The following is a 57,671-nucleotide window of genomic DNA, read 5'->3' on the forward strand; positions in this document are numbered from 1 at the left end:
TCTTCTTAATGAACCCGCCCCGAAGGCGTGATGCGTATTCTACTGATTTCCGTATCAGTGTCAAATACTTTTTGCATTTTTTTTTATTGTTTTTTCAATATTAATTTACTCTAAACCATATCGATCTTGCACTACTCATGTTGAACATATTTTTTGCTTGATATATGCTTATTTCATATCTGTTTTAAGAGATCTCACATGAATAACATTGTTCTATTAGTCTTGATACTTATATTAAGTCACTCTTCCTTTGCCAACTCCATTATGCTTCAACCTAATGTTTCACCATTGGCTGCTGCGTTAAGAACTGGGACGGATACGAATGGGACTGTACTGTATTTGTGTATTGCCAAACTATTTGACAGTATTCAACCGGGTAAAACATGGGCAGGGTATAATCGTTGTAATGTTCCTTATGGTGGCAAGGAATACATAGTCGAACAGTTCTCTATTCCTGAGCAACACAGTTTTGGTTCTTTTAGCTGGGAACGACACCAACTTAATGCAATTCCCATAGGGCGAGATACTGATGATAAACCTTTATATGTATGTCATACCGTTTTTAATGGAAGCATCCAGCCTGGAAAAACATGGCCTGGTTATAATCACTGTAATATATCTTATGCCGGTCGTGAGATAATTACTGATTTTTTTCGGGTGTTAAGCAGACCCCAGGAAATTATTATCAAATCACCCGTCCCGGAAGGACAAATAGGAACCATTCATCGGCACTATTAATTAAGGGTGTAACCTTTCATAAACGAAAAACGTAATATCGTATTGATTCATTTCATCGTGCTGTCTCAATTGCTCCTTTCGGCAGCACCACTCTGATTTATTGATTTCTGGAAAAAACACATCAGCAGGAAAACTATGATGTATTTTTGTGAGATAAATTCTTTGTGCGAGACCTATGCTCTGAGAATACAAGTGAGCCCCCCCGATAATCATTACTTCGCTGTTCGCTGAGGTTAATGTTATTGCTTCTTCCAACGAGTTCAACACTGTTACGCCTTGTATCTCCATCATAGACTGGCTTAGTACTATATTTTCTCTTCCGGGCAATGGTCTTCCTATAGATTCAAAAGTTTTTCTTCCCATAATAATGGGTTTGCCCATTGTTATTTGTTTGAAATACTGTAAATCCGCAGGCAAGTGACAGAGTAACTGATTGTTAAAACCTAAACCGCCTTGCTCATCAACAGCAGCGATTAAACTAATAATGCTCATACCCTATTCCTTGATTTAGCCATTTCAGCAGCCATAGTCACTGCGGCAAGTAAACTTCCGTGATCCGCTGCATTTTTACCCGCTAATTCCAAAGCGGTGCCGTGGTCAACTGAAGTTCGTATTATAGGTAAACCAAGCGTTACGTTAACTGATTGATTAAAACCTGCATATTTAAGTACAGGCAGTCCTTGATCGTGGTACATGGCGACATAGGCATCACAGGCATCTTGATTTTTTTCAACAAACATGGTATCTGCGGACAGAGGCCCTCGTACATCAATCCCTTGCTCTCTCAATACCAGCAGTGAAGGGCTGATGATTTCTATTTCTTCACGCCCCAAGTATCCTGACTCACCGGCGTGAGGGTTTAAACCAGCTACTTTTATTATGGGATTTATAATACCAAAGTCATGTGCTAAAGAATGATGAAGCATGGTTATTACTTTAATTATTAATGAGGGGGATATAGCATCTGGAACCAAACGTAATGGAAGATGTGTCGTCATAAGTGCTACTTTCATTGTCTGACACGCAAGCATCATAACAACTTGATCGACATTGAAAAACTGAGCAAAAAACTCGGTATGACCTGAAAAGGCAATACCAGCAGAATTAATATTGGCTTTGTGTACTGGAGCAGTCACTAGTGCTGAAAAATCACCCTGACTACAAAGGGTTGCACCAAGCGTTAAAAGTTCTATCACGTACGCTGCATTTTCTGGATTTAGCTCCCCTGGAATAACCTGACCTGGGCAAGACACGGGTAAAACGGTCAGAGATCCCTGTTCCGTTTTAACTCCCTTGGCAGCATTATATTCATAAAAATTGATTGGTTTTGATAATTGCATCGCCCTTGATTTCAAGACATGTAAATCACCTAAAACAACAATTGGAATAGAAGAGGCTGCGAGCTCTAAACATAAATCGGGACCTATTCCTGCAGGTTCACCACTGCTAACCAGCAGTGGTTTCATGCTAAATCCTTATCGATGATATTCACATATGCTTCTGTTCGTAAATGTTGTTGCCAATTTTGGACTGCTTCTGCAAATTTGCGTTGTTGTAAAAACTGCCTGACCTGTTGACGCTTGAATGATGCCGAATCATCTATTTGCTTACGGGCAATCACTTCAATTAAATGCCAGCCGAATTGAGTTTTCACTGGTTGACTTACTTTATGGAGTGGCAAATTATTCATTGTTTTTTCGAATTGAGGAACTAACTCACCTGGGCTGACCCAACCTAGATCGCCTCCTTTCACGGCGCTCGCAGCATCTAAAGAATATTGTTTTGCCATTAGCGCAAAATCTTTTCCAGCTTTGATTTGCTGGTATATATTTTTAGCTTGTTTCAATGAGTCTGCAGGCAACATGCTGGCATCGGGCTTTAATAGTATGTGGCGAACGTGTGTCTTTGTTACCACATGATGCTGATTATCGCCTCCTTTGGCCACCAATTTAATTAATTGAAAACCATTACTCGCACGAATAGGCCCAGCAACCTGACCAACTTTCATTTTAACCACTTCTTTAGCAAAAATTTCAGGTAACTCAGCTAAATGCCGCTCCCCCAAATCGCCCCCTTCCAAAGCCAATTCACCACTGGATTCTTCTATTGCCAATCGACTGAAATCGTCACCTTTTCTTATTTTTGCCAATAATTTATCTGCATTTGCCCGTGCGCTTTTAATTTCTTCTGAAGTAGGTTCTTCACTCAAAGGGATGACTATGTTTTGTAAATGAAAAGTAACCGATGAGTAATCAATTGTATTTTCAGTTTTTAAATACTGCTCTACTTGCTCTTTGGTTACTTGAACGTCTTTACCAACGGCTTTTTGTTGTAAACGACTAATCAACATTTCTTTACGTATATTTTGCCTGTACTCCTGCCAAGTAATCCCTTGCTTGGTAATCTCTTCACGTAATTGAGACAGTGTTAAGTTATTCATCTTGGCTACTCGTTCAATTGCTTCATTGAGCTCTGTGGTGTCTACGGTAATTCCATGTTGTTTGGCGAGTTGCATTTGCAAATCAACATCTATCAAATGCTGCAAAACCTGCTTACGCAAAACAGACTCTTCGGGGACTTGCATTTTTTGAGCAATTATTTGTTTCCTGGATAATTCAACCTGCGCATCCAACTCACTGGATGTAATCACACCATCATTCACAATTGCAACAACTTTGTCTAACAACTGTTTTCCCTCAGCACAATTTAATCCTGAAAGTAAAACACACAACAATGCCAACTTTTTAAACATGCCTTAATCCTCATCTACTCTTTGTTGCGCAATTTAGGTTATTATTAATCAAAATACAAGCAACTTTGGTTTATTCTATCCTAATCAACGACGGAATGGGTCGTTGTAACCTGGTATGTAGGTGCTCAGTATATTATACGGATCACTATTTGCCACTGATCCTAATCCTTTTAGTAATAATTGCAAATATACATTGTTATTATATTGAGGCTCAAAATTACCATTTAAATTTTTAAACGTTCGTCCTCCCATGACTCTAAACGCCCAGCAGCAACTGTCATACTGAACCCCAAAGAAAGACATCATACTGTAGTTTTTACTAATATTCTGGCTATAAGCTCCAATACTGCTCCATTTTTCAGTTAATGGCCATGAATATGCAATAATGCCCTGATTCAACGCATTATTTGCTGTGCCATTATTTCTTACCGCAGTGACATCTCCGTTAACCAAATAACTATAGCCACCACTGATTATGGCATTGGGTATGGGTTGATAATGCAGGTTTAAATCAGCATTATTTGTTGCTCTTGTTGCAGGATCCCAGATGTAATCGCCCGTTATAGCCCATAATGGTGAAATGCGATAAACAGCTCGTGTTGCAATAGGTGAAGTGCCGAATGTTGACGATAAATTTCCAAAAGCATTGGGATCATCAACACAATAACCAGTAGGACTTTGACATAATTGTACTTTTCTTTCTGAAAAATACTTGATTTGACCTATAGTAAAATTAGCTCGCTCTGCTCCGGTTTCTTCAGATAACCAACGAGTAGTCAATGCATAGGCCAATTGGTTGGCATCACCTATCCTGTCGAAGCCAGAAAATCGGTTGGTTCTAAACAGTTGATCGGCATTAAATATCATAAATCCTGAATCATAAACAGGAATAGGCGTTTGATTTTGAAATGGAACACGTAAATAATAGAGCCTTGGCTCTAAAGTTTGAGTATATGACTCTCCCTTTAACAATACATCACGCTCAAAAAACAGCCCACTGTCTACACTAAATCGGGGAATAGTACGATTAAAATCCTGATGATATGAACCCAAAACCGTGCTGTCTTGTACACTGTAATAATTTTCCACAAATTGAGCAGATGGAGTAATGTACCCCCATGATCTCATCATAGGAACTGAAACTACAGGATTAAGATGAAATCGAGGTCCTTGAGGCATTCTTAAGGGTGACAGCTCCCATAGCTCCACTGGCCAATGAAATTGATCATATTGACCGAGAATTTTCACGTTGGCATTAAACGGTAAATCGTAATAATAACCATTGGCCATTAACTGGGGTAAACGCTCATAAACTGGTGAAAGGCGTATTTCATTAACCGGCTGCAGAGTTTGATAGCTTTGCCCCATTCCTTTAAAAGTCCAATTTTCCGTGGTGTAAATTAAATCAGCCTGACGTTGCAACTGCCTTTGCGTGATCATGACCAGATTTGAACTAAAATCCTGAAAATAATAATCGTCAGACACCTGCTCCAGATTTATATTCATCTGCACATCAGGTGTAAAATAAGTTTTATTTAAAATACCTAAAGACCAACGATTTGCTGAATTTCCACGTAGACTGGGATATTGGAGTTCGTTATTCTTTAAAAAAGTACCAAAAGCTTTATCATCGGGTAAAAAACTGCCATCTATTTGTCCTGTACTGTTTCCAGTCAGATAGCGAAACTGCCCGCCCATCATCACGCCACGCTCGGAATACAAATGCGGTTCTATGACCATGTCATAGTTAGGCGCCATGTTCCAATAATAAGGTAACCCCAAATCAAAACCGCCAACATTTGAATATCCTGTAAGCGGCATCAAAAAGCCTGATTTTCGCTCTTTATTGGTAGGAAAACTTAAATAGGGCGTATAAAAAACCGGCCAATCACGAATTCGGATTACTGCATTACGAGCAACGCCTTTTGCTTTTGCATCATCTAAAGTCAGCGTTTCGGCTTCAATATTCCATGCATTATCCTGAGGCGCACAGGTGGTATATGTCGCTTTACGCAACAGATAGTCTTTATTCGCAAAACGTCGGATCAAACTGGCCCTACCCCAGGCAGGAAGAAGAGCATTATTACGATAGATATTAAAACGGTAAAGAACATCTTCCGTTAGCCCTGATTTATCTTGAGGATTAATCACTGCTTTACGTGCAATCATTAATCGTTCGGGTTCTAAATATTTAACATCCCCCAAAAACTCAATTTTTGTAACCTGATTGGTTTTTGCGTCCCTGTACACATTGGCAGTTTGTGCATTAACTACACGTTGACCTTGCTGTACTTCAACACGACCTGAAAGTGTCGAGGGTTTATCACGGTAAAAAGAAGCTCTGTCGGCCAAAATACGTACTTCATCGGTATTTGCCAAAGGAGTAACAGTAATTGGCTGGTAAGAACCAAGACATACAGGAGAACTTTGCTCCGCTTGCCACCCCAAACATTGGGCAAATTTAGCTCGGATAGCATCGGTTAAATCAACATCTCGGGCAACAACGCAGGCTTGAACAGGTTCATAGATCAACGAAGCAGAATAAGCCATGCCATGATAAATCAACAGAGCCATTAATAGTGTTGTAAGGCCTGCGCTAATTAAAAGCCATTTGGATGAATTCAAGAATTGCAGCATGTTTTTTTGGGAAGTTTTAAAAAAACAATGGGCTCGGTATCGAAATAAGACGATTCGTGAAAAAAAATTAAGAAGCTTCTTATAAAACCTGATGTTCACTGCAAACAAAATGCCTTATGATGCATACAATTACTCTCGTTTAATCCGAGAATATCAATTGTTAGCCGATAATAAAGTTGGGAAGTATAACATGCATGAACGAGAAAACGCACTGAAAGTATGGCTGGAAGACATTATTCCGCAGAAAGATTTCCATATAGAGGCCCTAACAGGAGATGCCAGCTTTAGACGGTACTTTCGTGTTCGCTACAATGGCCAATCATTTATTGTCATGGATGCTCCCCCCGAAAAAGAAGCGATAAAGCCCTTTTTGCATTTTGCTGAAACAATAGCTCAAGCAGGAGTGAACACCCCCGAAATTCTGGCAGTAAACCATGAACAGGGATTTTTATTACTTGGTGATTTTGGCGACCAGCTTCTTTTGGGAAAGCTTAGGGAAAATACCGCAGATAAATACTATCACGAAGCAATAAACGCTCTGCTTAAACTGCAAAAATGTTCTCTCGACGATCCTCAATTACCTGCTTTTAATAAACAATTCATGCTCAATGAGATGTCCCTTTGTACTGAGTGGTTTTTTAAAGCCTATCTTAATATAAATCTGCAGGATGAAGAATCACTCATGCTCAAACAGACTATGGAATGGATTGCCAGTCAGGTGACAACGCAGCCTTTAACCTTTATTCATAGAGATTATCATTCCCGTAATTTGATGTTACTTGCCGAAACCGATAAGCTGGTGCTGGGAGTTATTGACTTTCAAGATGCGATGATTGGCCCTATAACCTATGATTTAGTTTCTCTGCTTAAGGATTGTTATATCGTGTGGCCAAGAGACAAGGTTGTGGAATGGACTCGCTTTTTTTATGAACACTATCCATGCGCTCATGATACCTATAGTTTTTCTGAATTTATAAGAGCCTTTGATATTTGTGGCGTACAAAGACATTTAAAAGTATTAGGCGTTTTTTGTCGTTTGTATTTACGAGACAATAAGCCCGGCTATTTAAATGATTTGCCGCTAACTCTAAATTACGTTCTTGAATGTGCCGAAATGTATGAGGAACTTCATCCTCTCTTTCATTTTCTCCAAAAGCGAGTCTTTTTACCATGAAAGTTGCCATGATCCTTGCAGCAGGAAGAGGCGAGCGCTTAAAGCCACTCACTGATAGTCAACCCAAAGCACTGTGTATGGTTCACAACAAACCGCTTATTGAACACCACGTCATTAACCTGGCAAAGGCGGGCTTTGAGAAACTGGTCATAAACCATGCGTACCTGGGTGGCCAGATCAGGCAATATTTAGGCAATGGACACCGTTATGGCGTATCGATTTGCTATTCACCTGAACCGCCAGGAGGTTTGGAAACCGGCGGAGGTATTGTTAACGCCTTACCATTACTGGGAAATACTCCTTTTTTGGCAGTCAATGCAGACATTTACACTGATTTCGATTTTTCACTAATCAATATGCAAACAAAACAGCTTATTCATTTGGTTTTGACCAAGAGTAATCCTGAATTAAACCATCACGGAGATTTTAGCCTGGTGAATCAGGATCAACTGTGTAATGACAATCCTGAATTTACTTTTGCCGGAATTGCTGTTTACCATCCTCAGATTTTTCATCAATGCAAGCAAGGGCGATATTCGCTGACCCCTCTTTTAAGACAATTTGCGTCACAAAATAAAGCCACGGGATTCCTCTATCACGGCAAATGGTTTGACATAGGCTCTATGGAACGACTCAAGGCAGCAAATAGAAGCATCTAGCCGGGAATTTACCTTGTTATCAACCCAGACCAGGGAACACTGGAGCTAGTTCCAGCGCTACTCACCTGATAGGTTAGAACACCGCAATAACCAACCGCTTTGTATTATGAAGATGCGGTTAGCTCCCCGCAGACATCCCACCTGAGGGAGATATTGTGGGTTCAATTTCATTTGTTTTTTCTGCAACCGGTTGTTTGGCGGCTTGGGATACTTGCTCAACACTTTGAACCGTTTCGGGAACACTATATTCCTCTGGATAATCGTGCAATTGCACGGCAATATTCACCCCTTTTTCCTGCATGTATGTCTTAAAACCAGCGTCTTCGCTCATCATTTTTTTAATCAAATCCTCTCGATTTGCATGAACTTGAGCCCCATTAGCAGCAGTTATTAACTCACCATCGTAATCAATTTCGTAAATAGTTCCGTCTTTGGATAACTTGTTTTGCTTTGCAAACCAGGCAGTTAACAGTGTATCCAAAGATGCAATTTGCTCTGACGGCAGCGCACTTCCGTCAGCAGCACTGTATCCTCGCAACAATTGACCAGAGCTTCCGAATGCAATATCGAGATTGATTGAATTGTCGATTTGACCTGATAGTTTTTGTGCAGCTGCACTTGCCAGATTTTCCTGCATGTTCTGGAAATCGGTTAAATACCTCTGTTCGCCCAACCAGGGTTGAGTATTGGCGGTAAGTTTGTGACGCACAAATTCGGCATACTCATTCACTTTGTCCATAATATCCTGACATTCTTTGAGCATTTTTGTATCGATCAGAAGCTGGCGGAATTGTTGGGCAAAATACTCTGCTCCTTCGATTGACGATCCTGCCAGACTCATACACTGTAAAAGAGTTTCTTTAGGGGGCAGTGGTTTTTGGGCCATATTCTTAATCTCTCTAATGCGGTTACCGTAATGTAATTGACAGAATCATTTAAGCAATGCAAAAACATCAGTAACATTCACTTGTATTTTGCCTTTATTATAGCAAACCAGCCCCCTGATTCAGGCAGCTGGTTTATCTGTCTAATGTTAATAAAATGTAAATTTTACATAAACGGTGTTTTGATGGTATCAATAACCGAATTAAACGTTTTCTTTTTCATAGAATCAAAGGTGAATTCATCAACCAAAACGGCATCCCAACGAGCATCTTCAACAGCAAGCAACTCATTCATTTCCTGTTGCGTTAATTGCCCTTTTTCGACTTTTTCCTGTAATTTTGCCTTGAGCTTGCCGAATTTATAGCGTTTTAAATCATTGACCTTTGCAGCAAGTCCTTCAGTTTGAATAATCAACTGCAGTGCGTGTTCCATACGGTCAACTGGCTGCTGGGGATCACCACTTAAAAAGACGATTTTTTTCAAACGCTCACGATAGTGATTGTTGCCAGCCATTAATTTCGCTAATTTTCGCTCCAGTTTATCACCGGGATAGTGCATGGTTTGTCCAAAAGGAAAGGCCAAAACACGAGCAATAAAACCTAATATACGTGAAGGGAAATTATGACAGAGAGCAATCATGGATTTTTGCGCATGATAAAAACAATAACGAACCGCCCATTGTGCGTGCAGTTGCTCGTCCGGGTGTTCCTGGTTCAACTGCACAGTGCGCAGAGCGGCCATAGCCATATACAAATAAGACATACCGTCAGCTAAGCGTGCGGAAACACGTTCCTTTCTCTTCAAATCACCACCCAGATAAATCAAAGAGAAATCAGCAAGCCAGGCGTAAGCATGGCTCAACCGAGCCAAGCGCTTGTATTCCCGTTTCATTGAACTTTGAGGAACAGAGATAAATAACCCGCCAGTCCAAGCAGAACACACCGTTTTAGCCAGATTTTGCATAAAATAGTGAATATGCTTCCAGATTATTTCACCAAATGCTTCTTTATTTTCGGCCGCAACAGCATAAAATTCGTCACGAATATAGGGATGACAAGCCATAGATCCCTGGCCAAAAATCAGCAGGTTTCTAGTCATCACATTAGCACCCTCCACAGTAATGGAGATAGGAAGACTTTGATAAAAATTATTCAAATAGTTACGAGGGCCTATGACTACAGCACGTCCTGCATGCACATCCATAGCCGAATTAACGGCTGTTCGTGCAAGCTCTGTATTGAAATATTTAGTAATTGCTGAAGCGACTGAAGGTTTTTTATGCTCATTTACCGCTGCTACGGTCAATAAACGAGTTGCGTTAATTAAATAATTTAAGCCGGCGATTTCAGCTAACTTCTCTTCTATACCTTCAAACTGCGCAATTTCAACATTAAACTGACGACGGATGCGCGCAAAAGCGCCTGATGACAGATAGGATACTGAAGAAGAGCCCGCACCGAGAGCAGGTAAAGAAATAGAACGCCCTATAGATAAACATTCAACCAACATTTGCCAACCAGAACCCGCATTTTTTTGACCTCCGATAATTGAGGTTATGGGCACAAAAATATCTTTGCCACGGATGGTACCATTCATAAAAGGTTGTTCTGCGGGCAGATGCCTGTTGCCTATCTCCAAATGTTCTGTGTCTCTGGGAATCAGTATACAGGTAATCCCTTCTTCTCCCTCACCTTGCAATAAACCATCAGGGTCTTTCAGATTAACGGCAAGGCCGATTAAGGTAGCCACCGGAGCCAAGGTTATCCAACGTTTGTCCAGGGTAATATTCAAACCTAAAACGGTTTTGCCTTCAATTTTCTTTTTAACGACTACAGCCTCAGACTGGATAGAAGTCGCATCACTGCCAGCTCCTGGTTCTGTCAACGCAAAACAAGGAACCTCAATTCCTCTGGCAAGTCGTGGTAAATAGTATGCTTTTTGCTCTTCAGTTCCGTAAAAATTAAGTAACTCGCCTGGGCCCAGAGAATTAGGTACCATAACGGTCACTGCAGCAACTCCTGAACGGGTCGCCAATTTCATCACAATATCCGAGTGAGCACGAGCCGAAAAACCTTTACCGCCAAACTCTTTAGGTATCACCAACCCCATAAAACCTTTTTCTTTAATGTAGCTCCATGCTTTTGCTGGTAAATCATGCTCCTGACTGATTTCCCATTCATCAAGCATATTGCATAAAACCTGGGTTTCATTATCAAGAAATGATTGCTCTTCTGCGGAAAGTTCGGTGTTTATTTTAGATAATCTGTCCCAGTCGGGTGTACCGGTAAAAATATCCTTTTCTAACCAAGTATCGCCAGCGTTTAATGCTTGCTCTTCAGTTTTGGATAGTTTAGGAATCGATTTTTTTGCAGTTCGGTATAAAAATTCTGCGATAAATGCACGCACTGGCTCAAATTGAACGATAACGATGGCAAGAACGATAACTGTCCACAGCACTATTCCTGCTATCCATGGAAGACCAAAACCAAAAGTCGCCGTAATCAAATAACCAACGCTGCCAATTTCCCATATCAGCGGATTTATGGCTCTGTATAGCACTACAAGAGTAAAAACCAAATAGACTAAAAAAAGTAATAATGCCATAACGATACCTTCCTTTGCTTTTTTATTATTGCAGGGTTGATAACTAGTATATACCCTTTACACTTAATTTTGCGAGTATCATAATATTCTCTTTAAGAGGCGATTAGAGCATGACCCAAAGACTAGTTTGGAATTTTGAATTTTCAGCCAACAACCCTGTTCTGTTGTCCGATGATGCTGCGGATGATCAGAGTGACGTAAAATGGGAGCGTCGTTTTTTTTGGACGGAACAAGAAATCATCCATTTAACGTGTATCGATCAGGCATTATTGGACCTGGCCAATTATCAGCAAAAACACAAAGAAGATACCTACTATATTCTCCCTGATTCTAACCTGAATATTAAACTCAGACGCAATGAGTTATGGTATAAGCCCATACTCAAAGAAACTGCCTCAGCAACTGGATTTGGAACAAAAATAAATCTGGATGCGCTGCATAACATGCCCGATAAGGGAAACCATCTTGCCGTCGATTATTTAAATTCTATTGCGCAGAACGCACGAAAAAAAGGCATAGAAGTCTTTGTCAAAAAGGAAGCATTTATATATAAGTTTCACACCACACCACATATAAAACTGGAGCTGGCTCGCCTGGAGGTCAATCAAAACATCTATTTTAGTGCGTGTATTGAAGGCAAATCCCTGTCCTTGGTAGAGTATATCAGTGAACAGATGCTGGGCAAGCAGACATCCTGCGAATACGTGTTATTCCTGAAAAGTATCCTTAAATCATGATAAAAACATTATTAAACATAATATACAGCTTTGGAAAAATTGGCATCATCTCTTTGGGTGGTGGCAATTCTATGCTAAAGCTTTTGGAATACGAGGCAGTTAATTACCGACATTGGGTAGAAAATGATGAATTTATACGCATGTTAGGAACGAGCTTTTTATTTCCTGGATTAACCGCAGTAAAATTATCAGCTCTGATAGGATATAAAGCCGGCGGGGCTTTAGGATTGATTCTTGCTGTACTGTGCCTCAATTTGCCAGGCTTGATTATGGCCGTTCTGGGCTATCATTGGTTAAGCACACATAACGGGCCAATAACACGAAAAATTATGGTTTCAGTTCAGTATGGCGCATTAGCGCTGTTGGCTGCAGCTACTTTTTCTGTAGCCCAGGGCGTCATTAACATGCATTATTCCATACCTATAGCGCTGATTACTATTTTATTTTTTATCGTATTGGCTGTTTGGAATGTGTCACCGTTTTATGGTTTTCTGGGATTCATCGCTGTATGCTTTTTTTTAGTACGTTGAGACCATCTCTTTGAATCGTCAAAAGTACTTAATGCCAAAAGCAGGGGTAATTAAGGGCGAAATGACAGTGAAATGAATACTAAAACGCATTGATGGGTTGAGTTTTTGTGGATTAAGCTCTAACCTGATTTATAAAGAAGAAGATGGAGTTCGCCTTGGATACTACTCTGGATAATCCAGAATATTATATCAATAGAGAGTTTTCTGCTATTGCATTTAACGAACGAGTACTCATGCTGGCAAATGATGAACGTGTTCCTTTGTTAGAGCGCATGCGGTTTTTGAGTATTTGCAGCAGTAATCTTGACGAATTTTTTGAAATTCGTGTTGCCGGGCTTAAAGAAAAAATTGCTCTGTCTTCCAGCAAGCTGACTATTGATGGTTTGCGTGCAGACGAAGCGTTTAGCCAAATAAGCCAAAGAGCCCATCTTTTAATAGACCAACTTTACAGTATATTCAATAAACAACTATTACCCGCTTTACGTAAAGAAAATATTCATTTTCTTGAGACACATCAGTGGACTGATGACATTCATTTATGGGCAAAACACTACTTCAAAAATGAAATAATGCCCGTTATGAGCCCCATTGCTTTGGACTTAGCTCACCCTCTACCCAGATTAATCAACAAAAGTCTTAACTTTATTATTTCGTTAAGCGGCAAAGACGCCTTTAACCGTAGTATTGATTATGCTGTAGTGCATGCCCCACGCTCTATTCCTCGAATGATTCATTTGCCCTCGGAATTATGTGGTGATGCCCATTATTTCGTTTATTTATCTTCTATCATCAAAACTCATGTCAACAGCTTATTTCCCGGGATGGAGATTAGTGGATGCTATTCTTTTCGCCTGACACGAAATAGCGATCTGTTTTTGAGAGAAGAAGAAATTGATGATTTGGCCAAAGCAGTGCAAAGAGAAATTTTTTCTCGTCATTACGGGCATGTCGTTCGCTTAGAGATTGAGCAAAAATGCCCTGAAAAAATTGTGGATTTTCTTTTACAAAAATATCATCTGCGTCATGAAGATACTTACTACTGCGATGGCCCTGTTAATCTTCAGCGCTACATGTCAGCCATCAACAGTATAGACAGACCGGACCTTAATTATCCTGTTTTTAACGCTCAATACCCTAAGCTTCCCAAGACCCATAGAAATCTGTTTAATGTTCTTGATGAGCAGGATATCTTATTACATCATCCTTACCAAAGTTTTGATTTGGTTATTGATTTTATCAGGCAAGCCGCATCTGACCCTAATGTTTTGGCAATTAATCAGACACTTTATCGAACGCACCCTGAATCGGTAATCGTCGATGCGCTGGTGAATGCCGCACACTCTGGCAAAGAAGTAACCGCTATTATCGAACTTCGTGCTCGTTTTAACGAAGAATCCAATTTAAAAATGGCTAATAAACTGCATGCAGCAGGCATTCTGGTGCTTTATGGTGTTGTGGGATACAAAACTCATGCAAAAATGACGCTGGTGGTCAGAAGAACTCACGGTAAGTTAAAACGTTATGTGCATTTAAGCACTGGAAATTATCACGAACAAACCGCCAAACGCTATACTGATTTGGGATTGTTAACCGCAGAACCAACAATTACAGCCGATGCGCATCTAATTTTTCAACAGTTAACCGGGTTAGGAAAAGTTGTTAAATTAAAGGCGCTTAGCCATTCTCCCTTTACGCTGCAAAAAACACTCCTGCATTATATAGAACAATGCAGTGCGGCTGTGGCCGAAGGTAAAGACTGTGAAATTATGCTCAAAGTCAATGGACTTACCGATAAAGTCATGATTCAGGCTCTATACAAAGCATCACAAGCAGGAGTAAAGATTAATCTTCTGGTTAGAGGGGTCTGCTGTTTAAAACCGGGAATGCCAGGGGTTTCTGAAAACATCAGAGTGCTATCCTTTATTGGCCGCTTTCTCGAGCACCATAGAATTTTCTACTTTAGAATCAATGAAGAAGAGCATTTTTTTTGCGCCAGTGCTGATTTAATGGAGCGCAATTTATATCATCGTATAGAAATTATGTTTCCTATACTTGATGAGGAGTGTAAAAAGCGCGTCAAAAATGAAATCTTGAAAAACTACCTTAAAGACAACAGTAATATCTGGGAAATGCAAAGCGATGGCACCTATAAACCGACCACTCAAGGCAATCACTGCGCTCAGGAAAAATTGATAGAACTTTATGAAGAAAAAGACATCCCCATATAATCAACCCTCAAAGTTGTTATAAAAACACTAAACGCCAGTTAAAAAATGAGCGTTTTATTCAACTTACCCGGTTCTTCTCTTGCAAGCCGGGGTACTAAATAACCGGGCAACACACTTTGTAGCTGCTGATAAATTTCTTGCGCTCTTACAAACGGTATATCAAAATGAGTCGCTCCCTTCACTTTATCAAGCAGATGAAGGTAATAAGGTAATACACCACCGGCAAACAAAGCATGACTTAATGCAGCTAAAATATTAGGATCGTCATTGATGCCTTTTAATAAAACGCTCTGATTAAGCAACAAACACCCGACGTTCTTGAGTTCAGTACAGGCTTTATAGACGCTATCATCCAGCTCTTGCTCATGATTACAATGCAATACTACAACTTTTTTTAAACGTGTTGACGCTAAAATGGCCAGAAAATCAGGGTCTATGCGCTCAGGAAAGACAACAGGAACTCGAGAGTGTATCCTCAAAGTTGTTACATGATGAATAGAGTCTAATTGTTTGATTAATTCGTTTAACACCAAATCAGAGGCAAGCAAAGGATCGCCCCCACTCAGTATAACCTCGGTTATTGATGGATCATTGGCGATATAAGCACAAATCTCTTTCCATCCATTGCGACCGGGATTGTTTTCCTGATAAGGGAAATGCCTTCTGAAGCAGTAACGGCAATTAACCGCACACACCCCAGTGACCGTAAGTAATACCCGCCCATGATACTTGTGAATTAGCCCTTTTAAGGGGTTGGTATGCGATTCATCAAGAGGATCTACAGTATAGGCCTCATTAATGACCAACTCATCCTCTAAGGCCAGAACCTGTAACAATAAGGGATCTTGCGGATTACCTTTTTGCATCCGGCGAGCAAAACTCAAGGGAATTCGTGATACAAACTCCTTTTCAGCTCCCAGGCTTCCCAAGCTATCAGGCAATTCCAGATACGATAATAAATCAGAAGCGTTAGTGAACCCTTGCGCTAATTTTTTTTGCCAACTCAAAGAGGTATCTCGCATTAATTATACAGACTTGATAAACTGTGCGAACTTTAGCGAAAATACAGCAAAATCTCAACTATGGAGCACAGATGGCAATCTATAGCACTAATGAATTTAAAAATGGCTTAAAAGTAATGGTAGATGATGCTCCTTGCAGCATTCTTGACTGTGAATTTGTTAAACCGGGAAAAGGCCAGGCTTTTACCCGCGTTAAAATTCGCAATTTAAAAACAGGAAGAGTTGTAGAACGTACCTTCAAATCAGGTGATACCCTACCGTCTGCTGACGTGGCAGATATGGAAATGCAATATCTTTATAATGACGGGGAACAGTGGCACTTTATGGTTCCTGACAACTTCGAACAGTATGCGATAAATGAAGCGGTTCTTGCAGATGCGGCACTGTGGTTAAAAGAGCAAGATATTTGCATAGTCACTTTATGGAACAATGAACCCATACAAGTATTACCTCCAACTTTTGTTATTTTAGAAATCGTTGAAACCGATCCCGGTTTAAAAGGGGACACATCTGGCGGTGGCGGTAAACCTGCAAAACTGGAAACAGGAGCGGTAGTTCGCGTGCCTCTGTTTGTGCAAACAGGTGAACTAATTAAAGTGGATACTCGTAAGGGCGAATACGTTTCACGAGCGAAAGAATAATCTAAAGCAGAGTAATGTTTGTTAAGTTGCCAATGAATTACTGTTAACCAGAGCAGTTCATTGGCACAGATATTATATATTCAGATATCCTAAAATCCATTGTAGTAACCGCCACCCCAATAACCGTAATTATCTACCCAATAGCTGGAATAATAATAGTTATTTCCCCAGTAAGGTCTGTTATTGTAGTAACCGACAGAATAGACATAGTCATTACTGTAACCAGGGTCATAAGCCACGGTATCTATAGAAACAGTCTCTACCACACAACCGTTAAGTAACAACAATGGAATACTTAAAACCAGAGTTAGCATTAACTTGTTCATGATCGCTTCCCAGCACAATTGTCGCATCTTAATTATACATCATGAATCAATATTGCTCAAATGATAGAGCCCTAAAAGAAGTCAAAATGCAACTAACCTATTCATAATTCATATAAAATTTATATTGAAGAGATTAAGAGAAGTAATATCATCAGTTAAAAAGCCCATGTTCATGCAAATAGAACACAGGCTGTTTGAAGTATAATAATGGGAGTTAATTAAGTACAGGCAACGACTCCCCGAAATCTGAGCCGCAACTGAAAATAAAACGGAGGTATATGCAGAGCTTAAGGTTTCCTGCTCAAAACAGGCTTACACACCACTCTTCAAAGCAACCCCCTCTCGTGGGATTATTTACTGGTTCAGTCAGGATCAGTCATTACCTATATGTCTTAATCATAGACCACCGAAATCAAAATTGGCAAATATTTATACAAAAAATACCGGGCTCACCAATAAAACGTCATTAAAAACAATGAGATATGACCAATTTATTCGCCACGTAAATCCCAGGATCCGTTCTGAATTACTCAGAACGAGGATGACGGTATAAATGATTAGCAGACGCTTGCACAGTAGGCATGATGATCATCTGTTCAATATCGACATGCTGAGGTCGAGTGATGCAATAAAGTACTGCATCAGCAACATCATCTGCCAATAAAGGCTGAAATTCTTTATAAAAATCCTGTGCTCTTTTTTTATCATTCCAGCGTACTTCACTAAATTCGGTATGGACAGCTCCCGGAGCTATCTCTGTTACTCTGACACCACTGCCAAGCATATCCAATCGCATGGATTTTGATAGAGCATGAACGGCATGTTTTGTTGCGGAATAAACATTTCCATTAGGATAACATTCATGACCCGCAATAGACCCAATATTAACAACATGACCCTGCTGTCTGGCGAGCATTCCCGGAATCACCTCTCTGCTGACGTAAAGCAATCCTTTAATATTTGTATCAATCATGGTATCCCAATGCGTTTCAACACCTTGGTTTATAGGCAAAGTATCCAGGGCAAGTCCTGCGTTATTGATCAAAACATCAATAGCCTGCCACTGTGTCGGTAAGGAATTTAACTGATTTTTGACCTGTTCTTTATCCCTGACATCGAGAGGGACAACGTGATTTTGATTTTGATAACGCTCATTCAACTCATGAGCCAAAACGTCCAAACGCTCGGTTCGCCTTGCACTTAAAATAAGGTGCGCTCCGTTTGCGGCACATGAATGCGCACATGCCTCACCAATACCACTGGATGCACCAGTAATTAAGACAATTTTATTTGTTAAAAAGTTCATTTAAATGCCTCGACAATAGATAACTCTCGGCACCAGGGCACGAAGAATTAAACAGAATTCATGACAAACAATGATTGCAAACTATACCCTATTCTTCAATACAATATGCAAGACAATAAAATGAGAAGTGTACCAAGCGTCAACCTAAAAATAATAGACATTACAGTTCATTAAGAGCTATATTATTTTTTGGTTGTTTACGGAATCACGAATCAAAAATCGGCAGTTAACTAAATGGAGTTATTATGTCACAGAGCGATTGGCCAGCGCATGATTACGCAGTTGGCTCTTATATTCAGGCATTAGTCGCCGATCAGTATCTTCCTCATCTTAACCTGGCGCCAACAGATAACGTGCTGGATGTTGGTTGTGGTAATGGAGCCTACTCACGAAAAATTCTTAAAAAAGTACCACAAGGTTCGGTATTGGGTGTTGATCCATCAGAAAACATGCTCAAATTGGCACAAGAAGTCACTGCAGAATACCCCAACTTTGCAATCAAAAAAGACAATGTCACAAGCATGAATTTCAAAGAGCAATTTGATTTCGTTGTGTCATTCTGGTGCCTTCAATGGACTACTGATATTTTTAAATCATTTGAAAATATCATTAACGCTCTAAAAAAAGGCGGCACATTTTTTACGTTGTTTCCATCAGGCGATGATCCCTTCATCAAGAGCTATTATGCACTAAGAGATTCTGGCAGATACAGTGCACTATCTGATTTTAAACCGCCAATAAACTACTCACAATTAATTAATCTTAATCAGCAACTTGAACCCTTAAAATGCTCAAAACTCAATATCGAGTTATTACAGCAAACATTGGTTTTGCCTGAACTGGATGTATTTCGCAAGTTCGTCAATGGGATTGCATTTTATCAAGGGCAATTAGCCGAAACAGAGATCAAAGAGCTTAATGAAGCCATGGTTCAGTATTTTGACGCTGAATGTCGAAATCTGTATCAGGGTGAATATCAATTTAATTTTGCAATTTATTGCGTTAGCGGAGAAAAATAAAGCCTGACATCAGAAAAGAGATCATTATCTGCATGTCGGATACAGGATAAAACCTGGTGAGTGCGAACTCAGATGATTTCAGCCTCGCTGTCTGCTAATCGCTTCAATTTATTGTCATTCTTCTAATGTTAATTACAGGACGTTATTATCATGCCAAGAGAAAACCTTTCAGCACCATGTTTCATGACTACCTCGGCTGTACCCGGAACTGTGGGTTCATCAATTAGCGGTGCTCTTGCGGGTACCCAACAATCAGGACGCATATCATCCAGAGTATTGCAAGAAAGTAATATGGGACAACGCAATTCACTGCTGCAAGCACTCAATATTTTATGTGATGGCAATGGCCAATTTCGCAATGAACAGATTCCAGGGTTAAACCTCTTTCCCGATGATCTTCAAGGCTTGCTTGGTTTAATACATCAAGGTGCCGCATCTGCTGTTGAAAGCGCTTTGCTTGGGCCGGTGATGACCGCTTGCCATACTGCGCAATTACCTCTGGACGTCAAAGCGTGTATTGCAGGGCTTTTACATTCAATTGATGATTACAAACCGTTTTCACAAACACAAAGAGCCTCTACGCTAGACAGAGCCCAAGAACTTAAAGACAAACACAATGGATTGTCGGCGAATACTCATGCCTTATGGGCGAACATACATCATATAACAGATCAATTGAATCAAAATATTGGTCGTGATTTTGCGCACCAAGACAGTGCGGCAAAATCCCACAAACTGTTGGCCAAATTCAGTGCCAACAGTGCGGCGGCAAGTTCTTTGGGCACAGCCAGCCTTATGGCTTTTGTAGTAGATACTCTTGGTGCAGCCCTCCGTGAATTGAGTGCTACGGTTGTTTTTAGCCATGAAGAATCAAGTCAACCCAGAGAACATAATGTTTATCAGATCTTCCAGGAATGTTGTGCTGCCTTTTTTCAAAGCAAGAACAGTAACGAATCATTAATGGCTCTGCGCAGGCTTGAAGAGGCGCTTTTAAACTTTGAACATGCTGCAGAAATGCAAGAACACCATAGTGTTACCAGCCCAGCATTGTCGGTATTCATCCGAATGATAACCTCTTTGCCTTTTATAAAATCACTACAGGCAGTCAATTCTTCCGTGCTGGCCGTCACTGCAGCAGAACACGCCTTAACGCAAGATAAAAAAGAATTTTCGCAAAATACTCAAGAGTCTGCGGCTAAAGCAAGTCTTATCAAAGATGTCTCTGGAGGCGATGCGGTGCATCACTCGCAGCATATTATTGATTTTTGTCATCAGGTTGATAAAGCGATTGAGCATATTGATGCCCTACTGCACGAAACCCCAAGACATGAATTGATTGCCTCAAGCGCCATAGGTACCATGCGCAGTCATTCCGCATTGCTGGTCGGATCAAGTCTTATTCCCGGTTTTATTGGCGTGATTGCGCGTGAATTAAGCGGCAGCACCGACTTTACCCGCAATGATCAGGGAAGCGGCGCCGAAAGCAAGGTCGTGTTACAAACCCGCAAGGAGATGACCGGTGCAGATTTGGATGAACTGTTATCCCGAGTATGTGCTCTGCAAAAAAGGCTTGAGCGCTGCGAGCAATTAGGTGTATCCGCTCCTGTCGTCTTGGGAATGGGTGAAGCCATTACATCAGGCTCACTGATTGCTTCCTTAAACGTGGTTGCCGGCATGTATTCTGCTTTGCGGGAGCTCCGGACTTTGGCGCAAAGCCCTAGCGCCCCGCTCCAGCTTGATGAAGCAGAGCGACTCAGGGCTAAAGAGTATGCAGAATCCGTCCTGCACTCTAATCAGGAAAGTGCCCAACTTAGCGGAACAGGCCCTGTATCTGAGCAACTGTCACTGAATCAGCATCTGCATAGTGTGATGGAAAAAGTAGTATTAACTCATCGCTCCTACCGCAATTTTATTCAGCCCCATATGGAACGAAATGATTTAGATTCAGCAGGTCAATCCACCATAGCCTTTTCTCAAGCCAATAGCACCGGATTTTTGTTAGGTTCTTTGGGTACACTGGCACTTGTAGGATTACAAAGCGGCATCAGTGTTAGCGCATTATTTGGCGGATTACGCTACAGTCTTGCTTTAAAAAGAGCCAGTGATGGTGTTGACAAAACACAACTCGATAATGGATGTAAATCCAATCTCAGTTTTGCCTGTAACACCACAAGGCTTGCAGAGGAATCGGCAGACTCCTCTTCAGCGGCTCAATCCAGCTCGCATGCCACATACAGCTTGGCTGAAGCTGCGTTTTCTCGTTCATTAACTGTAGCATTATGTCATTCAGGAGCTTTAAAAGAGATGCTGCGTCGCATGGTCGCAGAAGAACTGGCTGTATTGGAAGACGACAAACAAATACCCGCTCCAGGATATTCAGACAGTGCCCTTGTGTCGGATGCAATGATGCCTCGATTACATGGTCAAATAGCTAAAGTGTTGCGAGATGCAGAAGCACATCATAATCCCATCCCTGGACTGAACGAAGCAATGGCATCACAATTGGCTAAAGTAACACAATCCAGTATTACTGCGGCATTAAGCTCTCACAGCGCACTCATTACACCCGTTTTAAAATCTATAGTCGTTGCAAAAAAAGCCAGTGTGATCCAGGATGAAATGAAACATGAAGGCATTTCTGCGCAAAGCATTATCAGCCAAGTCATCAGCGAATCATTAAACGTGATCCAGGCATTTACTATCAACTTTAAAGACGAAATGCTGCACATGAGAGATCCTATTAAACACAGCTCAACCATTCAACTGTCCGCTGAGTCTATAGCAACCAATACCGTTGCATCTTGTGCCGTGTCTTTATTGTGTGAAGAATTATTCGAAATCTGCTTAAGCCGCTCTCTTACGCTTCTTGATAAAGAAAAAATCACGTTATTCTCACAAAAATCAGGGGAGTTAACCTATCAAGAGGCGTTGTTCGCTCATGAAGCAATAACGCAAGACAGCGCCCTTGGACAAGAGGCGCACTTTAGCCATGCCATTTCGGCTTTACGGTTAACCCTATCGCATTTAGGGGTATCGCTCAAGAATGTAGCCAGCGAAATGGAATTAAGGCCTAATTTGCTTCAGGACGGATTGGATATGCATACGGCACAACGCAGCTTAATACGAGCCATGACGTCAGTATTCAGCCACTGCAGCGCAGCCATGTTAAGTCTTTCCGCACTTTTACCCGTTGCCCCCTTGTCCTCTGCTGGAAGTGTTGATTCATTAAGGGAACTGGTCCATCTCATAGATAAAGAACTGGTTCTAAAGCCCGTCCACAGTAGCGCCCAGTCATCACAAGATTGCGGTTCCGAAAGCAGTTTGATAACGGGTATAGGCACCGATTGCGTTTCCAGCATGCTCTTGACAATCACCAAACTATTATTACAAGCCTCTGTAATGGGTTTGGATACTTCATTGTCTGTAGCCAAAATTATGGAGATCCTGTGTCTTCATCCAAGACCCGATGAAGCTTTAGTACTTGAATTACGCGCCATGTCTCAACCTAATGGCTGCTCGGCTAATGTAAACGAACTGGCACAAAGCAATCTGGTCGCAGGAAGCGTTGCCACAGCAGGAATGTCGCTAGCTAGCCAAACTGGTCATTCTTCTGCGACCGAAGACTCCTTGCGGAGGTTTCAACATGCCGTAGATCAACGTATTGATCAAATTGCTCTTCTTGATGATGAAGAACAGCCCAATACATTAAATTTAAAACGCTTTTACGAACTATTGATTCGGCTGATGGTTGATGGTTCGGGTAGCGATGATGCCTTTAAAGAAATCATACAAAGATTTCACCGTGGCGGTATTATTTTATCAAGCTATCACAGCGATCACGGTGGAATTGTCGAGAGTAAAAGAACGCATAAAATCAACAGTTTGATTTCCCAGAACAGTTTTCAAGGATGTGATGATGCTGATGCAGTATTAAAAACCTTTATAGACAGAGCCTATCATCTGGAACACTCACCGAATTCTCTTCTGGATAAGCTGAAATCGGAATTGCTAAGACACGAACACTTAAGTGAAAAAACGCAACAAAGTTGGGAGTATATAGTCAGTAAAGTTTGTGACCGATTACGTTCCGAGTGCGTTCGCAACAGCCTGTTTAGTCGGGGTGAAAACACTCTCTCCCAGCGAAAAATAGCAGAAAAAAAAGAGAAACTGCTTCATGATTGGCTTTCTCCAAAAGCAGATGATGACGCAATAGTATCGCCAAATAATTCTTTTTAATTTAACCAGGCGGTTTTATGCCAAATGTTCTATCTGCTTCCGACTTCAACGCATTAGTTGATTCGCTTCCTCATGTATTTCGTAATCAATGCATCAACGAGGGTGCTGTCTTAGCGCAAGCGTTCCCCTTATTGAATTTAATTTGTCCTCATAGAGAGGAGCTGAATCGGTTAAGTATAGGACTCAATGCGCCAGAAACTCCTGTCAGTAAGGATTTGGTAAGGCGTTTAGCCCCCATAATTATGGAATTAGAGGGCAATTTTGATTATGACGCCTTATTCCCCTGTCGGCTTCCCATAGTTTTAAGTGAATTCCCCAAACACAGCCGCATCATTAATCAGGCTATTCAACGATTTAATCACATCATAGAGGCCTATCATAAAGGTGAAATTAATACCCTTGCCACAACACCCTTGGAACTCCACTATAAAAACATTCTTACAGCAATTAAAGAACAGGTTTTTTACAAAGACAGCGATTCATTTTGGCAATTAAATTGCGATAACGAATCCTTGTGGCAGTTAATAAGCATGATGGCCGGATGGTCAAAAATATCACCTATAGTGATTCTTAACATGCAACAAAGTAACGCTGCTGCAGCCTCATCAGAGCACACAGAAACAGCAAGCACTATAGAATTTCAGAACATTCCCGTTGCGATTACTGATGCCCCTCAGGAGATCAAACCTGTAAGCAAAAATCCATTTACTCTGGATTACAGTTATAATTTTAATCGAGCCGGGCGCCTGGATACCGAAACAAATTTCTTACTGCTCAATGCATTTGGTATGAAATTTGGTGGACATTTTGATGCCCAGGTCAAATACCCTCCACGTTTTATTCCTCTGGATCAACTGCATGCCATTATTCGCCGCCAACTGTCTCATCGAATGGACGTATGGCCGACTGAATCATTTCAATTATGGTTAGAAACCAGCCTTGTTCAACTTGGGGTTGAATTCATCCCCAAAAACAAAAAGGACAGCTCCAAAGACTTACTAGTTAATCCTTTTTTAAAAGAGCCCATCAGTTTTTTAAGTCCAGAAAAAATCCGGACCGTACTCATTAAAGCGCTATGCAATTTTACCGATGAGGAATTTCAGCCGAGTCACTCTGAACTGGATATTCTGTCACAATATCTGTTTGAACTTCTTCAAGGATTTCAAGCGAATCCAGGATTGGCATTAGGCATTGGCGCAAATTGGGATGGAACCGTAAATCTGTCAAATGAAGCAGGGGCTTATGCGTTTAAATTCAAAGAATCCAGAGCCGATTGGGGTAGGCGATTTAAACAATTAAGCCTACACAGGCAAGGACCTTCTGAAGCGAGAATGAATGCGGCTATTGGAGTTCAATTTGAGCTGCAATCACTCTTAACTGACTTTGACTACATGAGTCAATTGCAACCCTCTGAATACAGGGAGGTTATCTATAATGCTCTTGTTGATAATCTGGTCACAGAACTTTTACCCGAACCCGCCTATTTCGAAAATGACCGGTACCCCAAATACAAAAAGCAGCATATTATCAAGCGTAACGAAAATGGTTTAAGTGAGATAATCAGTTTTTTAGTAGCAAGTAAGCAAGGAACTTTTTTCAAAGGGCGAGATGGTGTAGAAAAGCAAACACCTATGTATCGAAGAGCAGGAACTCTGGACGTTCAGGCATTTCCTAAAAACACAACCTGTAGCGAACAATCCAAAGCCAGTTATGCGGGTAATCCCCTGGGTCCGCTGCACCTGCAATTTACGCAAGCCATGTATCGTAATGTCAGAGGACACATTGTTTATGATCCCATAGCGCCAGATCAATTTCTGGAAGATGCTTTTTATGGTCAGGTTATCCGGGGAGAAAACGAGGACTATCTGCCATTTATGGGCGTTGTTCCCAAGAATTTTGACCGCTTTTTCAAGCAACCCAAAGAACTGTGTGCCTCTTTTGTCATTCGTATGCTGCACTCATCACGAATTATGGAATATTGCCCCACATTTAAGACTACTTACGAGCGCATCAAAACACGATTTTTACCTGACCCGCAAAAAAGCCCGCCTGCCTTGCCCGAATCATGCAACGGCTATTTGGCTGAAAAATACCAACAACTCGTTAATGCGCTGACTAATCCCGATCGCCACTTCACTGAATGTCAAAAGATCTTTTACAGCGTCTTTAAAAACCTAATCTACAGTCTGTATGACTTAGGCCGTGATGATCAACAGTTCAAACAAGGTTTCCTGACTTTTATTCATTCTCTACATGCGTTTTATCCGGCAAGCAAAGCCCAATGCGACAAACTAATCCGTGATCTTACCGTAACGAAACCAGTTGATGTATCTCCTGAGGCGATAACACAATTTGACCTCAGATTAAATTTTTTACGTGATTTGACCGCATATTTTTATCCCCAACCTACCGAAACCCTGGCTCAGGAAATCGCTGCGCAAGCCAAACTTCATGTAAAACCTTTATTAAAAACACAAGCAATAACTGCATATTTTAACTTACAAAAACAAAGCCAACAGGAAAATTTATCAAGAAAACAAACCCCGGGAATGCTCTATGCCGCACTAAAACATGGGGGACCATCAAGAACAGTAGTCCATGATTACGAACAAATGCACAATTATAATTTTCCATCCTACTACCGAGATCCCGATGGCACTCCCCAAGGAGAACCTCAACTCCATGATAGCCTCATCGATTGGGGAGCCAAACACTTGGGTGCCGGCTTACAAATTCTGCACAAATACCATCTTTTTGCACTAATCCACAATCCAATCTATCAAACCTTTACTCGTGCAAAACAACATGCTGCAGCACATCAAGAAGACCGCTTAAAGCCCTTATGGGTATTCAAAGGAGTTCTGGAGGGTTTATTCTGGCACGGAATTATTATTGGATTATGGCAAACGGTAACCACTCCATTGCAAATGCTTGGCGATTTTTTTAATTGGCAATTAGCCTATTTGCATAAAAGCCACAGCAGGGTAATGGAGCATCCTTTAATACTCCCAGCAGCTCCGGCTAATGAATTGAATACCAAAACACAAGCTGCTGCTGATTCTCGTGATCATTTGTTGCGCTTATTACGAAAACGCAATTCCCTGGATAGCAAAAAAAAATCGGTATTTGCCTACACGATAAAACTGATTCAAGTTTTATACCCTCAGCTCAATGCAGACGATCTTACCCTTTGTAATCATCAATTACGCAGCGATTTTCCTATAACAGCTAAAGAATGGAGCACGCTATTTGCGCCCATTTTAAAACCGGCAAAAGATCCCGACTTGTCTGCCTTGCTGCATCGCCACAATGAAGCCATTAATAACAGCCTGATTCAAGCCGTCTATCAAAGCATTACGCATCCGGATTTTACAAGAGAGCAACAAAGCCTGCGCAAACGTATGCAATCAGCCTTTTCACTTAATGCCAAACAAAATGAGGTACTGAAACAGCTTATCGCCTCATTCAAAAATCTATCACCAGAAAAAAAACGGGATTACATCGAATTATTTCAATTTAACGGGTTGCTCTACAAGGCATTACAAAAACGTGATCGACTCATCCAGAAAGTACAAAACTATATGCTGCAAGTATTTGATGAACAATGGATACGAACCCTGCTCTTTAATCACTACATTGACCGGTTCATTACTGAATTAACCCCGCAGACCCTCGAACATACTTTATCCATGATGCCCGATAACTTAAAGTGGCCATTGCACCAACTACTGATATCAAATAATACGCATGACCTTGAGGACTACGCATTAAATGAAAATCAAACGACTTTGCTAATCAAAATACTCGCCATAGTGCGTCTGATTGAACAGCCAGAACACAAAGAAACCTTGTTAAATCAGTGCACCTGGCATGAAGGATCTCACGAAGGCAACATCAGTATTAAAGAAAAAGCCCATAATAAATGGGCTCAATTTGCAAAAAGAGAACTTAACCATCAGCTCTTATCCTGTAGTGAGGTGGAACACATTATCAACTGCCTCAAAGATCACCTGTCGTCTTATGACGATTTAATCCCCCTAATCAACAGATTAGAGCATAATTACCGTTCATTAGACACCAACGAAAGCCTGGATTTATTCTATGAAACAAGCTGTACATTAAAACACAGAGTGCATGAATATCTGTTGATGCAGCCGAAAATTCAGGTGGAGAAAGCGAAAACCCTGCTTAAAAACTTTTTGAACATTACCATGAATGCGGTAATAAACGCACGCCTGGATCAGATGGAAGTACTGGATATCGGAATAACGCAAAATCCATTACTCACAAGCCAAGCCATAGAAGCATGGTTAACCGCTCTCCAACGCAATAACCGTCATTTGCGCTCTCTTTTGGAACAGCAACTGCATCAAGCGCCCTCATTGGATCATACTTTGTGGCGCTGCAAATGTATTTTTCAAGTACTGGAACAAGGACATCCAGAACAACGAGTCAAAAATACCGGAATGCAAACCTTATTGCGATACTGGAGCCAACATAAAGACAATGTGACGCTTAGCGGAGATCATTACATTAATCCAGAACCCAGCAAATCCAATAAAAGTACTTATGCCAATTTATTCAATGATTCAATAACCATGCACCATGCCATGACACGAGTGAGGGATAAATTACCAAGACTGTCCATTTTCAACGCTCCTCGTAAAATGGAGCCTGCTTCAGCCAGTGATAGTGCACAACATACCCCGACATAACGACTTAAAATACAACTGAGCGCTTCTATGTTTCGCTTGATTATGCGTTCATTTTTAATTGCGCAAAATGCCGTTGTCTATGTTTATAAAGCAAAACTGAAATGAGCCAACTGAACATAAAAACAGTAATGATAAGGTATCCAAGAAAATCAAAATGACTGTTAATCTCTTTAACTAAATTCCAAACCCCGCCATTTGCCTTAATCTTAGGTGCAAGCAAACCAAGAACCTCGACAGTACCCAAAAAAATTGCGACAAGCACCGAAATCAACGTGATGGTTGCGTTGTAATAAAGTTTTCGTATCGGTTTCACAAAAGCCCAACCGTAAGCGCTGACCATAAGCATACTGTCTGAGGTGTCTATCAGGGTCATTCCTGCGGTGAATAATGCGGGAAAAGTTAAAACAGACCATAAGGGCAAGCCATGCACAATTTCAGTGGCGGTAATCCCTAATAAGATAATTTCACTTGCCGTGTCAAAACCAAGTCCAAATAAAAAACCCAGAGGATACATGTGCCAGCTGTGGCTTATTAATCGAATGAAGTGTCGAAAGCGACTGGTGCTAAGGCTACCACTGCGACTTATCCACTGCTCTATCTCTTCTCGATGACCGCAATGTTCTCTGTTCACTTGCCGGAGTACTCGCAAAACAGAAATAAACAAAGACAAATTAATCAAGGCGATAAATAATAAAAATAATGCAGAAACAGATGTAAACAAAACACTGGTTATTTCCTGCAAGCGGGTGATATTGCTTTGCAATACAGCAGTGGTTGTGAGGGCAAGACCAACTGTTGCCACAAAGACAACTGTTGAGTGACCAAGTGAAAAAAATAAACCTGCTGCAACCGGTTTTTTACCTTCCTGCATCAATTTACGTGTTACGTTATCTATGGCGGCAATGTGATCTGCATCAACCGCATGCCGTAAACCGAAAGTATAGGCCAATACTGCCGTACTGAACAAAACAGGATGATCATGAAAAACATAAAACGTCCATAGCCAGACTAAAATATGATAAAGAAATAAGACCGTGTAAATGCCCATAATTTTACTGCGCAGGCCATCACCAGAGTCGCTAAACATTGTACGCAGATAGCGGTGCATCAAAAATACCTTTCAAAAATTCATCGTAAAAAACGATACAGGCGCCCCTCACACGACAGACTCAAAAAAAAGAATAATCACCTCGCCCCAAAGAGGTTAACGGGCAATTTTATCAGATTTCAATGCAATAAGTGATTTAGCCATATCCTGAGTAAAAGAATTTAAATTAGAATTCATACTTTCAACCAAGGCATCTACCGTAAGAATGGCAGTGTGCAGGTGATAATAACGATCATATTTTTTCAGGACATTATCCTGTCTTGAGATAGAGTAACTGGCACGCAAACTACTGTCACCGTGCTTGTCTATCTTAAATTCAGCGATATCTATTTGGAGCGTGTAATCAGGCTTAAAATCGATATCCCAGGGAGCGTCTTCTATAACGATACCCGGTATGAGTGTATTTAAATTAGTCTTAATGACTCCCTTAATGTTTTTATCCAGTGATTCGGCCCATTGATGAAATTCATCCAGGGTTACCCGGTTTAACCCGTCATGAATCACCAGTTGCGGTTTTTCAGTAAACGCAGGTGTATGAATGGGCTCAAGGCCAATAGTCAAAAAAGTATGCCCGGCAACAGGCACTGATTTGAATGGAAGAGGATGTAACAAGTAAAATTCTGGCTGCTTGCTTCGCCCACAAGCACACAGCATGAATCCCAAGACTGTAATAACAACCAACCGACTCATGCTCATCGTTTACCTCGCAGCAAAGACTCAGGATTTCGTGATAAATAATCGGTCAAATTTTGAGTGGAGGAGGCAGCATCTGCAATTTTTTGCATGGTCAAACTAAAGTAGGTCATGGCTGGAGGAAGGTTTCTATCCATACGCATCGCCAATAGGGACATATTATTACTCATGGCCTGGATGGACTGAATTAAATCACTCACCTCTTTGGACGTAATCAGTGTTTTAAAGGCATCAAAGGACAATTTAGCCGATTTAATGGAGTCATCAAGAGTCGTGGATTTTTCAACACGGCTTCGGGTAGGGAATACCGGATAGCCATTAAAAAAGATATCATTGGCTGGTGTATAAGTATCCATTTTCACGAGTTCAATTTCTGCATTACCGGTTATAAAATTCGGGGTCGAAACCTGAGCAACGTAGCCGTTATCGATTAACAGATGAATGGGATTTTGTGTAAATCCAAGATTTTTTTCTACAAAAAACTGGACATAAACAGGAATCCTTACCTTATTCATTGTTTTGTTTTCTGTTATTTCTATCAGTTTAACCTCACCAATTTTGACACCTCTGTAAGTAACAGGAGTCGTTGAGTTTAAACCTTTCAGGGATCCCTTGAAAAACATCACATACATTTGTGAGCGGGCATGAATGAATTCTTGATAAAAAAAGACGGCCGCCATAGTCATCAAGATGAACGCCCCCACAACGAACATACCTATTGATGTGTAAAATTTTTCAGAACGCATCTTTTTCCCTAAAGATTGATAAAAATAATTGAGACACTACTTACCGTTAACCACAAAGATCCACGCGTTAAAATTCGCGAAACCGCTCTACGCAACGGCACATGTCGAGTGGCAACCATGTAATAGTAATATCCTGCCGTAAAACTGACAATGGAACAATACAGCAAAGTTTTAGCAACTGAACTAAGAAAGACAAATACGGTTGTGGTTCGTTCCAAATCCAGTAAGAACATATAATTACTTACATTAAAAAAATTATGGAACGTCAAATACATGCTTAAAAAAATAATTAATATCAGATAGATGTATAGTAATAATCCCGTCGCATTGACGCCAATAATGATTGGCAGGATGTATTCCAGAATGACATCCTGTGGGGAGCGCTGCAATTTGGTAATTTTAATCCGGGCGTTAATGATATTCAAAGAAACCTGCACACATAAAACAAAACCAATGATTATGGGCAAGAAGTCCTGAACCAAAAGTGTTTGTGCAATAGACAGCGCTTTATCCTGTATATTGAAATTCTGCAAAACCGTATAACTGTTAATCGATAAGGACATGGTCATTAACGCACAAATGATAATCAGGGGCAGGACTAAAGAAACACCGGAGTAATACAGAATTTTCCATACATTTTGCCAGGAAATGGACAAATTTCGGGTAACGATATTTTTGATGCTGTGACTTAAATGGCCAATAAAACTTAAAAAAAAGTAAACAGACCTTATAAACCGTATAAAATAAGTCCCAATGCGATTAAAAACATACATTATAAAATTGTCCCTATCATTATTTGTTATCCTTAAGTGTGTTGCAGTACAACCAATCGGATTAATCAGCAAACTTCATTTACTGGTTAAATCAATTACCCGCTTAACAAATGTTGGGCCAGGATCCGTTTTATCCGTTTGGTAGGCCGGATCTTTTTCAAGCCAAAGAGGTGTGTTTTTATAATCAAGGTACTCATTGTGGCCAATAACATGGCGAATAGTAGGGTATTTTTTCTTTAAATAACACACCAAAAACGCATTCGCTTTTACCTGTTCTGCCGTTAAATCATCGTTACCGTCCACGCCGCCAATATTTTCTATGCCTATGGCATAATGATTTAGGCCAATGACATGCCGAGCCATCCAGGTTTCAGGCATCAGCTGATAAATGCGTCCATCTCTATCCACTACAAAATGGCTTGAAACATTTAACTCACCGGGGAGATCATTTCGCCTTGGTGAATTAATGGGTAACTTAGGCGAATCAAATATTCTAAATGTAACATCCAGTGATGGGATACACGTCCAATGCAACACAATCATTTTGGGCTCAATTTCGATGGACTGGGAATCGATGCCATAATGAGTGAGCTGGTAATCACGAGTCAGGGCTATACGTTCCTTGCCAAATTGAATGGGTTTTTGATGAATGATTTGCGGATCATGGCATGAAAACGCATAGGCAAAGCGACATATAAAAAATAACAGCGACAAAATAATATTCATCACGGGAATAGGCTCGCTAAAAGGAACTCATAATGAACTGATTATAAACCTTAAATTTATGAATAAGTTAGTAAATTAGAGTTCTATTTTCATCTCATTTTACAAAATGACCTTTTTAGACTAAATAATAAACATGTACCTTCACTTAGAGCACTAATGAAAAAATGGACCGGGTTACTTGCATCTTTATTAATACTCGTTTTACTTGCTTATTACTTCATGGGATTTTTGGTAGAGCGCACCCTCAACAAAAATGTTGAGGCATTGTATAAGACACCTTTAGCAAGTTTAACCCTCAAGAATTACCAACGGGGCTGGTTCTCATCATGTGCTAGCCTTGTTTTAGAAATGCACATACCTGCTCAGCAAGTTACCGATGAAAACGGAAACATAAGAAACAACCTTCCGGTGGATTTAAAGATTCAATTCCCGCTGGCTATCAATCATGGGCCATTCGTGATAACCGACTCGGGGATGCGCTTTGGCTTAGGATATGTATCGACCAAACCGCAAACACGTTATGGCGCATTATTAAACTACAGTAACGATATGGTGTTTAAGTATTCGCTACCCGCAATTATTACCCAAGGCAAAACAGGCTCTCAGGATTATCAATTCGAATGGTTGGGGCTTAGAGCCGTTCTTAAAATATCGCCGGGTATAAATAAAATTAAAGGTTCTTGGAACATCAATGGCTTCAACGGCGAGGCAAATCATGTCTCCTTTAAACTGGGTAAAGTACAGCATCATTTTGAATTGTACTATAAAGATGGGTTGTGGACGGGGCAAACTCGTTTATCCATCCCCTATTTCACGCTCAGTACGAATAATACTCAAGTCATTGAAATAGACCAGTTTAAACTGAAATTAGGATCAGATATCAATGATAAGCTGTTGGATTATAACGTAGGACTAAAACTTAAGAAATTATGGGTTAACAATCAGATTTACGGGCCTGGATCGCTCAAGTTGAGTATAAAAAAACTGGATCCATCCGCTATGGCGAATATCAACCGTTTGCAGCGAACCATGTTAGAAAATAATCAACATCCTGAGCTCAATATGCTGGCCTTGCTTGCCGAGTTACCCAAACTGTTGTCCAGAGGCTCAGAATTTGAACTGTCCGAAATGTACTTAACAGTACCTCAGGGAAAAATAACGGGTAACCTGAAGATAACCTTACCACCAAACGACCTGAACGATCCCGCACAAATAATCAAAAAAGCATATGGCGAGGGACAATTCAAAGCACCGGCAGCGACTGTTAAAGCACTCATAGCCGCATCATTAGCCAATAATTCTCCAGATGACCTGACGCAATCCAATGATGCGGCTCAGGGAGTCACAGCACGAGATCCCGTACCGGAATCCCCAAAAGACGCAATTGCGGTTAGTAATACTTCAACCACTGAAAATCAAGTAGAAAACATCTTGAAAAAATACATCAATCAAGGTCTTTTAAAGGTTGAGGGAGATTATTACATCGTGGATATTAAAATAGAGAATCAACAATTGTTTATCAACAAAACACTGTTTAATCCCGAAATGCTAAACCAATAACATAAAAAAAGGCCAATCGCCGGGCTTTCTCTCTTAAGAGAAAGCTGGCGATTTATGTTTATGGTCTTTGTTTAACGATGCGCTGCCGTCATAAAATGATCATAAATGGCTCGACTGGCCAGTGCAATTGCTCGACTCCTTGAATAATCACTGGCAGCCTGGGATTTGACGTAAACCGCAATCGCAATATGTCCTTTGTTTTCGGGGAGAGTGATAATTCCCACATCACTGGCAAATCGAAACAGTTTTTTTGAACCCGGATAGTTTAAATAATCCTGTTCATCTATCGCCCAAGTGCCTGTTTTATGTGCCACTTTAACATGACTCGGTAATAAACCTTTAATTCTGCTGCGGCCTGTTCTGCACTGCTCCATGATATTAATCAATATTTTAGAACTGGATGCCGAAAGGGCTTCTTTTTTATATAACTTGACCAGAAGTTTTGCCATTTCATCAGGCGTGGTTGTATCACGTTTGTCCTTTTCAAAACGCTGCCAAGCCAACATTTTATTTTTAAGTGGAATGCTGTTGAATATTTTTTTCCAGGAGTAAACGGAACGAGGTGTATTCATTAACGCATGATCTACATGATTGGTATCCATAAACATCTCAAGAATGGAGCGGTTAATTAAAATATTTTTAAAACCAAGTTCATACATCCATTTGGTTACATACTCAGGACCATTCACCGTATGCAAAATGGTATCACTTGCACTGTTATCACTATCAGTAAGCATGTATTTGAGAATTTGCTGCATTGACATACTGATTTTTTTTCTTTCACAGGCATGATGTAAAGATCCTGACCCAGGAACAGCATTACTTAACCCCAATTTGATGATACGATTTAAAGAGTCCTTTTTTTGGTCTACTCGATGCAAGAAAGCCATGGCAATGGGCAATTTGATAGTACTTGCCATAAAAAATCGCTGGGTACTGTTGTGAGATATAACCTTATTATTTTCAATATGAATGGCTGAAATACCGATTATTGCATTGGATTTTTTCTCTATAGCTGCAATTTTTTTGGCTATCTCAGCATCGCCTTGGGCAGCAAATGCCTTAAAAGAACTCAGGAAACAAAAAAGAGCATACAGAACAAAAAGCCCTGTTTTCATGAGTACGGTTTTTGGAGCAAATAATGTAATATTCATAAAATACTCTTTATCCCTGGTTCATTATTCATCGAAACCCACCCCTCTTTTAATACCATTATTTAATAATTACACTAAATTTAGTAGCACTTTTGCGGATATATTTTTTGCAGGAGCAATCACCATTACTCCTTTAATGGAAATGACTAAACTCAGGGGATGTTCACGTAGTAAAGCTGATTGCACATCGAATAACAACAACCGCTTACTCAGAGAATATTTTTTTACTGCAAAACACAATCGTCAGCACATGCCTTCCAGTTCACCTGTTCAAGCGCATTACTGGTAATCCTGACTTTCGTTAGATTACGATGCGAATTATCCAGTAAAATAACATGTGCCGCAGTCACATGCTTACCCGAATATTTAAGCGCAATTCCTGCGATACCCAATTGATGCAAGGGACGATATTCCAGAATGTCTTTATGCTTTAAATAACGCCCAAAATAATAATCTTTAAAATCTGGGCTATCCATAGCAATGTACCCTTTCTTTTTTGCATCATAACTCTGCAGCTGTTGCAGTGAGCTTATAAAATACAGTTTATTACTTTTGGGTACTGCTTTTAAAAAAATAAGCGCATCGCCATTCAGCAAGCTTTGCGATGTTACCGAGCGATGTCGGCCATCATAATCAAAAGCCAGTACGGTTGAATTTAAAATTGGGCCTATTCGATGTGCGGGGCTTTGTTGAAAAAACAAATAAAACCCTATCCCTAAAATAAAAAAAAGCACTAGTCCCTTCAATCCCATAATCATCCTTAATGAATAGATACCTTCCTGGCGTTTCGCAAATTCAGTACAGTGTATTGAAATTTAACTGTATGGAAAGCCCTAACCCATGAATAATTATAGCTTATTTTATGCGTCAAGAAGCGAATATAAGTCGCATGATCCCAGATGGATATTAGGGTGTGTTGACAATTGCTCCCGCCTACGTGCCTCGACTTGTTCGAGGCATCCAAGAGATCTCGATTAAGAACAAATTTCCTCATACAGATCACGCCACTCGGGATTAAGATCTTCAATCAAATTAATTTTCCATTGTCTGCACCAGTTTTTAAAACGTTTTTCACGTCGAGCGGCTTCCAGGTAAGTTGAATGCATTTCGTAATAGACCAACATAGGAACAGTATACCGAGCAGTAAATCCTGATATTAATTTATTTTTGTGCTCCCAAACCCGTTTGATCACATCAGACATTGATCCGACATATAGAGTGCCATTGCGCTTACTCGCCATCATATAGACGTAAAATACGTTCATTTATTCTTCCTTGTTATCGAGTTTTGGATTCGCTTGAATAATATCATTCAAATTGAACTGATTACAGAAGAGTAGGCTTGTCATAAATCCTTTGTTGTAGCATGATTTCGCTCTTTTTAATCAACGGATTAATGCCTTTAATTTGAGCATCCTTGGATGCCTCGGACAAGCCGAGGCACGTAGGCGGGGGGGCAATTGTCAACACGTATAAGGGAGGATGAGCCCATATCATTGCCTATTTTTTAGACAAAAATTGAAGGATGACAGCGATAACGCCCTAACACTCACTCTAATTACCTGATTTGGCAAAATGACACGCAGCGCAAAGACCTTTTATTTCTACGGTACAATTAATAATTGAAAAATCGATGGTGTTAGCAGATTCTGTTACAGCACTAAAATCAATAACACACTCCAGTTCTTTAACAAAATCACATTGATTACAAATAAGAAATTGAGCTTGTCCCACGTGGTGTCCATGCAAACAGGCAACATAAGACTTAAGACTGTCTATACAATGAACAAAGCCTTCCTGATGCCAGAACTGTATGGCTCGATAAACCGTCGGCGGTTTAGGATTGACCATTTCCAAAGACAATCGCTGTAATATATCGTAAGCGCCTAGCGGTTTTCTCTCATCGACCAAAATTTTGAGAACACGCTCCCTTGGCTCTGTAAATCGGTAGCCATGGTTCACACAATGTTTGTATGCTCTATCCAACAAATGATGCTTCATCAACGGTCTATACTATGGGTTTAATTATCTGGACGTTTTATTTTATCACACTCTTGATATCAATGAACGCAAATCACACCAAGAACTCTGCACCTCTCATAAATTCAATATAGTGTTTAAAAATTATGTAGTCTTACTTGCTCTTTAGCAATTGAGTGTTATATTATAACACTTTTGAAGGTTGCCTTAAAAAATCTTCATCAGGCTCTCTCTTATCATTATCAATAGAGGAAAAGCATGTACTATTATAACTTTCGCTTTCATCTTTCTGATGAAATGCACGATCTTGAAACGGCAAACATTGAAGGAATTTTGAATGCTGCTAAGGAGTTAGGCGTAGTACGTATTGCCATAGACAACAGCAAAACTCACAAAAGTCTTAGCGTATTGTCTGCATCCAAAGACCAACACTTGGTGCACAGACAACTTAGTGATCTGCTGTTAAAGGAAAAAATTGTTTTAGATGAACTTTTAGAGTCGGAACGGTTTGCGAACACAGAAGAAAAAAAAGAAAAACATCATGCCCACCATTCCCCAGTAAAACAGACCAAACAGACGAAGACACATTCAAAAAAAACGAAAAAAACTCACCACCATAACCATAACCATAACCATAACCATAGCCATAGCCATAGCCATAGCCACCATCATGACCATGATCATCATGAAAATCATTGGCTAAAAGCATCGCTAGGATTAATCTGGGGTATAGGCTTACTTATCCTGTCTATTGCCAGTTTGAACATCCCTTTAATCGCCTATTACGTCATCACCGGACTGACTGCCTTGATGACCCTGTATCTGGGGTGGTCTGTATATCAATCTGCCTGGAACAACTTAAAGAAGCTTAATTGGGATACCGCAACCCTTTACACGATCAGTACGTTAACCATAGTAGGGGTATCTATAACCAGTATGTTTGTTCCTGGATTGCCAATGATGTTTGAGGCTGCTCCTTTAGTATTAGGCTTTTGGCACCTGGGCGAAGGAATAGAGCATGGCTTGATTGATAAAATCAATAAAAAACTCGATGTTAGAGACTGCCTAAACCCCTTGGTTCAGTTAAAAGGGCAAGCCAATAAAGAAACGTCTATCAAACAACTCATGCCAAACGACATCATCATTCTTGATAAAAACGAGATAATTCCTGTTGATGGTATAGTCACCCGCAAAACGCTGCTCTATACCACTCGCATTAACGGCTCTCCCAAGCCACGCTGGTTTAATCCAGGAGATAGGGTAAAGGCAGGCATGCAACTGGCCGAAAGTGAGTCCTCTTTAGAACTGCGTGTTACAAAAACATTTCAAAATTCCTTTCTTTCATTAATCGCCAAAAATGTGAATAAAGCCAATCAAGAAAAAGCGCCAATTGAGCTCTTTGCCAATAGGGTACTGTACTATTTTATTCCGGGGTTACTGGGCGTTGCTTTAGTATCTGGATTAACTATTGGTTTATTATTTACCCCCGCTATTGCGATCCAATGTGTTATCTCGGTACTGGTGAGCGCCTGTCCCTGCGCTTTAAGCCTGATTACACCCCTGGCAGTTAAAATTGGCATGAATAAAACCTCGGAACAAGGGATCCATGTAAAAAACGGTAAAACATTACAAGCCGCAGCGGATATAGACACTGTAGTTTTTGATTTGAATGGTACTCTCACTGAAGGCTCTATTGCCTTGGAATCCATCCATATTTTGGATGAGGAATTATTGGGGCAAATTGCGCTTTTGGAAACGCAATCGCCTCATCCAGCAGCAAAAGTTATTGCGGCATATATAAACGAAAAATACCCTGGCGTGAGTGAATCATTAACCCTGACCTCAGTCGATACAAGCCATCACTCGGGTATTAAAGGCATCATCAATGGGGAGCAATTCATTATTGGCAACAACAACATGCTAAAAGCCAATAACATCACACAAATCAATGCACCATTCGATAATCCTGAAAACGGTTCCATTTACCTGGTGCGAGGAACAACTGTTATCGGTCAAATTGCATTAACCGATCCTTTACGTTCAGATGCGCTAGCCACGGTAAGCCAGCTCAAACGCCTTGGTAAAACAGTGCATCTTTGTACAGGAGCAGATCAAGCAACAGCAGAACGATACGCTGCTCTTTTAGGCATAGAGAAAACCAACATTGCAGCAAATACAGTGGGAATTTCGACTGAACCCGATAAACAATCAAAAACACGTTATCTCGAGCAACTGCAAGCCAAAGGATGCAAGGTGGCTATGGTTGGTGATGCGGCTAATGATCTTGCAGCCATAGCGTCTGCTGATATCGGTATTGCGGTTAAATCAACCATCGGTGATTCCATCACCCAAAACGAAGCTGGCATAGTGTTAGAACAAGGAACATTATTCCCTATTGCCTCAGCATTTGATGTGGCCAAAAAAACCAAACAAACTATTTTTCAAAATCTGTTCTTAAGCCTTGCCTACAATACAGGGATCACTCTAGTTGCAGCAGGATTGTTTGTTGCCGTAGGTTTTGCCTTGAATCCGGTGCTGGGGGTTGCGTTAATGGTGATTGAATCAACACTGATTTTAGCTAATCTTTATCGTTTCAAACAACAAAATAGTCTTACCCTTGCATCAGCAAACAAACCAGTACCCAAGTCAAACCACGTTGATAACTCGACTACGCACATACTAAACAGTTTAAATCATCGTTCTCAACCTGATTTAGATTTACTCAAAACCCACGGCTCATTCTCTGCGCCGGTTCACACATCAACCGTGTTTACATCAGAAACACAAAAAACCTCCAGTAAGAATTTAACTGACGTGGATACTGCCCTTCTCAGTAATAGCGCTACACAGTATGCTTGAATAAAACAAAGAGCCATTCCCTAATGTGACAAGGAATGGCTGCTCCATTAATTTCAGCGTGCGCTATCTCGCAAGGATTTTAAAAGATGCTCATAGTGTTCCTCAGCAAAACCTAAAGCCAAAATACGGTTATCCTGCACCAGAACAGGTCGCTTGATTAAGGAGGGGTTGGCGATAATAAAATCAATTTGTTGCAGACTGCTTAATCCTTCATAATGATCTTTGTATTTGCGGTACGTCGTTCCCTTCTTGTTAATCGGCAGCTCCCCGGCAAATTCACCCCAGAGCTTAATTTGCTCTTTTGTTGGCGGTGTTTTTTTGAAATCAATAAATTCGTAGACTACTTGATGATGTTCCAAAAATTTACGTGCTTTTTTAACGGTATCGCAATTGGGTATGGCAAACATTGAAATCATTTCTAATCCAAAGTACTTAAAATCAGGCTATATTATCGTTATCCTGATGTAATGCAACGAATTGTTTCTTCAAAACAGTTATCACGTCATCAAAGAATGAGAGACGGGGTTTTGTTCGTAATCATCCTTTTTATCAGGCAATCCTTGAGCGAGATGTCGAGCTATTCCTCGATGTTCTGATTGGGTAAAAATAGAGGCGCTTAACAAAGGGCTTTGCGAAGAACTGCTCGCACAAGAGGCGTCAGACTCAAATTCCCCTATTGCTTGCAGCTTAAGCGATGCGCATGACTCTACCAAGTCATGAAATTTTTTGTCATCTGGACCTTCATAAAATCCGCTAAGCTCCGCCCATAATTGCTCTTTGAGGGGCTCCTTAATTAACTCCCATAACGGTTCTTTTAATTGCTGAATTTCCCCCGTTGACTGACTGTAATCAGCTGCTGGCTTTAAAACCGCCCTACCTTGCAGGTACTGTAGGCAAACACCAGACAGAATTTTGATTTTTCGGGATTCAATTTCACGCTCTAATGCGGAGTCAAAATCAATAAACTCCTGAGTACAGGGGTCGTAAATAAATACATTTCCCTTATTCAGTTCATAATACCAGCCATGCACCTTCAAATCGCCTCTTTGTATTTTATCTAAAATAAGGGGATATGATTTTAAATGTTCCATTTGCTGCACAATATTCTTTTTGGTTGCCATTTCAAGTTCTTGCAGAGGGTCACGTAGTCCAGATGTTCTTGCCTCTTCAACAGCGTTTAATGCGGCTTGCGAATGAGAAAGCCAGGATGCAACAGAAGGTAAATGCTCTTCAATATGAGGTGTTAACAATCCTTTCATGGCACCGCAATTTGAATGCCCACAAATGATGACATCTTTTATATTCAGCACTTTAAAGGTGTATTCAAGCGCTGCAGTCTCGCTAAACGCAGAGGGATAAGGTGGAATAATATTCCCTATATTTCGGATGGTAAATAAATCGCCGGGATAAGCCTGGGTAATAAGACTAGGGACTATTCGTGAGTCAGAACAGGTAATAAAGAGTGTTTCAGGATTTTGCTCGCAACTGAGTTGTTCAAACAAAGTCTTCATTTCCTGAAATGATTTTTCTTTAAACCGAGATAATCCAAACAGCAACTCCATGAACATTATATTTCCATCTTTTTGATGAAGAAAAAATATCGTAAAGCTATGTTTCAATTTTGTAAATACGCTTATTGGGATTAGGCCACTCTAACTACAACATCAAATCAATCATCAAGGAATAAATAACCTCTTACTCTAAACCATCTGTTTACCCGTTTTGCATGGGATGCAGGCAAATTAGGCACGTCTTCAGTGTTCTACGATACCCGCAGAGCACGTGTAGGCACTATTACGCCCCTGGAAACAAATCATTTTTACTTAAATGAGCTTGTTGCATCGCTAGCCTATCATTTTGATTATGCCTAAATGATTTTTTTAGGGAGACCTGATTGGGCATGATTTTTAAAATCATAACCCGTTGATTTCAGCTACCTTCCGATAAAAATAAAACCTCAGCATTTACTAAAAATATAGAGCCTCAATCCACAGCAGAATTATCGAGGCTCTTGATTGGCTAACGAATTTGACGATTTTTTAGAGGATGGTTCAGGCTGTGCCTAGAAATCACTTGCGGGACAGAACATAAAAGTTCATTCAGGACAAGATGATTCATCCGATTAAATACCCTACATTTGCCCAGGACAACACGCAGTAAAGCAATTTAAAACCAAATCCGTATAACTTAAAATTCATTCCTGCAGAAAGCAGCATACCCGTGCAATACAAACTGCCTGAAACGGTACTTTTACAATCTAATTTTTTGTTTGAATATCTCATTAAAGCTCCTTGGGGAATATTAAATTGTGCTTGCTCATTTATCACGCCTCTACAGGATTTAGAAAAAGCCAGAATCGTGATGATTTCCATGGTGCATGGCGATTATCGTTTAGTTTCCTGTTTATTTCTATTGTTGTACGAAAATACCTGAGCTAGAATGAAAAACACACTATATTCAGGGTAGAATGTTATGTATAAGGATAAAAAACAGGTGTTAAAGCGCAGCATTGCTCTCATGATACTTCCTTTAATTACTCACTCGTCTTTAGCCGGCGAGGCAGTAACTAATGATTACTGGTGGCCCAAAAAGCTTGACCTAAGCCCTCTTCGTCAAAATGACGCTCGTTCAAATCCAGCCGGTTCCTCGTTCAATTATGCCCAAGAATTTAACAGTCTGGACTTGAATGCTGTTGTAGAGGATTTGAAACAACTGATGACTACATCTCAAGATTGGTGGCCTGCGGATTATGGTAATTACGGTCCATTCTTTATTCGGATGACCTGGCACAGCGCAGGTACCTATCGTGCCATAGATGGGCTTGGCGGTGCAGATGGCGGCTATCAACGTTTTGCCCCCCTAAACAGTTGGCCAGACAATGCCAATCTGGATAAAGCACGGCGACTGCTTTGGCCGGTGAAACAAAAATACGGCAACAAAATTTCCTGGGCAGATTTATTAGTGCTTGCTGGAAATGTCGCAGTAGATTCCATGGGATTTAAGACCCTGGGTTTTGCCGGTGGTCGTGTAGACGCCTGGGAGCCTGAGTACGTGAACTGGGGAGCAAAAGAATGGCTTGCCAGCAATCGTCTGGATGATGGGAAAGGCAATTTACCCAAACCTTTGGCGGCTACCCAAATGGGATTGATATACGTCAATCCGGAAGGTCCGAATGGAAACCCTGACCCTTTGGCAGCAGCCAAGGATATACGTGAAGCATTTGGCCGTATGGGAATGGATGACGAAGAAACTGTAGCGCTTATTGCTGGAGGACATGCCTTTGGTAAGGCGCATGGAGCAGCAAGCCCATCTCAATACGTGGGGCCAGCGCCCGAAGCTGCCAGTTTGGAAGAGCAAGGGTTAGGCTGGAAAAATACCTATCAAACCGGCAAAGGTGCAGATGCGATTACTAGCGGATTGGAAGGTGCCTGGACAGTAACACCAACTCATTGGTCACACAATTATCTACAAAATCTCTATCGTTTTACTTGGGTACAAACCAAAAGCCCAGGAGGCGCAATTCAATGGCAACCCAGTGACGCCAGCGCTGCTCAATTTGTTCCTGATGCTTATGTAGCCAATAAACGCCATGCTCCCATGATGTTTACAACCGATTTGGCTCTGCGATTCGATCCGGTCTATCAAAAAATTACCCAACGCTTCATGGAGCATCCCAAAGAGCTGGAACAAGCCTTTGCTAAAGCCTGGTTCAAATTATTACACCGAGATATGGGGCCAAGCTCTCGTTATTTAGGCTCTATGGTTCCTCAAGAGCAGTTCGTCTGGCAAGATCCTGTTCCGCCTGTAGACCATCAACTGGTCGATGCTCAAGATATAACGGCGCTTAAAGTTCAGGTATTAAATTCTGGACTGACTGTTCCTGAATTAATTCGCACTGCCTGGGCATCTGCATCAAGTTTTCGTGGCACTGATATGAGAGGCGGGGCAAATGGAGCACGAATTCGACTGGCACCACAAAAAGACTGGTTGGCCAATAACCCGGAAGAACTGACTCGAGTCCTTAACAAACTGGAACAGATACAGGGTAATTTTAATAAAGCGCAAACGGGCAATAAGAAAATATCACTTGCTGATCTCATCGTTCTGGCCGGTTCTGCTGCTTTGGAAAAAGCAGCAAAAGATGGAGGTAATCCCGTAGATGTTCCATTTACGCCAGGGCGAACTGATGCCTCGCAAGAACAAACTGACGTGCAGTCTTTTTCTTATTTGATGCCAACCGCTGATGGATTTCGTAATTATTATCAACAAGATAATACTCAATCTCCTGAAGAGTTATTAGTCAAAAAAGCAAGCCTGCTCAAATTGTCAGTACCTGAAATGACTGTTTTGGTTGGTGGTATGCGCGCTTTAAATGCGAATACAAAACAAACCGAATACGGAGTCTTCACAAAAAATCCGGGTGTATTAACCAATGACTTTTTTGTGAATCTGCTGGATATGTCAACAAAATGGCAAAAATCGTCCACCGATGGTCTTTATGAGGGTGTGGATACAAAAACAGGCCAAATAAAATGGAAAGCAACTGCAGCCGACCTAATCTTTGGATCCAACTCGGAGTTACGTGCTGTTGCTGAATTTTATGCAACTGATGGCATAAACAAACAATTTACTCAGGATTTTGTTAATGCTTGGGTAAAAGTAATGAATCTTGATCGTTTTGATCTGCAAAAAAAGCAAACTCAAGGCGCTTAGCTAAGACCCTCCTTTGTAGTATCAAAGATACCTAAGCAACCCTGCTGAAGCCGGGTTGCTTAGGATTTGGCTGGGTAGTTATCGAGGCGAATAATGCGTTCCTTGTTCGGCCTCAAGTGCTGACTCCATATTTTGTCTGTAAGAACTAATCAAGCTCGACAAGCGCTGCAGTTCTTCTTGTGCCTGATGTTTGGACAAAGTTCCTTCGGTTCGTTGGCGCGAAACCAATTCTTTTTGAGCCTCAAAATTTTGTATGGCATCATGAAAGTCTTGCGCTGTTAAGTGATAATCTTTAGAAAATTTTCGAAACATGGTTCTCTCTTTTGGTATATCGAGGTTATATAGTAACTCCTGCCTTTTTTAAGTTCAATTTATAATGGCTTTGCTTTTTTTGAATTAATGATGATCATTGCTTTTACAAACCCGTTGTATCTTTTCAGCCCAAAAAAACTGGTGCCTTAAACTAAACACTGGGACACTTTGGCTATGGGTTTCTGTTTTAAATTAATCAAAGGCCAATAACGATCTTAGTGCCAAGTTACCTTAAATGAATAACTATCCCAGCGTAATTCAGCAGAAGTGTGTTTGGATATTGAGGTGACTCCTGCCGGGGTTCCTGTATAAATAATATCTCCAGACTTTAAGGGAAAAAATTGGCTGATATAAACCAATAAATCCACGGGACACATCATCATATCCGAACCTTTAGCGCATTGCTTGAGAGTACCATTAATGAACAATTGGAATTCAACATTCAAGTACTCTTGAAACTGATGATAGGGAATCCATGGCCCCAAAACAGCAGCATCTGGAAAAACTTTGGCAGTAGTCCAGGGATGCCCCTGTTTTTTTAACTCGGACTGACGTGTTCTTAGAGTCATATCGAGGCCAAGAGTGACCTCTGAAATGGCATTACGGGCCTCTTCATAGGACATTTTATAGCCATCATGAGCGACGCGAAGTACAATTTCACATTCAGGCTGTACCGCATTATCTGCATTGGGCAAATCAAGATGGAGATGATCTCCCCAGGCAGGAGCTTGGTTGAGGACGCTGGATGGTTTTAAAAATAATACCGGTTGTTCTGGAATTGCGTCACCAAGCTCTCTGGCATGATCGAGATAATTTTTTCCGACACATACTATTTTATCAATAGACATAGAAATTTATACCTTTTTGCATACAGTTAATGAAGCTTGGCGTTTATTGCCTCTATAGTTTGCCAAAATTGTTCTATTGCTTCCGATTCAGGCATAAAGATTCTAGCAAAAAATCGTGAATAAACAGAACCAAAACCTGAGTACCTAAACTCTGAAGGTATGGGAATTATCGAATATCTTTTTGGCAATTAAAAATAGAATCAACGGTGCAATTTCAGGTCTGATAATATGACAGGGTAAACGCATCTAAACGTATTATCTAAGACCAATATGCCTACGTTCTGCGCTTTATGCGCAGAATCCAGATCTTAGCCTGCACTAAGATCGCATGGATCCTGCGCATAAAGCGCAGGACGTAGGCAAAAGGGTGGAGATTTATGTTCATAATTTAGATGCGTTTGCCCTGGATAATATGATTGGTGTCGTTTAAAAGCAATCGATAGTGATATACTAACAGCTTTGCTGATTTTACAATAAGTTGCCAGATCTCGTTTGGCTTAAGGATATTGCAACTTTTGGTGAATTGGTTGACATGTTGTATGGAGCACAACTAATCTATGAAGAAAACCATTTTTGATGATATTGATAATTTAGAAAAAGAAGCCGTTCTTTTTGGTCTAAAATGGGAAACCAAAGCCCAAATTATGGAACAAATTCGCAATGAGTGCCTGGAAATAGAAGAACATCTGGAATCAAAAGACAACAGAACAGCCTTGCAAGATGAAATAGGTGATCTACTGCATGCGGCCTTTTCTTTATGCACTTATTGCAACTTTGATACTGAGCTTACCCTCCGAAAAAGCCTGGATAAATTTGAACATCGTTTAAACGCTATGAAGGCCATTGCGAAAGAGCAAGGGTTAGAAAATCTACAAGGCAAATCATTTGATGAATTGATGCGCTATTGGAAATTGGCAAAACAAAGAACCTTAATTCCAGAAACCGCAAGTGTAAGTGGTACCAAAAAAACGCTCCAGCCATGAGAAAAGATCCAACAAAAAGAGTTGATTTTAAATAATGTCTGGTGTGGTCAATGCAGAGATGTATGCAGAATGAACCATCCAGTTGCCATAGAAAATGGCAACACAATTTCTCTTGCAGGCGAATGTGCACTATGCGGAGCAAAGGTTGCCAGGTATCTGGAAGAAGCATAAAAAATAATTATGCGGATCTTAGTAATATACCGTTTGCGAGGAACCAAACTTAAAAAACATTCTTATTCATTTAATTGTTAATGTATTTGTAAATTAAACCCATGTCCCAGTTTAACAAGGATCTTTGGTGGCCAGGAATGATTTTAACGATTGAGGCGGCGTCCATAACATTTACTATCTAATTGATTGATAATAAATAATTATTTGAATGTGATTTTTGAAAAAGCCCTCAAATAGGCACCTGTTTGTGGAGTGTTACCCTTGGAATTGAACCAAATTCCACATTTCCACAAAAGCAAAACTCAATACAGACTCCTCATGGTATCTTATTTCGGATAGAGCATTTCAGCAACCAAACAACATATAAGTCTGTGATCCTCAACATGAAAAATTGATGGATCAATACTATCCTGTTTTCCAATAAAAAATAACCATCCTTTCTGCTTGTCTCCACGTTTATCGGCTTCTATAGCTTCTAATCTGGCAATTTCTATTTCTTTAGTAACATAGTTTCGTTTTGCTGTTCCCCAGTCTTTCCAATTGATTCTGACTTTGTAAGAGCAGCTAAACCCTTTTTCTCCCCATTCACCAGCATTCAATTGAATATCTAAATGATCACTGTCTACAACCAGGGCTTTCCAACTAATAGGCGCATAAAAAATTTTTAGTTGTGGGTAAAGTATAATTTGATTTCTTTTAAGAGACCAAAAAACATATTGATAAGTATTACTCGAAATCCCCGGCACAGTTAAAGGAAGATCACGATCAAAGGGAAAATTGATAAATACACGGCAAATTTGTCGTATAGTTGATACAGTTCGACAATGGTCGTTATTCTCTGTATTGATTAGCTTAAATTGAATTGATTGAGATTCACTTATATGAGATGAACCCTTACAAATAGCAGCGACTACAGGGCGCTTGTCATGCAACACCAGTTTTCTTGGAAAATTGCCAGGGAAACCATCTTGAGTGGTAATACGCTCTTTTCTTGCTCGCTTAACTAACTCAATTTCACCATCAACATCACAATCAATTTTATGTCCTTGTTTTGCACTAAAATAAGGACGCTTTTTATTTTGTGGATGATATGAACAAGGAGTAACTATTGCATTACAACCTCTGCAAATATAATTATTAGCATTGATAGGCGATAGAAGCCATAACTGTTCAGCTTCAATGATTTTACCAGTAGATATATCGCGCGCAGAGTCCATATATTTCTTCTTATTATTACTATTATCAGCATCTTAAAATGTTCTTCTGTTTGCGAACAACGAACACCTGTGGTGAATATATCAAATAAATTTAAAGTTTACAAAAATATGGTATATAATTATAAATGTAAACTATGAGGATTGATCAATGTTAGGTAATCGAATTCAAAGAGCGCGAAAAGCATCAGGCTTGTCTCTGCGTAATTTGGGAGAGCAAATTGCGCTGAGCCATGCTGCTGTTAAAAAATATGAAGATAATGAGGTGACTCCTTCTTCAGATGTTCTTATCAAGCTGGCGAAGGCGCTTCACGTCAAAGTGGAGTATTTTTTTAGACCAGAGCGTTTTACTTTGAAAAACATCCAATACCGGAAGCACGCTGATATGCCCGCACACCAACTGGAAGAGATCAGTGCAATAGTATTAGATCAAATTGAACGCCGTGTTGAACTTGAAGGTTTATTCCCAACCCCACCAGTGCAACCATTTTCAATTAAGAACTTGCCTAAGATAATCAATCATTTTGATGACATTGAAAAGTTAGCAGACCAGATCCGCAGAAAATGGAATTTAGGCTCTGATCCTATTCCTGATTTAATCGATATATTTGAAGAGAATGGTATAAAAGTATTCCAACTTGACAATGAGCAATATCCAAAAATTGATGGACTTTATGTAAAGGTCAATGAAATTCCTATTTTCGTTGTTAGTAATCAAAGCCCTGGTGATCGGCAACGATTTACCTTAGCGCATGAACTAGGTCACCTTCTCTTAGATAGTCGTCTTGGGGATAATTTGGATATTGAGAGTTGCTGCAATAGATTTGCAGGTGCATTCCTGTTACCAAGACAGTCTCTTATAAACGTTTTAGGAGTACACCGTAATTCTATTGAACCACGTGAGCTAAGTTTGCTGAAGCAAGAATTTGGGATTAGTATGACCAGTATTCTGCACCGCGCGGAAGAAACTGGAATTATCTCTAATAATATTTATCGTCAAATACGTGCGGAATTTAATGATCGTGGATGGTCTAAAAAAGAACCAGGTGAACAATACCCTAAAGAAATAGCTCACATTTTTGAACAAATGATTTTTCATGCTATTGCTGAACAATATATTGGTGAATCTAAAGCCGCTGAACTAATGAATCTGCCGCTCGAATCATTTAGATCTTTGCGTGCTATGGAGAGCCAAGATGTTGCTTGTTATAAGTGATGCATGTGTATTAATTGATATTGAATGTGGCGATTTAACGAACTTAATGTTTAGCTTGTCATACCAATTTGCAGTACCCGATACCTTATTTGCTGAAGAGCTAGAGGAAAGACATGCTCACCTATCGCAGCTTGGATTAATATGTAAAACAATGAGTGGTGATTTAGTTGCAGAAGCTTACGGTCTTCATCAAAAATATGTGAGGCCAAGTGTTAACGATATGCTTGCACTAATACTTGCTAAACATGAGGGTTGCCAACTGTTAACGGGTGATAAAGCTCTGCGTGATGCAGCCAAAGATTTGAATGTTGAGGTACATGGCACTATATGGCTTGTTAAACAGATGCTTGCGGACAAGAAAATTACCGTTGAAGTTGCACGAGTTGCTTTTCAGCGAATGAGAGATTCTGGCAGTCGATTACCTTGGAGCGAGGTGGAGAAGTTATTAACTAACACGCAGTAATGATTTTGCTCTCAAGAAAATAGAGGGTCAGATCTTGCCCTTTGCCTCTCGCATATAATGTTGTTTTATAATTCTACTAATTCTTGAATAATGAAGCCCAAAATGTTTTCCAATTTCCTTCATAGAATACAATCCACTTTTATATAAACTATATATTGCCTCATCTCGATTGTCTGGCATTCGTTCATATTCTTCAATTGCAATGCCTTTAATTAAATCAGGTAAATGAGTCCTGGAAATATCTGTAAAATCAATTGTAGGCTTAACATAGCTCACTGCCCTGGAAATAAACTCATCCGAACCAAGATATATTTGATGCTTTAGATCAAGCAACGGACTTTTCTTACTTAAACCAGCATCAACGAATTGTTCATAGTTTATTAATGCCTCTGATTTAATAGAACCAAATGATGATAAAAGCCAATCAACAGTCAGCCATGATGGAACTGATGCTCTACCACTTGTTGCTAAATAACTACTCCAATGCCACTCACCTGCCTTTTCAACCATCTTTGCTCTAACAGGATTTAATACTAGGTAACGTGACAACTCCAATAGACAACTGTCTTTCTCAACCAGTATAGATTTATAGCGACCTTGCAGGACATGCCCAATACGCTTGTGTGATGTATTAAATTTCTGAGTGGATACACCGTTTTGGTAACGCATTCCTTTTGAAAGATTACCGAGCGGAGTTTCAATCAGTAAATGGTAATGATTTGTCATTAGACAATACGAATGGCATAACCACTGGTATTTTAAACAAACATCACCCAAAATAGATAAAAAATTTTCTCTGTCTTCATCTGATAAATAGATCGCCTCTTTTCTATTTCCTCGACTGGTGATGTGATAGAGCCCACCAGCAAACTCAATGCGCAAAGGTCTTGCCATCGCTAATCCTGGACTTGCTTGATTCCTTTTGAAAGAAAATTAATGCACTGGGAAATAATTATCAAGAGTTAATTCCAAGCTTGATGACATTTATGGATTAAGGCAAAAAGCAAGATCTGACCCCTCGGTGTGGTTAATTGTCCCTTAGTTTACAAATTGGTGCCATTATAAATTTTTTTATTAATTAAAGAAAGCGGCATTTCCTTTATTAAGGATATTGCTTAATAAAGATCTTTACGTTAAATTAATTGTTAATTAAATGAACCTCTATTTATTTTATTAATGGACAAAGATGACTGCATATATTGAGAGAGTGGGTGAACAGATTCAAAGTTCAGTAGCGGGAGAAATTTACGCAGCATATGTACCAAAACCGCTTTCCCCTTATCCACCGATTGAAATGGATAAAATATATCCGCTCCTTGATCAAGCAAATATCGCCCTAGGTCGATTAGATGGTTTAAGTATTATTTTACCCGATCCATCATTATTTCTATACATGTACATAAGAAAGGAAGCTGTTTTATCCTCTCAAATAGAGGGAACTCAGTCATCTTTATCAGATTTATTATTATATGAAAATCAGGAAGTTTCTGGTGTACCTAATCAAGATGTTATAGAGGTTTCTAATTATGTAGCAGCAATGGAGCATGGCCTAGAGCGTATCAAAGGGGGATTCCCTCTTTCATTAAGACTGATTCGTGAAATGCATGAAATGTTATTAAGCCGAGGCCGTGGCAGCTCTAAACAACCTGGTGAATTTCGTTGCTCACAAAATTGGATTGGTGGCACACGACCTGGTAATGCTAAATTTGTTCCCCCTCCTCCAGAAAGATTAATGGAGACTTTAGACTCTCTGGAAAAATTCCTACACGATGAGACAATTAAATTACCCACCTTAATTAAAGCTGCTCTTGCACATCATCAATTTGAAACTATCCATCCCTTTTTAGACGGGAATGGCCGTTTAGGACGGCTGCTCATAACCTTTATTTTATGTGTAGATGGAATAATGGCTCAACCGATGCTGTATTTAAGTCTCTACTTTAAAGCTAACCGCCAACATTATTACGAGCATCTACAGCTTGTCAGGGATTCAGGAGACTGGGAAGAATGGTTGCAATTTTTCCTTAAGGGCGTAATCGAAACGGCAAATCAGGCTGTCACTACAGCTCAATCAATTCTTAGGCTTTTTAAAGAAGATAGACTGCATATAGAATCTGCGGGGAAATCATCTGCATCAATGTTAGTTGTGCATTATTATTTGCAGAGACATCCTACAGCTAATAGCAAAAGGATTGTAGAAAATTGTAATCTTTCATTACCAACAGCCAATAGCTCTCTAAAACAATTAGTCACGCTTGGCATAGTAAAAGAGAGCACTGGCAAGGCTCGAAATAAAATCTATGTGTATCAAAAATACCTTGATATCTTAAGTGAAGGTGCGACCCCTTTACCCGTTTAAATTCTCTAGCAAGCGAATCCTGGTTGCTTGCAACCAGGATTTGTCCAAATTATCTTTGGTTGAATCGGGGCAAACATTCCCAGACCCATAAGGTTTTTTATTAGGCTACGCTCGCTGATTAAAAAAGTAATACCGGTCTGGTAGTTATGGTTAACAATATTTGAAAGATTTAAAAACGCAGGTAGAAGATATGAACACAATAGTATCAATTGAAAAAGTCATTAAGAAAATTCCAAGAGGAAGGATTTTTTTTGTGGACTCAATTTATAAGAAGTATCCAATTAAGCTTGTGCAACGTGTTTTATTGCGGTTAGTAAAAAACAATGAAGTGGGTACTATATGTCGTGGTATATATTTTAGACCAGAAAAAAATCGCTTTCTGACCGATCGTCCAATTCCGCCAAGTACAGACAAAATCATAAAAGCTGTGTCTAAGAAAACAGGTGAAACAATAACGGTTCATCCTGCTGTAGCTCTGAATCAGATTGGTCTTAGTACGCAAATCCCTGTTCGCAAAATTTACTATACGACTGGTCGCTCACGTTATATCAAGATTAATAGTGAAAATAGAATTAAACTTGTGCATGTAAGTCCTAGAAAAATAGTCATGCCAAATACAGTAACATGTCATGTGGTTACTGCCTTGTGGCATGAGGGTAAGGAATATTGTTGATTTCCTCAAAAAGGGAGAAACTCTCCCAGAGGATTACCGATTTCGCTTATTCAATTCTTGCCATAAATCCGAATTAATTTGGCCAGGTAAAAATAACAACATCTGTAAAGCAGAATTGCCAATTTAAGACGTCATTAGTTACTGACAAAGTAAACCAATTTTAAATACTACCTGCTTTCTCGATAACAAGTATTCTCGCAATCCCTTGTGGATGAGCTACGTGCTCGCACCCTTCTTTCAAATAACATATATCTCCGACCTTTAATTCTTTTTGATTTTCTATCCCCCCCTCAAGGTAGTGCATAATTACGTGCCCTTCCAGAACGACAAAAACTTCATCTCCATCATTTTTATGCCAAACGTATGGTTGATCTGTCCAATGCAGTCTAATGGTCGCACCAGATATTTGAGCAATATCCAGTGCCTGCCAAGCAAAATCGCCAGTAAATAATGATGATTTGATTATTTGCATAATCCTCAAGTATTCCGATAAAAATTTTTAGTATAATACCGAAATTCAAAATTTTCTCCGGGTTATTTGGTTAGGCAGTGAATTTCGTCACTGAGTTCGACGGCTGGCCTAGGTCTGGTGATCAGTATTTCTGGATTTATATATTCAATATTATATTCAAGTAAGCCGCCATGACATTCTGGTGTGATCGCTATCACTAGAGGAACGTCTTTTTTGTTAACAGCCTCTAGTTGCATCATGGACGTACCTGTCATTGCGTCACAGAGTATATTGAATTTTCCAATTAAGTGTTCAGTTTTCAAAGGAGTAGAATTTGCTAGGATCAAATGATAGTCAACTAGAAGTTTATTGCGTTTCCTTGTAGCTTTTAATAAACCACCAGCATGATCAGCACAAATCTCTATCGCTAATGATTGAGTTTCACTAAACTGTATTATATTTCTATTGGTACCGGGCTGAAAAAACGTACTGCCTTGCACAAATGGAGCACGAACAATTGAGCTATTGGGTAAAGTATATTCAAAAGTAGGAAAGCGCTTATCCACTGTATTCAATATTATTCCCTCTCTGAATAGATAACAAACATTCCGTACTACAATAATTTTGTCTTCAGAGCTTTTAATTTTAGACCTATCGGGATAAGTAATTAAATTATCTTCTTCAATGGTATAAGGTTTCTTGATGTGAGAGTCGTCTTGAAAACGTTGCGCAATTTTTTTCAGCTTAGGTAACACATCTTCATCATGATATTCTTTAGAGAAGGCGTACGGAAAAATGATAACAGAATTTGGGTTTAACAGAGTAAATTCTTTTAAACTCTCCTAGATCAATAGATGTTCTTCATAATCAATAACTTGCGAATTGGTATCGTCTATTCGAGTGATTGCATTTTCATGACTGACCAAAATGATCCTCGCATTAGGAAATCTTTGTTTTGCTAGGTCGTATTTCTGTTGAAAAATATTCACGTATAACTGCATTTTTTCGGTGAACGAAGTAAATTTTGGACTGGTTTCGTCAGAAAGTTTGGAGAAATTAAAACTCAATATAATAGTTTTCATGCAAGCTCTAAATCTAAGTAAAGTTAATATGGATATGACTATATTTTAACCAAATTTAGATTTTGTTACAAATTAATTATACACCACAATGGTTTTTTAATTTGAGGATTGTATTATAATAGGACAATACTGGCTCTATATATTTGATCTCGAGGCAATATAAGAAGCAAGATACTGTCTTTAAAAGCAAGCAACCTTTTAATGAAAATTTTGCTTGCTTTTAAAGACAGTATCTACGCTTGCTGAGTTTTGTTTTGAAAAAAAATTTTTTAATTAATTTCAACATATTAATTTCCCTTATAAAAATAAATAAAAAAAGTGTTGACCTTAACGTTACGTCATCTTTTATTGTGTGTTTAGTCAGTTAGAGGAATACCTAATGTCTTACACGGTTAATAAATTAGCTCGTATCTCCGGAGTTAGTGCTCGCACCCTTCGCTTTTATGATGAAATTGGATTATTAAAACCAGCCTTTTATGGCGATAACCAATATCGTTACTATAAGGAAGAGCAGCTCCTGATGTTACAACAAATTTTATTTTTTCGTGAGCTTGGTTTCCCTCTTTCCGATATTCAACAGATTTTGAGCACTAATGATTTTGATAAAATTGAATCATTAAAAGCCCATAAATCCAGGCTTCAATCTGATATAGATCGGACTAAAACTCTGCTAAAGACGATTGATAAAACTATTAAGTATTTAAAAGGTGAAACAAAAATGAAAAACGCAGAATTATATTATGGCTTTGATTCTGAAAAACAGAAGGAGCATGAAAAATATCTTGTTAAAGAGGGTATTGTTACTCAAGAGTTTTTGAATAAATGTAACGAGAATGTTAAAAATTGGAGTAATAAAGAAAAGAATGCCTTTATACAAGACATAGAACGCATTATGGATGAGGTTATTGCAGCCATTGAAAAGGAGGCAGCTCCATCCGATAGAAGTGTTCAAGCTCTAATGAAGCAACATTATGTATGGCTTGAGCGGACATGGACACCTAGCCATGCAAGCTATCTTGGACTAACTGAGCTTTATCAAACACCCGAGTTTAGAAAATTTTACGATACAAGACATCCTAAATTGCTTGAATTTATGGTGGAGGCGATGAAAATATTTGCAGAACATGAGTTATCTTAGATAAATATCCTGCCGAACATTCGGCAGGTCTTTTTAAAGATGCATAATAAGATGCTAATTACAATGTTTCACTCAGTACTTGGTCAATCATTCGTCTAGCGAACTTTGCTAAAACAGGATTTGAGTTTTTATAATAAGGCAGCATAATAACCGCTATTGACAAAGCCCATCCACGTCCTCTTTCCCAAGTATCATCATCAATCTGGTCTAGATTTTCTCTAAATATTTTTCTTGAGTTGGCATTAGGTAAGCTCCAAGCAATAATAAGATCACAAACAGGGTCGCCATTACCAACGTCAGCAAGCGTAGATACTGTCTTTGGACAGTCAATATGGTGGAGGCGGCGGGAATCGAACCCGCGTCCGCAAATCCTCTGCCTTCAGCTCTACATGCGTAGCCTTGTCTTTTGATTTAACTGTGCATTCTCCGACAGGCAGGATACTACACAGCGATTCCCTGAGTTTCGCACCTTAATTCGGGATGGATTAAGACACTAGCTTATCTCTTATGACCGTTGATTCGATACCGATAAGCGGGCTCGGTCGAACGGGATACTGGGTTTATTGGCCAGTACACAGTGATGGTTCAACTAAAGTGCTTATTAGGCAGCGATAGCTTCTCCACCAGCAAAGTTTTCATCGTTTGCGTTTATATTTAGTTGAGTCTGATTTACGAGAGTTCTCATTCTCGGCATGCACCTCTGGTTTTGTAACCCACGTCGAAGCCAGGTCGCCCCCAATTCGTACACTTTAATTATAACATAAAATCACAAGGTAAAATCATCCTGTTGTGAAATTTTATCAAATGGTATCTTCCCGCATTAATGACCGGGAGAAAACAAGCATTTTCTCCCGATCATTGATTCTTTTTTATGCTTTTTAACGATTGAATGCTATTCAGATTGAATACCATTATGACGCAGCAGGGCATCAACGGTGGCGGCACGACCTCTGAATTGCTTGTATGCGGATGCTGCATTTTGCGAGCCGCCTACTTCTAAAATACACTTCAAAAAATCATGACCGGTCTTGGAGTTGAATATTCCTTCTTCTTCAAATCGAGAAAAAGCGTCACTGGATAATACTTCAGCCCAACTGTAGCTGTAGTATCCTGCAGCATAACCACCACTGAAAATATGGCTGAAACTGTGCTGAAACCGGTTGTAGGGTGCTACAGGGATAATGCTGGTTTTACAACGAACATCAGCAAGTATATCAGCCACCAAGGAGTTTGAATTACCTTTAAATTCCTGATGAATACGAAAATCAAACATGGAAAACTCCATCTGTCTGAGCATGGCCATGGCAGATTGGAAGTTTTTTGCAGCCAACAAACGTTCAAATAACGCTGCCGGGAGTGGTTCACCTGTATCTACGTGAGCCGTTAACAAAGACAAGGCGCTTTGTTCCCAACACCAGTTTTCAAAAAATTGGCTGGGTAATTCAACCGCATCCCATTCTACCCCATTAATTCCTGAGGCGCTTAAGTAATCAACCTGGGTTAGTAAGTGATGCAAGCAGTGTCCAAACTCATGAAACAAAATGATTACTTCATCATGTGATAAGGTTGCTGGCTTCGTTGATGATGTTTTAGCGAAATTACAGGTCAGGGTAGCAATAGGAAGTTGTAAGGTTCCATCTTCAAGCCGTCTTCTGCTTTGCAGCGAATCCATCCAGGCACCGCCTCGCTTATTCGGTCTGGCATATAAATCGGTATACACATAACCTCTAACCTGATTGTGTTCATCAATAACTCCAAAACATTGGACGTCTTTATGCCACACATCAACACCAGGAATTTCTTCTATTGTCATTCCATACAGTTTTTTAACTATGGCAAATAAACCCTGCATTACTGTAGGTTGAGGAAAATACGGGCGCAACTCCTCCTGCGATAACGTAAAGAGATTCTGTCTTCTTTTTTCGGATAAAAAAGCAACATCCCATGGTTTTACAGGTGCTAGAGCAAATTGTTCTGCGGCAAACTGTTCTAGTTGAGCAAATTCATGCTGTGCTTGATTCCGGGCTTTATTAATCAAATCCGTCATAAACTGAATGACCTGATCCGTTGACTCCGCCATTTTAGTGGCCAGCGAGAGTTCTGCGTAATTATTGAACCCGAGTAACTGAGCTTTTTCATGACGCAATGCCAGTTGTTCGTTAATTAAATCTGTATTGTCAAAAGAACCGGCATTAGGCCCCTGATCTGAGGCTCTTGTGACATAGGCCTTATAGATTTCT

The 57,671-nt window shown here is 40.0% G+C and carries 48 protein-coding genes and 1 other RNA gene (1 of these 49 running past the window's edge); 19 read left to right on the top strand and 30 right to left on the bottom strand.

The features are described from left to right. Positions 1-198 precede the first annotated feature (198 nt). Positions 199-738, top strand: a complete 540-nt coding sequence (locus tag Lwor_RS02605; RefSeq protein WP_058492351.1) for a DUF3421 domain-containing protein — start codon at positions 199-201, stop codon at positions 736-738. On the opposite strand, the gene Lwor_RS02610 is transcribed toward Lwor_RS02605, so the two are convergent. The 4 genes from Lwor_RS02610 to Lwor_RS02625 form a co-directional block, all read right to left on the bottom strand. Continuing rightward, positions 739-1,230, bottom strand: coding sequence for a dihydrofolate reductase (locus Lwor_RS02610; protein ID WP_058492352.1), 492 nt, complete (start codon positions 1,228-1,230; stop codon positions 739-741). It abuts the gene before it with no gap. Beyond that, complete coding sequence (pdxA, locus tag Lwor_RS02615) at positions 1,227-2,204, bottom strand: 4-hydroxythreonine-4-phosphate dehydrogenase PdxA (protein WP_058492353.1); 978 nt, start codon at positions 2,202-2,204, stop codon at positions 1,227-1,229. Before pdxA ends, Lwor_RS02610 begins: the two co-directional genes overlap by 4 nt. After that, positions 2,201-3,490 (bottom strand): peptidylprolyl isomerase, encoded by a 1,290-nt coding sequence (locus tag Lwor_RS02620; RefSeq protein ID WP_058492354.1) that lies wholly within the window; start codon positions 3,488-3,490, stop codon positions 2,201-2,203. Before Lwor_RS02620 ends, pdxA begins: the two co-directional genes overlap by 4 nt. A gap of 84 nt (positions 3,491-3,574) precedes the next feature. Then, positions 3,575-6,064: an LPS-assembly protein LptD gene (locus Lwor_RS02625; protein WP_415582886.1), complete on the bottom strand. Its 2,490-nt coding sequence runs from the start codon at positions 6,062-6,064 to the stop codon at positions 3,575-3,577. 253 nt (positions 6,065-6,317) lie between these two features. Between Lwor_RS02625 and Lwor_RS02630 the strand changes: the two genes are divergently transcribed. Together Lwor_RS02630 and murU are read left to right on the top strand one after the other, a co-directional pair. Continuing rightward, on the top strand, positions 6,318-7,301 hold the full coding sequence (locus Lwor_RS02630) for an aminoglycoside phosphotransferase family protein (RefSeq protein ID WP_058492456.1): 984 nt from the start codon (positions 6,318-6,320) through the stop codon (positions 7,299-7,301). Next, the gene (gene murU / locus Lwor_RS02635) at positions 7,298-7,960 is read left to right on the top strand and encodes an N-acetylmuramate alpha-1-phosphate uridylyltransferase MurU (RefSeq protein WP_058492355.1); all 663 of its coding nucleotides are present in this window, start codon (positions 7,298-7,300) and stop codon (positions 7,958-7,960) included. The genes Lwor_RS02630 and murU overlap by 4 nt, the downstream gene beginning before the upstream one ends. Before the next feature lie 118 nt (positions 7,961-8,078). Here murU and Lwor_RS02640 read toward each other — a convergent pair whose 3' ends face one another. Continuing rightward, positions 8,079-8,846, bottom strand: a complete 768-nt coding sequence (locus Lwor_RS02640; protein ID WP_058492356.1) for a hypothetical protein — start codon at positions 8,844-8,846, stop codon at positions 8,079-8,081. 164 nt (positions 8,847-9,010) lie between these two features. Continuing rightward, positions 9,011-11,449, bottom strand: coding sequence for an acyl-CoA dehydrogenase (locus tag Lwor_RS02645; protein ID WP_058492357.1), 2,439 nt, complete (start codon positions 11,447-11,449; stop codon positions 9,011-9,013). A 110-nt stretch (positions 11,450-11,559) separates the two neighbouring features. Between Lwor_RS02645 and Lwor_RS02650 the strand changes: the two genes are divergently transcribed. The 3 genes from Lwor_RS02650 to ppk1 all read left to right on the top strand — a co-directional run bounded on the left by Lwor_RS02650 (position 11,560) and on the right by ppk1 (position 14,944). Beyond that, positions 11,560-12,186: a hypothetical protein gene (locus Lwor_RS02650; RefSeq protein ID WP_058492358.1), complete on the top strand. Its 627-nt coding sequence runs from the start codon at positions 11,560-11,562 to the stop codon at positions 12,184-12,186. Further along, a complete protein-coding gene (locus Lwor_RS02655; protein ID WP_058492359.1) occupies positions 12,183-12,716 on the top strand; it encodes a chromate transporter in 534 nt (177 codons plus the stop codon). Before Lwor_RS02650 ends, Lwor_RS02655 begins: the two co-directional genes overlap by 4 nt. A gap of 155 nt (positions 12,717-12,871) precedes the next feature. Continuing rightward, positions 12,872-14,944: a polyphosphate kinase 1 gene (gene ppk1, locus Lwor_RS02660; protein ID WP_172458825.1), complete on the top strand. Its 2,073-nt coding sequence runs from the start codon at positions 12,872-12,874 to the stop codon at positions 14,942-14,944. Positions 14,945-14,982: 38 nt separating this feature from the next. Here the strand turns inward: ppk1 and epmB are convergent, their stop codons facing one another. Beyond that, positions 14,983-15,966, bottom strand: a complete 984-nt coding sequence (gene epmB, locus Lwor_RS02665) for an EF-P beta-lysylation protein EpmB (RefSeq protein WP_058492361.1) — start codon at positions 15,964-15,966, stop codon at positions 14,983-14,985. A gap of 71 nt (positions 15,967-16,037) precedes the next feature. Between epmB and efp the strand changes: the two genes are divergently transcribed. Further along, positions 16,038-16,607 carry an elongation factor P gene (gene efp / locus Lwor_RS02670; RefSeq protein ID WP_058492362.1) on the top strand — a complete coding sequence of 190 codons (570 nt, stop codon included), beginning with the start codon at positions 16,038-16,040 and terminating at the stop codon, positions 16,605-16,607. An 89-nt stretch (positions 16,608-16,696) separates the two neighbouring features. Here efp and Lwor_RS02675 read toward each other — a convergent pair whose 3' ends face one another. Both Lwor_RS02675 and Lwor_RS02680 read right to left on the bottom strand, forming a co-directional pair. Then, positions 16,697-16,933, bottom strand: coding sequence for a hypothetical protein (locus tag Lwor_RS02675; RefSeq protein WP_058492363.1), 237 nt, complete (start codon positions 16,931-16,933; stop codon positions 16,697-16,699). A 526-nt stretch (positions 16,934-17,459) separates the two neighbouring features. Then, positions 17,460-18,239 carry an SDR family NAD(P)-dependent oxidoreductase gene (locus Lwor_RS02680; protein ID WP_058492364.1) on the bottom strand — a complete coding sequence of 260 codons (780 nt, stop codon included), beginning with the start codon at positions 18,237-18,239 and terminating at the stop codon, positions 17,460-17,462. Between the two features lie 245 nt (positions 18,240-18,484). On the opposite strand from Lwor_RS02680, the gene Lwor_RS02685 reads away from it, so the two are divergent. The 3 genes from Lwor_RS02685 to Lwor_RS02695 all read left to right on the top strand — a co-directional run bounded on the left by Lwor_RS02685 (position 18,485) and on the right by Lwor_RS02695 (position 28,209). Beyond that, positions 18,485-19,258 (top strand): class I SAM-dependent methyltransferase, encoded by a 774-nt coding sequence (locus Lwor_RS02685; protein WP_058492365.1) that lies wholly within the window; start codon positions 18,485-18,487, stop codon positions 19,256-19,258. Positions 19,259-19,408: 150 nt separating this feature from the next. Then, positions 19,409-23,494 (top strand): hypothetical protein, encoded by a 4,086-nt coding sequence (locus Lwor_RS02690; RefSeq protein ID WP_058492366.1) that lies wholly within the window; start codon positions 19,409-19,411, stop codon positions 23,492-23,494. 17 nt (positions 23,495-23,511) lie between these two features. After that, complete coding sequence (locus Lwor_RS02695) at positions 23,512-28,209, top strand: hypothetical protein (protein WP_058492367.1); 4,698 nt, start codon at positions 23,512-23,514, stop codon at positions 28,207-28,209. Positions 28,210-28,249: 40 nt separating this feature from the next. Here the strand turns inward: Lwor_RS02695 and Lwor_RS02700 are convergent, their stop codons facing one another. The 5 genes from Lwor_RS02700 to Lwor_RS02720 form a co-directional block, all read right to left on the bottom strand. Further along, positions 28,250-29,317 carry a HoxN/HupN/NixA family nickel/cobalt transporter gene (locus tag Lwor_RS02700; protein ID WP_058492368.1) on the bottom strand — a complete coding sequence of 356 codons (1,068 nt, stop codon included), beginning with the start codon at positions 29,315-29,317 and terminating at the stop codon, positions 28,250-28,252. Positions 29,318-29,413: 96 nt separating this feature from the next. Beyond that, positions 29,414-30,013 (bottom strand): PqiC family protein, encoded by a 600-nt coding sequence (locus Lwor_RS02705; RefSeq protein ID WP_115090977.1) that lies wholly within the window; start codon positions 30,011-30,013, stop codon positions 29,414-29,416. Next, positions 30,010-30,756, bottom strand: coding sequence for an MlaD family protein (locus Lwor_RS02710; protein WP_115090979.1), 747 nt, complete (start codon positions 30,754-30,756; stop codon positions 30,010-30,012). Before Lwor_RS02710 ends, Lwor_RS02705 begins: the two co-directional genes overlap by 4 nt. Before the next feature lie 8 nt (positions 30,757-30,764). Beyond that, complete coding sequence (locus Lwor_RS02715) at positions 30,765-31,529, bottom strand: ABC transporter permease (protein WP_065235831.1); 765 nt, start codon at positions 31,527-31,529, stop codon at positions 30,765-30,767. Between the two features lie 75 nt (positions 31,530-31,604). Continuing rightward, positions 31,605-32,255, bottom strand: coding sequence for an N-acetylmuramoyl-L-alanine amidase (locus Lwor_RS02720; RefSeq protein WP_058492370.1), 651 nt, complete (start codon positions 32,253-32,255; stop codon positions 31,605-31,607). 156 nt (positions 32,256-32,411) lie between these two features. On the opposite strand from Lwor_RS02720, the gene Lwor_RS02725 reads away from it, so the two are divergent. Next, complete coding sequence (locus tag Lwor_RS02725) at positions 32,412-33,815, top strand: YdgA family protein (protein WP_058492371.1); 1,404 nt, start codon at positions 32,412-32,414, stop codon at positions 33,813-33,815. 71 nt (positions 33,816-33,886) lie between these two features. On the opposite strand, the gene bla is transcribed toward Lwor_RS02725, so the two are convergent. The 4 genes from bla to Lwor_RS02745 form a co-directional block, all read right to left on the bottom strand. Continuing rightward, complete coding sequence (gene bla / locus Lwor_RS02730; RefSeq protein WP_238584608.1) at positions 33,887-34,969, bottom strand: class A beta-lactamase; 1,083 nt, start codon at positions 34,967-34,969, stop codon at positions 33,887-33,889. Positions 34,970-35,193: 224 nt separating this feature from the next. Then, the gene (locus tag Lwor_RS02735) at positions 35,194-35,721 is read right to left on the bottom strand and encodes a hypothetical protein (RefSeq protein ID WP_058492372.1); all 528 of its coding nucleotides are present in this window, start codon (positions 35,719-35,721) and stop codon (positions 35,194-35,196) included. A 222-nt stretch (positions 35,722-35,943) separates the two neighbouring features. Continuing rightward, the gene (locus tag Lwor_RS02740; RefSeq protein ID WP_058492373.1) at positions 35,944-36,234 is read right to left on the bottom strand and encodes a GIY-YIG nuclease family protein; all 291 of its coding nucleotides are present in this window, start codon (positions 36,232-36,234) and stop codon (positions 35,944-35,946) included. 289 nt (positions 36,235-36,523) lie between these two features. Then, positions 36,524-36,970, bottom strand: a complete 447-nt coding sequence (locus tag Lwor_RS02745) for a Fur family transcriptional regulator (RefSeq protein ID WP_058492374.1) — start codon at positions 36,968-36,970, stop codon at positions 36,524-36,526. A 237-nt stretch (positions 36,971-37,207) separates the two neighbouring features. Here Lwor_RS02745 and Lwor_RS02750 point away from each other — a divergent pair, with 237 nt between their 5' ends. Next, positions 37,208-39,808, top strand: coding sequence for a heavy metal translocating P-type ATPase (locus tag Lwor_RS02750; RefSeq protein ID WP_083501563.1), 2,601 nt, complete (start codon positions 37,208-37,210; stop codon positions 39,806-39,808). A 53-nt stretch (positions 39,809-39,861) separates the two neighbouring features. Here the strand turns inward: Lwor_RS02750 and Lwor_RS02755 are convergent, their stop codons facing one another. The 3 genes from Lwor_RS02755 to Lwor_RS02765 form a co-directional block, all read right to left on the bottom strand. Beyond that, positions 39,862-40,224, bottom strand: a complete 363-nt coding sequence (locus Lwor_RS02755) for an arsenate reductase family protein (protein ID WP_058492375.1) — start codon at positions 40,222-40,224, stop codon at positions 39,862-39,864. A gap of 81 nt (positions 40,225-40,305) precedes the next feature. Continuing rightward, positions 40,306-41,376 carry a carbonic anhydrase gene (locus Lwor_RS02760; RefSeq protein WP_058492376.1) on the bottom strand — a complete coding sequence of 357 codons (1,071 nt, stop codon included), beginning with the start codon at positions 41,374-41,376 and terminating at the stop codon, positions 40,306-40,308. Positions 41,377-41,922: 546 nt separating this feature from the next. Beyond that, positions 41,923-42,090, bottom strand: coding sequence for a hypothetical protein (locus Lwor_RS02765; RefSeq protein WP_157063121.1), 168 nt, complete (start codon positions 42,088-42,090; stop codon positions 41,923-41,925). Between the two features lie 235 nt (positions 42,091-42,325). Here Lwor_RS02765 and katG point away from each other — a divergent pair, with 235 nt between their 5' ends. Continuing rightward, the gene (gene katG, locus Lwor_RS02770; RefSeq protein WP_058492460.1) at positions 42,326-44,521 is read left to right on the top strand and encodes a catalase/peroxidase HPI; all 2,196 of its coding nucleotides are present in this window, start codon (positions 42,326-42,328) and stop codon (positions 44,519-44,521) included. A 78-nt stretch (positions 44,522-44,599) separates the two neighbouring features. Here the strand turns inward: katG and Lwor_RS02775 are convergent, their stop codons facing one another. Both Lwor_RS02775 and Lwor_RS02780 read right to left on the bottom strand, forming a co-directional pair. Continuing rightward, on the bottom strand, positions 44,600-44,833 hold the full coding sequence (locus Lwor_RS02775; protein ID WP_058492378.1) for a hypothetical protein: 234 nt from the start codon (positions 44,831-44,833) through the stop codon (positions 44,600-44,602). A gap of 215 nt (positions 44,834-45,048) precedes the next feature. Beyond that, positions 45,049-45,681: a fumarylacetoacetate hydrolase family protein gene (locus tag Lwor_RS02780; RefSeq protein ID WP_058492379.1), complete on the bottom strand. Its 633-nt coding sequence runs from the start codon at positions 45,679-45,681 to the stop codon at positions 45,049-45,051. Positions 45,682-46,238: 557 nt separating this feature from the next. Here Lwor_RS02780 and Lwor_RS02785 point away from each other — a divergent pair. After that, positions 46,239-46,664 carry a MazG nucleotide pyrophosphohydrolase domain-containing protein gene (locus tag Lwor_RS02785; protein ID WP_058492380.1) on the top strand — a complete coding sequence of 142 codons (426 nt, stop codon included), beginning with the start codon at positions 46,239-46,241 and terminating at the stop codon, positions 46,662-46,664. Positions 46,665-47,161: 497 nt separating this feature from the next. On the opposite strand, the gene Lwor_RS13995 is transcribed toward Lwor_RS02785, so the two are convergent. Then, positions 47,162-48,052: a hypothetical protein gene (locus Lwor_RS13995; RefSeq protein ID WP_065235832.1), complete on the bottom strand. Its 891-nt coding sequence runs from the start codon at positions 48,050-48,052 to the stop codon at positions 47,162-47,164. Between the two features lie 148 nt (positions 48,053-48,200). Here Lwor_RS13995 and Lwor_RS02795 point away from each other — a divergent pair, with 148 nt between their 5' ends. Beyond that, positions 48,201-49,265, top strand: coding sequence for a helix-turn-helix domain-containing protein (locus tag Lwor_RS02795; protein WP_058492381.1), 1,065 nt, complete (start codon positions 48,201-48,203; stop codon positions 49,263-49,265). Then, positions 49,246-49,728 (top strand): PIN domain-containing protein, encoded by a 483-nt coding sequence (locus Lwor_RS02800; protein WP_058492382.1) that lies wholly within the window; start codon positions 49,246-49,248, stop codon positions 49,726-49,728. The genes Lwor_RS02795 and Lwor_RS02800 overlap by 20 nt, the downstream gene beginning before the upstream one ends. Before the next feature lie 27 nt (positions 49,729-49,755). Here the strand turns inward: Lwor_RS02800 and Lwor_RS02805 are convergent, their stop codons facing one another. Then, positions 49,756-50,622, bottom strand: coding sequence for a transposase (locus Lwor_RS02805; RefSeq protein WP_058492383.1), 867 nt, complete (start codon positions 50,620-50,622; stop codon positions 49,756-49,758). Positions 50,623-50,914: 292 nt separating this feature from the next. On the opposite strand from Lwor_RS02805, the gene Lwor_RS14050 reads away from it, so the two are divergent. Then, positions 50,915-52,087: a Fic family protein gene (locus Lwor_RS14050; RefSeq protein WP_083501565.1), complete on the top strand. Its 1,173-nt coding sequence runs from the start codon at positions 50,915-50,917 to the stop codon at positions 52,085-52,087. A gap of 190 nt (positions 52,088-52,277) precedes the next feature. Further along, positions 52,278-52,760 carry a DUF6088 family protein gene (locus tag Lwor_RS02815; RefSeq protein WP_058492384.1) on the top strand — a complete coding sequence of 161 codons (483 nt, stop codon included), beginning with the start codon at positions 52,278-52,280 and terminating at the stop codon, positions 52,758-52,760. 160 nt (positions 52,761-52,920) lie between these two features. On the opposite strand, the gene Lwor_RS02820 is transcribed toward Lwor_RS02815, so the two are convergent. The 3 genes from Lwor_RS02820 to Lwor_RS02830 all read right to left on the bottom strand — a co-directional run bounded on the left by Lwor_RS02820 (position 52,921) and on the right by Lwor_RS02830 (position 54,293). Then, positions 52,921-53,232, bottom strand: coding sequence for a cupin domain-containing protein (locus Lwor_RS02820; RefSeq protein WP_058492385.1), 312 nt, complete (start codon positions 53,230-53,232; stop codon positions 52,921-52,923). A 62-nt stretch (positions 53,233-53,294) separates the two neighbouring features. Continuing rightward, on the bottom strand, positions 53,295-53,966 hold the full coding sequence (locus Lwor_RS02825; RefSeq protein ID WP_058492386.1) for a hypothetical protein: 672 nt from the start codon (positions 53,964-53,966) through the stop codon (positions 53,295-53,297). Positions 53,967-54,053: 87 nt separating this feature from the next. Then, complete coding sequence (locus Lwor_RS02830; RefSeq protein ID WP_058492387.1) at positions 54,054-54,293, bottom strand: hypothetical protein; 240 nt, start codon at positions 54,291-54,293, stop codon at positions 54,054-54,056. A gap of 379 nt (positions 54,294-54,672) precedes the next feature. Here Lwor_RS02830 and Lwor_RS02835 point away from each other — a divergent pair, with 379 nt between their 5' ends. Next, complete coding sequence (locus tag Lwor_RS02835; RefSeq protein ID WP_058492388.1) at positions 54,673-55,431, top strand: MerR family transcriptional regulator; 759 nt, start codon at positions 54,673-54,675, stop codon at positions 55,429-55,431. Positions 55,432-55,763: 332 nt separating this feature from the next. Here the strand turns inward: Lwor_RS02835 and ssrA are convergent. Both ssrA and Lwor_RS02840 read right to left on the bottom strand, forming a co-directional pair. Further along, positions 55,764-56,168: a transfer-messenger RNA gene (ssrA, locus tag Lwor_RS13295) on the bottom strand. A gap of 155 nt (positions 56,169-56,323) precedes the next feature. Then, positions 56,324-57,671, bottom strand: partial view of a M3 family metallopeptidase gene (locus tag Lwor_RS02840; protein ID WP_058492389.1) — the 3' portion only. It continues 674 nt past the right edge of the window; 1,348 of the gene's 2,022 nt are visible here — the last part of the coding sequence; its start codon lies off the right edge, out of view — the gene reads right to left on this strand; it ends in the stop codon at positions 56,324-56,326.

The organism is Legionella worsleiensis (assembly GCF_001467535.1).
Classification (GTDB): domain Bacteria; phylum Pseudomonadota; class Gammaproteobacteria; order Legionellales; family Legionellaceae; genus Legionella; species Legionella worsleiensis.

Coding starts and splice junctions, on each gene's coding strand:
- Lwor_RS02835 (WP_058492388.1), top strand. CDS start 54,673: ATGTCTTACACGGTTAATAAATTAGCTCGTATCTCCGGAGTTAGTGCT.
- Lwor_RS02775 (WP_058492378.1), bottom strand. CDS start 44,833: ATGTTTCGAAAATTTTCTAAAGATTATCACTTAACAGCGCAAGACTTT.
- Lwor_RS02780 (WP_058492379.1), bottom strand. CDS start 45,681: ATGTCTATTGATAAAATAGTATGTGTCGGAAAAAATTATCTCGATCAT.
- bla (WP_238584608.1), bottom strand. CDS start 34,969: ATGAATATTACATTATTTGCTCCAAAAACCGTACTCATGAAAACAGGG.
- Lwor_RS02640 (WP_058492356.1), bottom strand. CDS start 8,846: ATGGCCCAAAAACCACTGCCCCCTAAAGAAACTCTTTTACAGTGTATG.
- Lwor_RS13995 (WP_065235832.1), bottom strand. CDS start 48,052: ATGGACTCTGCGCGCGATATATCTACTGGTAAAATCATTGAAGCTGAA.
- Lwor_RS02655 (WP_058492359.1), top strand. CDS start 12,183: ATGATAAAAACATTATTAAACATAATATACAGCTTTGGAAAAATTGGC.
- Lwor_RS02650 (WP_058492358.1), top strand. CDS start 11,560: ATGACCCAAAGACTAGTTTGGAATTTTGAATTTTCAGCCAACAACCCT.
- efp (WP_058492362.1), top strand. CDS start 16,038: ATGGCAATCTATAGCACTAATGAATTTAAAAATGGCTTAAAAGTAATG.
- Lwor_RS02785 (WP_058492380.1), top strand. CDS start 46,239: ATGAAGAAAACCATTTTTGATGATATTGATAATTTAGAAAAAGAAGCC.
- Lwor_RS02830 (WP_058492387.1), bottom strand. CDS start 54,293: ATGAAAACTATTATATTGAGTTTTAATTTCTCCAAACTTTCTGACGAA.
- Lwor_RS02630 (WP_058492456.1), top strand. CDS start 6,318: ATGCATGAACGAGAAAACGCACTGAAAGTATGGCTGGAAGACATTATT.
- Lwor_RS02805 (WP_058492383.1), bottom strand. CDS start 50,622: ATGGCAAGACCTTTGCGCATTGAGTTTGCTGGTGGGCTCTATCACATC.
- Lwor_RS02620 (WP_058492354.1), bottom strand. CDS start 3,490: ATGTTTAAAAAGTTGGCATTGTTGTGTGTTTTACTTTCAGGATTAAAT.
- pdxA (WP_058492353.1), bottom strand. CDS start 2,204: ATGAAACCACTGCTGGTTAGCAGTGGTGAACCTGCAGGAATAGGTCCC.
- Lwor_RS02680 (WP_058492364.1), bottom strand. CDS start 18,239: ATGAACTTTTTAACAAATAAAATTGTCTTAATTACTGGTGCATCCAGT.
- Lwor_RS02740 (WP_058492373.1), bottom strand. CDS start 36,234: ATGAACGTATTTTACGTCTATATGATGGCGAGTAAGCGCAATGGCACT.
- Lwor_RS02645 (WP_058492357.1), bottom strand. CDS start 11,449: ATGGCATTATTACTTTTTTTAGTCTATTTGGTTTTTACTCTTGTAGTG.
- Lwor_RS02795 (WP_058492381.1), top strand. CDS start 48,201: ATGTTAGGTAATCGAATTCAAAGAGCGCGAAAAGCATCAGGCTTGTCT.
- Lwor_RS02745 (WP_058492374.1), bottom strand. CDS start 36,970: ATGAAGCATCATTTGTTGGATAGAGCATACAAACATTGTGTGAACCAT.
- Lwor_RS02625 (WP_415582886.1), bottom strand. CDS start 6,064: ATGGCTCTGTTGATTTATCATGGCATGGCTTATTCTGCTTCGTTGATC.
- Lwor_RS02700 (WP_058492368.1), bottom strand. CDS start 29,317: ATGCACCGCTATCTGCGTACAATGTTTAGCGACTCTGGTGATGGCCTG.
- Lwor_RS02765 (WP_157063121.1), bottom strand. CDS start 42,090: ATGAGATATTCAAACAAAAAATTAGATTGTAAAAGTACCGTTTCAGGC.
- Lwor_RS02725 (WP_058492371.1), top strand. CDS start 32,412: ATGAAAAAATGGACCGGGTTACTTGCATCTTTATTAATACTCGTTTTA.
- Lwor_RS02820 (WP_058492385.1), bottom strand. CDS start 53,232: ATGCAAATAATCAAATCATCATTATTTACTGGCGATTTTGCTTGGCAG.
- Lwor_RS14050 (WP_083501565.1), top strand. CDS start 50,915: ATGACTGCATATATTGAGAGAGTGGGTGAACAGATTCAAAGTTCAGTA.
- Lwor_RS02760 (WP_058492376.1), bottom strand. CDS start 41,376: ATGTTCATGGAGTTGCTGTTTGGATTATCTCGGTTTAAAGAAAAATCA.
- Lwor_RS02800 (WP_058492382.1), top strand. CDS start 49,246: ATGTTGCTTGTTATAAGTGATGCATGTGTATTAATTGATATTGAATGT.
- Lwor_RS02690 (WP_058492366.1), top strand. CDS start 19,409: ATGCCAAGAGAAAACCTTTCAGCACCATGTTTCATGACTACCTCGGCT.
- Lwor_RS02720 (WP_058492370.1), bottom strand. CDS start 32,255: ATGAATATTATTTTGTCGCTGTTATTTTTTATATGTCGCTTTGCCTAT.
- Lwor_RS02705 (WP_115090977.1), bottom strand. CDS start 30,013: ATGAGCATGAGTCGGTTGGTTGTTATTACAGTCTTGGGATTCATGCTG.
- Lwor_RS02755 (WP_058492375.1), bottom strand. CDS start 40,224: ATGATTTCAATGTTTGCCATACCCAATTGCGATACCGTTAAAAAAGCA.
- Lwor_RS02710 (WP_115090979.1), bottom strand. CDS start 30,756: ATGCGTTCTGAAAAATTTTACACATCAATAGGTATGTTCGTTGTGGGG.
- epmB (WP_058492361.1), bottom strand. CDS start 15,966: ATGCGAGATACCTCTTTGAGTTGGCAAAAAAAATTAGCGCAAGGGTTC.
- Lwor_RS02675 (WP_058492363.1), bottom strand. CDS start 16,933: ATGAACAAGTTAATGCTAACTCTGGTTTTAAGTATTCCATTGTTGTTA.
- Lwor_RS02695 (WP_058492367.1), top strand. CDS start 23,512: ATGCCAAATGTTCTATCTGCTTCCGACTTCAACGCATTAGTTGATTCG.
- Lwor_RS02715 (WP_065235831.1), bottom strand. CDS start 31,529: ATGTATGTTTTTAATCGCATTGGGACTTATTTTATACGGTTTATAAGG.
- Lwor_RS02605 (WP_058492351.1), top strand. CDS start 199: ATGAATAACATTGTTCTATTAGTCTTGATACTTATATTAAGTCACTCT.
- murU (WP_058492355.1), top strand. CDS start 7,298: ATGAAAGTTGCCATGATCCTTGCAGCAGGAAGAGGCGAGCGCTTAAAG.
- Lwor_RS02750 (WP_083501563.1), top strand. CDS start 37,208: ATGTACTATTATAACTTTCGCTTTCATCTTTCTGATGAAATGCACGAT.
- Lwor_RS02815 (WP_058492384.1), top strand. CDS start 52,278: ATGAACACAATAGTATCAATTGAAAAAGTCATTAAGAAAATTCCAAGA.
- Lwor_RS02610 (WP_058492352.1), bottom strand. CDS start 1,230: ATGAGCATTATTAGTTTAATCGCTGCTGTTGATGAGCAAGGCGGTTTA.
- katG (WP_058492460.1), top strand. CDS start 42,326: ATGATACTTCCTTTAATTACTCACTCGTCTTTAGCCGGCGAGGCAGTA.
- Lwor_RS02685 (WP_058492365.1), top strand. CDS start 18,485: ATGTCACAGAGCGATTGGCCAGCGCATGATTACGCAGTTGGCTCTTAT.
- Lwor_RS02735 (WP_058492372.1), bottom strand. CDS start 35,721: ATGGGATTGAAGGGACTAGTGCTTTTTTTTATTTTAGGGATAGGGTTT.